The organism is Actinotignum sanguinis, assembly GCF_003957255.1.
Classification (GTDB): Bacteria; Actinomycetota; Actinomycetes; order Actinomycetales; family Actinomycetaceae; genus Actinotignum; species Actinotignum sanguinis.
Window position 1 is genome coordinate 56,597 of record NZ_QDIE01000003.1, and the last position, 57,671, is coordinate 114,267.

The following is a 57,671-nucleotide window of genomic DNA, read 5'->3' on the forward strand; positions in this document are numbered from 1 at the left end:
ATCGGCAGCGCTGTCGATGCTCCCAACTGGGTTGGGTACTCCGTCTACAAGATGACCGGTCCTTGTTGTGAACATTTTAGGAGGTCTACGCCCAGGCGCAAGCGTTTTATGGACTTTAAGTCTGACAACTATTTGTGAGGTGAGCTACATGGCATGTGCGTGTGGGTACTAAGAACCAGGTTTGTACGCGCCTCGTACGCGCTGCAGTGGCGTTGGCGAGCAAGTTTCCGGATGCCCGTAACTAAATTTGTCTGACCTGCGCAAATATGTGGCTTTTAAGGGTGTTGGCTCTTTTCTTGGAGCCACCGGCGCAGTACTTTAACTTCCATGTGCGGAATTGTTGGGTACGCGGGCCCGCGCTCGCGAGCAGAACAGGGAAGAACAAACAGCGGTACACAGCGCGCCCTTCAGGTGGTCCTCGAAGGCTTAGCCCGCCTGGAATACCGCGGCTACGACTCGGCCGGGGTAGCGGTGGCGGGACCGGAAGGCCTGCGTGCGGTCAAGCGTGCCGGGCGCCTCGATAACCTGCGCCACGCCCTTAGCGATACTCCGTTGCCGCCCGCGCAGGTGGCCATCGGGCACACCCGTTGGGCTACCCACGGTTCGCCCTCCGATACCAATGCCCATCCCCATGTCTCTTTTGACGGGCGGGTTGCTATCGTCCACAACGGAATTATCGAAAACTACCGCGAACTCGCCCAGGCGCTCGCGGCGGACGGTATTACTCCCATCTCCGATACCGATTCGGAAATCGCGGCGCATATCCTCGCCCAGCAGCTGGCCGCGGTAGAGGCGACGGCCGCGGTAGATGCGACGGCCGCGGAGTCCATCACCGGCGCCGCAGATTCAGGCTCGGCCCTCTTCCGCGCTATGCTCGCCACCGCGAATATTATTGACGGCTCTTTCACCCTTGTTGCAATCGACCGCGACCGCCCCGATACCGTGGTGGCGGCCCGGCGTAATTCCCCGCTGGTGATCGGCTTGGGAGAGGGGGAGAACTACCTGGGCAGCGATGTGGCCGCTTTTATCTCCGAAACCCAGCGCGCTCTGGAAGTGCCTCAAGATACCGTGGTGGAAATCAGCGCGGATACGGTGCGCCTTCTCGGTTTTGACGGCTCGCCGCGCGCGGGCCGGGAATTCACGGTGGATTGGGACGCCTCGGCAGCGGTCAAGGGCGGATACGCCACTTTCATGGACAAAGAGATCCACGAGCAGCCGCGCGCCGTCGCCGATACGCTACGCGGGCGCGTGGTCAACGATTCTCTTCAATTGGACGAGATGCGCATTAGTGAATCTGTGCTGCGCACCATCGATAAAATTATTGTTATTGCCGCCGGTACCGCTTCTTATGCCGGGCAGGTGGCCCGCTACGCCATTGAGCATTGGTGCCGCATCCCGGTGGAGGTGGAGCTCGCCTCCGAATTCCGCTACCGCGACCCGGTGGTGGGGGAGAAGACCCTCGTCGTCGCTATCTCGCAATCCGGGGAAACGATGGACACGATTATGGCGGTGCGCCACGCGCGCGAGCAGGGCTCGAAAGTCCTTGCCATCGTGAACACGTACGGCTCGACCATCGCGCGCGAATCCGACGCGGTGCTTTACACCCACGCCGGCCCCGAAATCGCGGTGGCTTCCACCAAGGCCTTCGTTGCCCAAATCACCGCCTCCTACCTGCTTGGACTCTACCTGGCTCAGATTCGCGGCAATAAATTCCGCGACGAAATCACCGGCTACCTCGACGAACTCGAACGCATGCCGGCGCGCATGGAAAAAATGCTCGCCCAGGAACCGCAGATCCGCGCCCTGGCCCGCGAGTTCAAGGGCGAAAACTCGGTGCTTTTCCTCGGCCGGCACGTCGGCTTCCCCATCGCGCTCGAAGGCGCCCTCAAACTCAAAGAAATTGCCTACGTGCACGCCGAAGGTTTCGCCGCCGGGGAACTCAAACACGGCCCTATTGCGCTCGTGACCGAAGATCTGCCTATTTTCGTGATCGTCCCGACCCCGCGCCGCCCCGAGCTGCACGCGAAAACGCTCTCGAATCTGCAAGAAGTCCGTTCGCGCGGGGCCCGTACCATTGTGGTTGCGGAGGAGGGCGACGACGCCGTGCGCGATTTCGCCACCTCGGTATTCTGGGCACCCCGCGGCACGCCCACCCTCATGATGCCGCTCGTGACCGTTATCCCCCTGCAGATCTTTGCCTCGGAGATGGCGGCGGTGCGCGGCTATGACGTGGATAAACCGCGCAACCTGGCCAAATCGGTGACGGTCGAATAGCTGGAACGGCGGGTGGCTGGTTGCGCGCCAGCTCCGGCCGGGGCCGGCGCGCTCGCGGCTTCCCACCGGCCCCGGCCACCCGGCGCTCACTTTCCAGTCACATTCACTTGGCCGGGCGTTAACCCGCGCTTCGTAGGGTGGCGGTGTCCTATTTCCCTCGGATGAAGGAACACCATGACCATATTCTCCCTTCGGCGCATGACCGCGTTCGGTGCGGTCGCGGTACTGGGTGCCGGCGTGCTCACCACGCCGGCCCATGCAGCGCCAGCCGATCACGTCACCATTGACATCGCGGCGATCTCCGATTTCCACGGCCATATCGAGAATGCGGCTGCTCTCGATTACCAGATTGATGAGCTGCGCAAGGCCAATCCGAATACTCTCTTCGTGGGCAACGGGGATCTGGTGGGCGGCTCCGCCTACGTTTCTTCGATCGCCAATGACCAGCCCACCCTCGATATTCTCAACGCCATGCAGCTCGACCTTTCCGGGGCGGGCAATCACGAATTCGACCAGGGCGTCAAGGATTTCGAGAACCGCATCGTACCGGCCTCCGAATTCCCGTGGACTTTGGCGAGTGTGGGCGGTATCGATACGGAAAAAATCGCTCCCTACACCGCTAAGACAGTTGGCGGAGTGCGGGTGGCTTTCGTCTCCGGCGTGACTGACGAGCTCAATACCCTGGTGTCTCCCACCGCGATTACCGGCTTGGATATTAAGGATCCCGTCAAGGCTGTGGATGCCCAGGCCGCGCTGCTCAAGGATGGGGACGAAAGCAACGGGGAGGCGGATATCGTCGTCGCCCTGATGCACGCCAATAATGCGGTCGCGGCAACGCTCGGAAGCGATGTGGACGCCGTCGTCGCCGGTCACACGCACCTCGCCGTGGATAGCGTGACCACGCCTTCGGGCGCACCGGTTCTGGAAGTGGGCGAATACGGGCGCATGTACGGCCGTTACACTTTTGTGTACGACGCCGCAGCTAAGAAGCTCGTGAGTGCTCAGGCCGCCAATATTGCGATTGACTACAAGAACCCCGAGGCCCCCAAGTCAGCCGATATTGACAAGATGTACCAGGCTGCCGAAGCGAAAGCCAAGGAATTGGGCGCCCAGCAGATCGGGACCATTGAGGGAATCGCGAACCGTGGCACCAATAACGGGAGCGATACCGGCGCGAACCGCGGGACCGAATCTTCGGCCGGCAATATGATCGCGGAAGCTTTCTACCAGTACTCTCAGGGCATGGAGAAAAAGGCCGATTTCGGCATTATTAACCCGGGCGGGATCCGTGCGGATCTGGACCCCAACGGGGACGGCATCGTCACCCTGGAGGAGTCCTACACGGTGCAGCCGTTCGGGAACTCCTACGCCACCGTGGATCTGACCGAAGCGCAGATCTACACCATGCTCGAACAGCAGTGGAATGATAAGGAAGGCGCCTCGCGGCCCATGCTGCGCCTCGGGCTTTCCTACAATATGCATTACGTTTTCGACGCCGCGGCGGATGCCACCCCGGGCCAGCGCGTCAAGGCCGTCTACATCAACGGTGAGAAGCTGGATCGGGAGGGGAAGAAGGTCTACACCGTGGCCTCCAACCAGTTCATCCTGGCCGGCGGTGACGGCTTCACGGTGCTGGGCGAAGGCAGCAATTACGCCGATACCGGGCTTATCGACAACGATGTATTCAACGCGTTCCTCAAGGCTAACCCCGACTACCAGGTGCGTTACAACCAGACCTCAGTGGGCATCACCGGAGAAGATGTGCTCAAGGCCGGGGAAAGCGCGGAGCTGAGCTTCTCTTCGCTGGCCCATACCTCTACCGAACCCAAGGGTGAGAAAGTCAACGTCTACCTCAACGGGGTGGAAGTTGGTAGCGCGGCGCTGGACACCACCGTCACTCCGGCTCTTGATAACACCGGCCGGGCCACCGTGCAGGTCGCGGTTCCAGCCGATGCCCCCGCGGATTCCGTGCTGCGGGTGGTGGCCGGGCCCACCGATGTGTCCTTCCAGGTGGCTGTTGCTCCCGCCGCGGTAACGCCGGATCCGGGTGCGGGTGAGGAGCCGGGCAAACCGGAACCGACGCAGCCGGGTACGCCGGAGCCCGGAACCCCGAATCCCGCCCCGGAACAGCCGGCAAAGCCGAGTGCTCCGGCAGGTAACCGCTTCATCGCCACCAATAACTGGAACTCGGGGGCCGGCAGCATTGATGCCGCCTACGGGCGTTCCGGGGAAAACTTCATTTACGGTGATTGGGATGGCGACGGCGTGGATAGCCTCGGTGTTGTGCGCGGTAACCAGTTCCTCCTGAGCAATGGTTTTGCCGGGAATGCCACCGAGGTATTTGCTTTCGGGAAGGCCGGTGACCGGGTGCTCGTCGGCGACTGGAACGGGGACGGCAAAGACACCGTAGCCGTGGTGCGTGGAAACACCATTTACGCGGTAGATTCCCTGCGCGGCGGCGTGGCCGACCACGTCTTCACTTTCGGGCGCCACGGGGATACCTACCTGGCCGGCGATTTCAATGGCGACGGCCGCGACGAAGTGGCGGTCCGGCGCGGTAATACTTTCTTCGTGCAGGATTCTCTGGGCGGGGCTGCTTCGACCGTCTTTTCCTTCGGGCGCGCCTCGGATATCGCCCTGGTGGGCGATACTGATGGCGACGGAAAGGACACCATTGCGGTGGTCCGCGGTAACGCCTACTACCTGGCCGGGTCCTTGAGCTCCGGCCCGGCCAGCGCGGTGTACTCCTTCGGTAAGCACACCGATGCGCATCTCCTGGGTGACTGGAATGGCGACGGCGTAGATACTCCGGCCGTCCACCGAGTCCGCTAAGGAGGCGCTCCCACGCTGCTAGCCCGCGGGCTGGCGTGGCTCCTAGGTGAGTCCGCCGGCCTGCGGGCTAGTTGTATATAAGCCGCGGGCACGCTCGTGAACTGGGAGTTTGCAGCTGTGTCCGGGGGCGGGATGCGCGCGAGCTGTGTTGATTTTCGCGTGCCGGCCGCATTGGAGTTATCAGCTAGGCGCGATAACATGGGAAAATGGATTTCGTGAACGATTTTGCTCCTCTTGCTCTAACCTATGACGATGTGTTGCTTGTTCCGCAACCAACTGATGTTATTCCTTCCGAAGTCGATACCTCTTCCCACCTGACCCGCAATATTGTGCTGAAAACCCCCATGGCTTCCGCGGCCATGGATACGGTGACGGAGCGCGATATGGCTGTTGCGATGGCACGCCAGGGCGGTATTGGGATTATTCACCGTAATCTTTCCCCGGAAGATCAGGCCCAGCAGGTTCGCGAGGTCAAACGTTCCGAATCCGGCATGATCACCGACCCGGTGACCGTTGCTCCGAATGCCACGATCGCCCAGCTTGATGCCCTGTGCGGGCAGTATCGGGTGTCTGGCCTTCCCGTTGTGGATGAGCAGAAGCACTTGCTCGGCATTATTACCAACCGTGATTTGCGTTTCGTTCCGGAAGATGAGTACGCCACCACCCGGGTTGAGGATGTGATGACCCGCATGCCGCTGGTCACCGCGCCCACGGGTGTGTCCCGCGCGGATGCTCGGGCGCTTCTCAAGAGCCACCGGATTGAAAAGCTGCCCCTTATTGATGAGGATGGGCGCCTCACCGGCCTCATCACCGTCAAAGATTTCGTCAAAACCCAGCAGTACCCCAATGCTTCCAAGGATTCCCAGGGTCGCCTCCTTGTGGGTGCGGGTGTTGGCTACCTGACTGATTCGTGGGAGCGTGCCGGGATGCTTGCCGACGCGGGTGTGGACGTGCTCGTGATTGATTCGGCGAACGGGGAAGCGAAGCTTGCCCTCGATATGATCCGCCGCCTGCGTGCCGATTCTGGTTTCGACGGCGTGGAGATTATCGGCGGCAATATTGCTACTCGCTCGGGTGCCCAGGCACTGATCGATGCCGGGGTTGACGCGGTCAAGGTTGGGGTGGGCCCCGGATCCATCTGCACCACCCGCGTGGTGGCCGGCGTGGGCGTGCCGCAGGTGACCGCGATTGTTGACGCGGCGCGCGCCTGCAAGCCGGCCGGTATCCCGCTGATCGCGGACGGCGGCCTGCACTGGTCCGGGGATATTGGCAAGGCCATCGTGGCCGGTGCGGATACGGTTATGCTCGGTTCGCTGCTGGCGGGCTGCGTGGAAACCCCCGGCGAGGTTATTTTCGTGAACGGCAAGCAATACAAGCACTTTCGCGGCATGGGCTCCCTGGGTGCGATGAGTTCGCGCGGTAAGAAGTCCTATTCCAAGGACCGCTACTTCCAGGCCGATGTGACCTCCGATGCGAAGCTTATTCCGGAAGGTATTGAAGGCCAGATTCCCTTCCGTGGCCCGCTGGCTTCGGTGCTTTACGAATTGGTGGGTGGCCTGGGCCAGACCATGTTCTACTCGGGTGCCTCCACCATTGCCGAACTCAAGGAAAAGGGCCGTATGGTTCGCATGACCGGTGCCGGCCTCAAGGAATCGCATCCTCACGACGTGGAGATGACCGTAGAAGCCCCGAATTACTCCGGGCTCAAGTCCTAAAGGCGCCTAGCCATACATAGCCTTCCGGTGGGAACCACCGCGAGTGGCATGGCTGAAGGCGGTAGTAAGGCGGTAGTGAGGGCCGGGAACACACTGATATGTTCCCGGCCTTCCCTATGCGCCGCAACGTACGACGCTGCAACCCGGCTTCCTGCGTGGTCGGATTCCTGTGAGGCCAGCTTTCTGCAGGGCTGGGTTTATGCGCGCGGGACGGGCCAGCCTTCCTTAGGGCCATCCGAGCGGCCTACCTTGCGTAAAAATTCTTGGAATTCGCGTTCGGCCGCGATCTGAATATCCACGATTTCCCGCAGCTCCTTCTCCCGAAGCTGGGGGAAGCGCTCCAACATGGCTCCCAATACCCGGAGCGTGGCCACCACATCCGCTTCCGCATTATGGAAAGAATCATCCTGGAATACCCCGTAGTGCATGACGAGGTTTTCCAAGCGGCGCTTACCCTTCCGGTAGCGATCCACCCCGCGATCCAATAGGTAGGGATCAATAACCGGGAAAATCTCACCACCCAGGCGCTGGCTTAGGGTGGGCAGCCCATGGCGGGCCAGTTCACTTTCGAGCAGCGCGAAATCATAAGAGGCATTAAAAGCCACCACGGGCTGGCCGGCGGCGAGCTGCGCACCCAAAATATCCGCGATCTCACCGAGGACTTCCGCGATGGGCCGGCCCTCCGCACGGGCTTGCTCCGTGGTAATGCCATGCACCTGGCTGGCTGCCTCCGGAATCTCCACCCCGGGATCCGCCAGCCAATAGCGCCGTGAGGTTCCCTCACTATCCACCCGCACGAGTGAGCAGGTAACGAGGCGATCCCGGCGGGGATCCACCCCGGTTGTTTCTGTATCAAAGCCGATAAGCGGCAGCGTGGTCCACACGGTTCTTATCCTTTCCGCGGCCCGCGCCGCGCTTCTGTGCTGGTGCTTCGTAGTCTAATCCGCCCCTACGACAGGAAAACGTACCAGTTCCTATCTGCGGGTACGTCCGCGGCGTAGAGGTATCCAATGTTTCAACGCGGCGACACCGATGAGCAGCAAACTGGAGAAGAGCAATACGAGAAGCCCGGTTCCGGGTGGAAGCATGTTCCCGGAATCGTCACCCTTGAGGATACTGATACCGGCAATTCCGGGAAGGTACTTTCCTACCTCGGGAAGAAGGGTCTGGACAAGAGGAGCGATAACTGCCACAACTGTGAGCAGAACGGCCACGCTGGAATATCGGGATCGGAAAATAAGGCAGATACCCACGCAGAATATGCACAGGGGGGCAAGATACACGAGTACCGCGCCTACCGAAGGTAGCGAGGCTAGCAACAGTTCGCGACACTCTTCGGCACTCAGACCTGAGGCATCTATACCGCGCGGTGCCAGAAATCTGTACATCACCACGGCGCCAATGGCCTGACTCAATCCCCACAAACACACCGCCACGCCACTACATATGGCTCGGGCGAGCAGGGTCAGTAGTGTGGCGGGGAGAACCAAGGTAGTGATATCACGGTAACGCGGTTGATCATCGAAATTTAGCAACACGCACGGTAGGACAGCCGCAATGGGCTGCGCAAAAACAATGCTGACCGCGATGGCGGTAGATAAACCTGCACAACCCGCGGGAAGTTCGCCGGCGCGGGGAAGTAGTTGCAGGGCGGTCATCATGTTCCCGGCAACTACACACAGCCCGAGAACGACACCGATTCGTACCTGCGAAGCCACCTGAATGAGCGCGCCGCGCAGGTGCCAGATCACCCTACCTCGGGCATACCAAGAGTTAGTCATGCCGTGGCCTTGCGGCGTTCGGACCAGAAAAACCCGAGTGCAATGAGAATCATCCACGCGAGCAGAACGAAGATATTTGTGCTCCAATGAGCGGCTACATCCGCAGCAAGTTCTGGTGACATAGCCGAATTGGTGAGCATGTCACCCTGCAAAATAAGGCCGTAAGCGGCCAGGTCCGGACTCCAACGTGCGAGGCGCGTGACCCGAGATAAAAGGAACGACAGCGGAACAACTGACTGATTGAGCAGAAGAAAGAGGAGAGGGATCGTCCCGGATTGGAATACCGAGGTGAGGAAGGAAGCTAACCAGCACAGCAGACTCCAGTAGATGAAGAGGCCACATAAAGCTTGTACATTGAAGTTGCTCCACTGGAAGGCACCCACGCCAAAGCCGACAAGCAGGGCAAGGCTGAGGTACATGACGACAAAGAAGAAACCTACCAGTAGATGAGCAGCCGCCCAGGCGAAACGACGTGGCACCGCTACCGCGATGAGAGTTCGGGTGGAAGCGTGGTGGGGCTCCAGGGGAACCAAGTTTTCGGAGACGGATCCCACCCCGGAAATAATGGGGGCAAGGGAGAGCATAAGGAGCGTCTGCAAGAATAGAGAATAATCGGCGTGCCAGAATTTCCCGTAGCTGTACTGTACGAATAAGAACAATGCCGCAGGCAGGAAACATGCCAAAAATGCGATTCGGACAGATCGTGAGGTCCACCAGAGAACCCATTGTGCGCGCACTAACCGCGGAAATAACCTAAGCATCGGTGTCTCCTTCGTGGTTCGCGGCTCCGGTAGCCTTTTCGGTTGTATTCGGGTGGGATGGCCATCGGCCGGATGGCAGGTTGCCGTGAGCCAACGTGGCTGCGCCGTCGTACGCCACGCTGCCCTGTTCCAGGACCACCAGACGATCACAGGTATCGGCAAGGAAATCCAACAGATGACTGGAGAGCACAACCGTTTTTCCCTCACGCCGCCACATTGCAATCAGCTGCGCCAGTAACTCGATTCCTTGCGGGTCAAGACCATTGGAAGGTTCGTCTAGTAGCAGCACAGGAGGGTCGCCGAGAAGCGCGGCCGCTAAACCGAGACGTTGATTCATGCCCAGAGAGAGCTTTCCGGCTTTTCGAGTGGCCACGTGATCCAAACCAACCGTATGCAGTACCTCGTCAATGCGCTGGCTCGCGAAGTGATGGGTAGCTGCGATCCATGCCAGATGCTGGCGCACAGTACGCGAGCGAGTTGCCCCCGAACCACCCAGGAGGGTTCCCACGTAGCGAAGCGGGTAGTCCAGTTGTCGGTAGGGATGCCCAAAGATGAGAGCTTGTCCATGCGTGGGTGGTTCCAGGCCAACTAAGAGGCGTATGAGTGTGGATTTTCCGCAACCGTTATGGCCAGCTAAACCCACTATCTGGCCGGGAGGGAAACTCAGCGTTAGATTATGGAGCACACTTTGACCACGATAAATTTTGGATAAATCCTTGGTTTCTATGGGAAGTGTTGTCATGCTTCTATGCTGGCGACTCATCATGCGGAACACATCGGCCTCGTGTTCGATACTCGCGGCCCTAGCTCAGCCCGGGTTCCGAGGGAAAAATCAGCCCGCGGGCCGATGGAATGGGAGCGCTGCACGGGTAGCATATGCGCTATGTGCGCTACCACCTCTCCATCGCGTCCCGCGTCCATGTGCGTGACCGCCGGTCACACGGCGCAGAAGAAGGAAAACCGCTGGGGAGTGCTGGGCAGGGTGGTGCTACCACTGCTTGTTCTGGGACTTATGGTCTTTGTGGCAGTCCCGGAAAAATACGAAATCTGGTGGCGCCTAGCGACATTTGCGCTCTGCGGGGCGCTGCTGGGGTGGTGGTATTGGCAGTGGCTTGTGCAAAGAAGACACAATAGTGAGTTGCAAGCACAGGCGGAAACTGAAAAAATCCTATCGGGAGATCGCTTAGCCCTCGCCGCGGAGTTGCACGATATAGTTTCTGACGGCTTGGGATTACAGCACTTGCGACTCACCCGGGCTCTCGAAGAAGTGACTGATCCGGTAGCACTGGCAGCGTTGAGCGATATTCGGGACTCTAATAAACAAACTATCGCTCAGATGCGTACCGTTCTTGACCGATTGCAGGGCCGTGATATTAGCTCTCCCGGGATGCCGGATCTAGAACAAATTTTTGCGGCAGCGCAACGGCACGGTATGGAACTCAGGGGCACTGTCGAAGTGCTCGCAACTATCCAAAGGCTAAATCCGCAACTGCGCAAGCTCTTCATCGCAACTTGCCGGGAAGGACTAGCGAATACCGCCCGCCATGCTGGACCCACCACCGTCACCTTCCAGATTGAAGAAAAAGGCAAGGGCGTGAGCCTCGAACTAGTAGATCAGGGGCCGGCACCGGACTGGCAGGCCATCATCGGCTCCGGGATTGGCTTGGATCACCTTCGGCAACGCGCCGCCGAATGCGGCTATGTCGTGGACGCCGGGCCAATGGGTGCCGGGTGGAAACTATGCATGTACCCCGAGTGAGAACGGTAATACCCGTTATGTATGAGGAGGTAGCACATGATGATTCGGATTGCGATTGCAGATGATCAGGGACTACTTCGGGAAAGCCTCGCGGTTCTCCTAGAGCAGCAGGAGGACTTTCGCGTGGTGGGCAGCGCCGGAGATGGCGTGGAAGCCTGTCGTATGGTGCGTGAGACCGATATTGATGTTCTGCTGCTGGATATTCGCATGCCTCTGATGGACGGACTGGACGTACTCAAGGAGCTGAAACGGAATGGCTTCCCTGGGCGCATTGTCATGCTGACCATGTATCAGGATGACCTGTATCTGCGAAAGGCCTTGAGCCTGGGCGCTGACGGGTACCTTCTCAAAGATAGCGAATCCGAGACGATTATCTCGACAATCCGCCAGGTATCGGTGGGAAACAGAGTGCTCGACCGCCAGGTCCTGGACCACGTAGTACAGGGTTACCTCCACGAAAGGGGCCGGTCGCCTGGTGAGGTACCTGAATTACAGAATTTGACCGCACGGGAACTAGAAGTCTTGACCCTCATCGGTAGCGGTTTAACTAACCTAGATATTCGGGGGCAACTCTATATTTCGGAAGGTACCCTCAAAAGCCACATCAACGCGATACTGCGCAAGACGGGCGCTCGCGACCGCTCGGCGGCCATCGTCCTGGCCTTCCGAGCCGGATTGGTGACATTTAGCTAAGACGGATTATTCGCACCGAGCTGAGGAAGCTTTCCGCCCCGCATTTCCAGGGCTGTTTCAGCTTAAGTTACTCTAATAGGGAGCTGACGAATCGGCTCTGAGCTGCCCGGTAGGAAAGGAACGCTATGCAGTTCGCGGTGTTATCCGAGAATGACTATAACGACTATATGGCCACGCAACGGTGTTTCCTCTCCCAAACGGTCAGCTACGGGCGGGTGCGCCAAGGCGAAGGATACCGGGTGGAATACGTGGGCGTACGCGACGAAACCGGCACTGTTTGCGGTGCCGGCCTCATTATGTATCAGCCCTGGAAGAAGATTTTTACCCGGGCTTCCCTCGCCTACGGGCCCACCTTGGATTGGAGCCAGCGCGAGGTTGTTGCCGCTTTCTTCAGCGGGCTCAATCGGCATTTCGCTTCCCAGTCGCGCCTGCTCACCGCTCGGATTAACCCGATTCTGGCGCGGCGCTGGTATGAGGACATTACGCCCGTTGCAGATAACCCGGTGGCCAGCGTGGTTTCCCAAGCCCTCGAACGCGATGGCTGGCGCCACCTCCCTTACGAATTCGGGGAACGCTCCGATATTCAATTGCGTTGGATCTACACCAAAACGATCTCCGGGATGAACTTCGAGGAAGCCAAAGCCACGCTTGCCAAGGGGCTGCGGCGTCGTTTCAATAACGAAAACCGCTACGGGGTGCAGACCCGTTTCCTCGGGCCGGAAGACTTCGATGTTTTCGCCCAGCTTTACGCGAGTACCCGGGACCGCACGGACGGAATGCCCGCCCTTTCGGCCTCCGCGGTGCGTTTCTACCGCGATCTCATGGCGGATATGGGCCCCGAACGCGCGCTGCTCGCGGTGGCGTACGTGTCTCCGCGCCGCTACCTCGACCAAATTGCCGCCGAGCGCGCGGAAGTGCACGAGCGGATTGAGGTTCTGCGCGGGCGCAAAGAAACAAAAGCGCGCGAGCGGGAACTTGAGCAGGCCGCCCAGCGCCTGGACGTGCTTGACGGTCAGGAAGACATGGCGCGCGAAACCCTAGCCGAGCGCGGCGACGCAGAGATCCCCTTCAATGCCGCACTCGGATTCCGGGTCGGATCCGAACTCATTTTGCTGCTGGGCGGGATGGATAAAACGCTGTCCGCCTATGCGCGCGATTACCCGGTTGAACGCGCCATGTTCAAATACGCCTGCGATGAGGGCCTGGATATTTACAACACTTTCGGGATTTCCGGTGACTTTTCGGAGGATGCGGATGATGCCAATATCCTCGCTTTCAAGCGCTGGCTCAACGGGCAGGTTGAGGAATTCGTGGGCACCTACGAAAAGACTTTCGCTCCGCGTTTCCTCGCGCGCGTGCTCGGCGCTGAAACCAGGTAGGCGCGGCCCGAGCCGCGGCGGGCGCGGGCCGGTAAAGTGGAGGGCGTGAGCGAAATCGAGATTGGGCGCGGCAAACGCGCGCGGATAACCTATACCCTGGACGACGTCGCAATTGTGCCCACCCGGCGCACCCGTGACGTTCGCGAAGTCTCTACCGCCTGGCAGTTAGACGCCTACCACCTCGATATCCCGGTGCTCAGCGCCCCCATGGATTCGGTGGCCTCCCCGGATATGATGATCCGCCTGGGGCGCGCCGGGGGATTAGGCGTGGCGGACCTCGAAGGCCTGTGGGCCCGCTATGAGGACCCCACCCCGCTGTACGAAGAAATTGCGCAGCTGGCTCCCGAACACGCCACCGCGCGGCTCCAGCAGATCTACGCGGAACGCCCCATCGATACCGGGCTGGTGCGCTACCGGGTCGCGCAGCTGCGGGCGGCCGGAATCACCGTGGCTGGGGCCTGTTCGCCGGGGCACGCGAAAGAAATTGTGCCGCCGGCCGCTGATGCCGGCCTGGATCTCCTGGTCATCCGCGGGACCACGGTGAGTGCCGAGCATGTATCTACCACCCGTGAACCGCTCAACCTGCGCGGTCTTATTTACGATCTTGATATTCCGGTGCTCGTGGGCGGGGCCGTCACCTACCAGAGCGCATTGCATCTCATGCGCACCGGCGCGGCCGGGGTGCTGGCCGGTTACGGGGGAGGGGCCGCTTCTGCGACGTTACGTACCGTGGGGATCGCTGCCCCCATGGCGACGACGATAGCCGATATCGCGGCCGCCCGCCGCGACTACCTCGACGAATCGGGCGGGCGCTACGTGCATGTGATTGCGGACGGCTCGGTAGGTAGCTCCGGGGACCTCATTAAAGCCTTCGCCTGCGGAGCAGACGGCGTGATGCTCGGAACTATTCTGGCGCGGGCCAGCGAAGCACCCGGGCGCGGCTGGCACTGGGGGCCGGAAGCTCGCCACCCTCGCCTACCCCGCGGGGAACGCGTATGGGTGGGCACCGCGGGAACCCTGGAAGAAATCCTCACCGGCCCCACCTCAAGCGCCCGCGGGCACACCAATATTATGGGGGCGCTGCGCCACGCCATGGCCGCTAATGGTTACTCCGATTGCAAGGAGTTCCAGCGCGCTCAAGTGGTGGTGCGCGCCCACTAACGCCAGGCCTGAGCGCTCGGGGCTAGGCGCGCGCCTGCCCGGTTGAACCGGGTGCAGCCAGTGCCGGACCGCCCGGAGCACCCGGAGCGCCCATATTTACTGGGCGTGATAGCGGTATACGTTGGTATCCCGCGCCTCGAAACCGCAGCGCCGGTAGAGCCGGTTGGCAGCTTCGCGGCTGGGCCGGGAAGTCAGATCCACCGATTTCACCCCGAGCCGGGCCGCGTGGGCCAGGGCGGCTTCCACAAGTTGCTGGCCGGCCCCGTGGCCGCGGGCGGCGTCGTCCACCACCACGTCCTCGATCCAGGCCCGCGTTCCGGTGGGGATCTGGAAAGTCACGAGGGTGAGCATCCCGAGGATCGGGGCGCCTTCCGCTACCCGGTACACCAATTGGTAGACCCCGGGCTGGGCAAGCAACTCCGCGGCGGCAGCGCGCGAGAGCGGCGCGCTGCTTGAGGAGAGCTGGGGGATGAGGCGCTGGCAGGCGGCCAGGAAATCCTCGGTAACGGTTTCTTGTAGGGAAATCATGCGTCCTCCGTGGGGATAGTAGCCAGATCGGCCAGCCAGACCCGGCTGGTGGCATCGGATGGCATCCGCCAATCCCCGCGCGGGGAGAGCGAGCCACCCGAAAGGATCTTCGGGCCGTTCGGGAGAGTGGAACGTTTGAATTGCTGGGAGAAGAAACGGCGGTAGAACAGCTCCATCCACTTCTTGATCTCCGCCAGGGTATAGGCGTGGCGGGCATCGCCCTCCATACCTTCCGGCCAGAAACCGCGGGAGGCATCGCCCCAGGCTTCCCGGGCCAGGAAAGCAATTTTCGAGGGCAGGAAACCGTAGCGCAGCGCGAAGTAGAGGGTGAAATCTTGGAGTTCGTAGGGGCCGATTTTCTCCTGGGTGGATTGCAGTGCCCCGCCCGCATCCGCGGGAACCAGCTCCGGGGAAATCTCTGTATTGAGAATATCCGTGAGGGCCTGCGCTCCCGCGCCGGCCAGGAAGTCCTGGCGCGCCATCCAGCGCAGCACGTGCTGCATAAAAGTTTTCGGCATCCCGGCGTTGACATTGTAGTGACTCATATGGTCACCCACCCCGAAGGTGCACCACCCGAGGGCCAGTTCCGAAAGATCCCCGGTACCCAGCACGATACCGCTGTGGAACCCGGCTAGCCGGAATAGGTAATCGGTGCGCAACCCGGCTTGTACATTCTCGAAGGTGAGGTCATAGACCGGCTCGCCATTCGCGAAAGGATGGCCCATATCGGCCAGCATCTGGCGGGCCGCCGGGCGAATATCGATTTCTTCCAACGGCACCCCTACGGCTTCACACAGGGCATAGGCATTGTTCTTGGTGTGCTGCGAGGTAGCGAAACCGGGCAGGGTATAGGCGAGGATATCCGTGCGGGGGCGTTCCATAAGATCCATGGCCCGGCAGGCCACCAGCAGCGCGTGGGTGGAATCCAGCCCGCCGGACACCCCGATAATCACCTTGGCGGAACGGGTGGCCCGCAGCCGGGTGATAAGTGCGTAAACCTGGATGGAAAAAGCCTCAAAGCAATCGCGGTCCGGATTGCGTTCGCTACCTCCCATAAAGGGGAAACGTACCACTTCGCGGTGCAGGCGCTGCTGCGCCGGGGCCAACGCGCTCATATCCGGGATCCCAGCCGTGAAATTAATGGTGCGGAAAGAATCCGCCCCGGGATCGGTGTAGGCATCGCGTTCGGTTCCTTGAGTGAGCGCATTGTCATTAAAGGAGCCGTTGCGCTGGCGTTCCTGGCGGATACGATCCAGATCAATATCGCCCAGGGTGGCGCTATGACCAGTCGAGAAACGCTGCCCGGCCGCGATTTTTTCCCCGCATTCGTAGATAACGGTTTGGCCATCCCAGGCTAGATCCGTGGAGGATTCCCATTCGCCGTTCGCCGCATACACGTAGGCGGCCGCGCAGCGTGCCGAGGCTCCCCGAATAAGGAGGTCACGGTCATCTTCACGCCCCACCGTGACCGGGGAACCCGAAAGATTGACGAGCACCTGCGCCCCGGCCAGGGCCGCGCGCGCCGAAGGGGGGATAGGCACCCACATGTCCTCACAGATTTCCACGTGGAAACTGAAGCCCGGGATATCACTGGCGGAGAAAATCAGATCCGGGCCGAAGGGAACGGTATCCCTCCCAAGCGTATAGGCCCAAGCTTCCTCGGTGTGCGCTAATTCGGCCTGCTCTTCCTCGGAAAGCCCGGTGCTCCAGGGGGCATCCGTGCGCACACCCGGTAGCTCGATTGCCGCATTCCGCAGTCCCGCCCCGGAAGCGAAATGCCGCTTCTCGTAGAATTCCCGGTAATTGGGGATATAGGACTTGGGAACGACCCCGAGTACATTCCCGTGGTGGAGCACAACCGCGCAGTTATAGAGGCGGTTGCGCCAGTGCAGCGGCGCCCCCACGATGAGGGCCGCATCGAATTCCACGCTTGCCGCACGTACGGTTTCCAGGCCATCCAGGGTGGCGCGCAGCAGCGCATCCTGGAGGAATAGATCCTCCGCGGAATACCCGGTGAGGCTCAGTTCCGGGAATACGGCCAGTGCCGCTCCCCGCGCGCTCACCTCCCGGGCCGCAGCAATAATGGCCTGGGCGTTGCGCTGCGGATCGGCCAGCACCACTTCCGGGGAGCAGGCGGCCACGCGCACAAAACCGTGACTGTAGATCGAGGAAAAATCGCTCATGGGTCTAGTCTGCCATTGCCTGCGACACGCAGGAATCGTCAAATTCAGATTCGGGCAGGTCAAGCTGTGCGCGCAGCGAATCAAAAACCCCGCGGTGGGTGATTTTCCCACCGCTGATATTCACGCCGCTAGCGAAACCGGGATCCGCGCTGGCGGCCGCGCGCCACCCCTGGCCCGCCAGGCGCACCACGTAGGGGAGTGTCGCCGTCGTGAGAGCTTCTGTGGAGGTGCGCGGAACCGCGCCGGGCATATTGGCCACGCAATAGAAAATCTTGCCGTCCACCGTGAAGGTCGGCTCATCGTGGGTGGTGGGATGGGAATCCTCAAAACATCCGCCCTGGTCAATGGCGATGTCAACGAGCACGCTGCCCGGGCGCATCCGCTCCACCATCGCGGAGGTCACCAGTTTCGGGGTGGAGGAGCCCGGCACCAGCACCGTGCCGATAACCAGATCGGCATCCGCCACCTGTTCCTCAATGGTTTGCGCGGTGGAAGCTAGGGTGGTGAGCATTCCGGCGTGGCGCATCTCCAGCTGGGCGAGACGCTCAATATTAATATCCAGGATCGTGACATTCGCACCCATCCCGGCGGCCATAACCGCGGCGGATTCCCCGGCGATTCCCGCCCCGATAACGGTCACCTTGCCCTTACGGGTTCCGGCCACCCCGCCGATAAGAATCCCGGCCCCGCCCTGCGCGTCGAGGAGGTAATGCGAACCCACAATGGGGGCGAGTTTCCCGGCCACCCGGCTCATGGGGGCGAGCAGCGGCAGCGCGGCGCGTTCGCGCACGGTCTCATAGGCGATGGCGGTGGTGCCGGCATCCAGGAGCGCACGCGCTAGTTTCGGCTGGGAAGCCAGGTGCAGATAGGTGAAAAGCACCAGGTCTTCACGGAGGTATCCGTATTCTTCCGGTTCGGGTTCCTTGACTTTGAGAACTGCATCGGCGCCCCATACCTCGGCTGCTGCGGCGCAGATCCGTGCCCCGGCGGTAGCGTAGGCGGCGTCGGAGCATCCGGAGGCCGCCCCGGCTCCGGCCTGGACCAGCACCGTGTGCCCGGCCGCGGTGAGTTCGCGCGCACCGGCCGGGGTGAGCGCGACCCGGTATTCGTTATTCTTCAGTTCTGTGGGAACGCCAATAATCATGTGCTTAGTCTACGGTGCGGCCTGCCGCTGCTCCTAGGTAGGAACGACGACGGCGCTGCGGGACGCGCGTCACCGCGCGCCCCGCAGCGGGTTCCCGCTTCCAGCCCTTCCAGCTAGAGTCGCACCAAATGGAGCCGCCCGGTGGAGCGCCGCGCCAGCGCCCAGCTCATCACGGCGCAGGTGCCGAAGAGCAGCACGAAGGCGATCATCGCCATAAATGCCTTGTTAGCGGTGAGGAATTCGGAGATGCCGGCGGAATCGCCCACTCTCTCAATCCAGTGCGCGAAGTCCGTGCCGGTGCGCGCGGCCCAGGCACTGAAACTCTCCCAGTGGGGAAGCCAGAGCCGGCGAATAAAGCCGCCCAGGCCCGTGATACCAACGAGGTAGCCCACCAGGGAGAGCCCGGCAAAGAAGGCAATGACCACCAGGGCTGCCCGGCCTAGTGTGCTTAGTGACCAGCGCAGGAAGAAGGTGGTGATAAGAACAATGGTGAAGAACAATGCGAGAACACCGGGCCACATGGGAATGAGCGTGAACCAGATGCTGCCGGATTCCATCGCGTTCCCGTTCATCAAGGTGGCGCCGTCGAGGAGCCAGGAACCGTTCCCGCTGCGTATAAAGGTGAACGCGATGAGGAGGAGAACGGCGGTGATCGCCAAGTATTCGGCACTCATCCGCGCGGCCGCACGTGCCAGGGTGGTGAAGAACTTCCGCCGCGTGGTACCCGCTTGCAGATGAGCACGCATGGAAATCGTGGAGAGCATTGCTACCATGGCCATTCCGCAAGCCAAGCAGATCCACGTCAGCATAATCCAGTTGAGGAAATCGTGATCGACACCTTCGATAGACATATGCGGGAGGTTATTTGTGGCCAGGGCCAGTGCGGTAATGAAAATCAGGGTGCACCCCGTGATTAGCCACAGAGTCCGGTAGAAATAGGAGAAAAGGCCGCGGTATCCGATAACGCGCCGAGCGGTCAGATCAATGGCGGAATTGACGCGGTGATACAGCTTAATCATGATCGACTCCAATCTGGGTGCGGGTGGGTTCCCCGGTGGCAGCCACCGTGCGGGCCTGCGGGGTACCGGGCCGGGGCGCGTGGCCTGCCAGCGGGCGTGCCAGGCGTTCGCGTTGGGCGGGGGAGAGCGTCGTCGTTACGAGCACATCGGTGAGGGAGGCGAGGCTATCCGTGGAATGGCGCGCGCGAACCTCGTCCGCATCCCCGGCTTCCAGGAGCTTGCCGCGGTGGAGGAAAACCACGCTATCGACAAGATTTTCCACTTCCTCAAGCAGGTGGGAAGAGAGGATGATTGTGCGCGGATGTTCAGCGAAATCACTGAGCAGTACCCGGTAGAACAGTTCGCGCATCACCGCGTCCATCCCCAGGTGGACCTCATCGAATACGGTAATGGGGCAGCGCGCTGCCAGCCCCAAAATCGCGGAGAAAAGGGAGCGCTGGCCTACCGATAACCCATCGACAGTCCGGGAAGGATTCAGTTCAAAAAGCTCGAAAAGCTCCCGGGCGAAATCCTCATCCCAGGTGGGGCGGGCCATGCGCCACAGATCCATGGTCAGGGTGAGCGGCGAGCCGGAAAGAGCCTCCACCCGCGCGGGAATATAGGCGACCCCGGGCATGACTTCCGGGTTCTCATCCACCGGATGCCCGTCAATAAAGATTTTCCCCGCGGCGCGCCCGTGGCTGCGCCATATCGGGAGGAGCCCGGCGATGAGCATCCCGAGCGTGGACTTGCCTGAGCCGTTGCGGCCAAAGAGGCCGGTGATGGTGTTGTGGCCAATCTCCACGCTGAGGTCATCGAGGGCGCGGCTGCCGCGCCGGTAGCTGAAATTCAGGTTCTCGATACTAATCATTGGTTCTCCTCCCAATAGGTCGAGACGAGTGCGGAAATCTCCGCCGGGCTCAGGCCCAGCACCCGGCCCGCGGCCAGGGCCGGGGCGAGGGTGTCACTCAGGTAGGTAGCGCGCCCGCGTTCGCGTAAGGCTGCCTGGGCGTTCGCGGTGACAAACATGCCGATGCCGCGGCGTTTTTCCAGGATTCCTTCCTCCACGAGGAGGGAAAAAGCTTTGTTCGCGGTGGCGGGGTTGATGCGGTAGGTAGTGGCGTATTCGGTGGTAGACATGACCTTTTCTCCGGGCCCTAATTCGCCGGAAAGAATACGACGACGCAGATCTTCGGCGAGTTGCACATAGATAGGCACCGCTGAACTGAACTCCATCGCATCCTCCCTTCTTGGTTAGTTACATAACTAATGAACCACAGAACTAGGGAAGATGCAAGTTTGCGGGTGTGTGACGCGGGTCTCTTCGGCGGGGCTGAAATTGCTTTAGGCTAATGTCACGTTTGGAAGGAATCCCTGTTGAAAATTGGTTTACTGGGAGCGGGCCGCGCCGGGCTTATGCATGCGCGCATTCTCGCCCACCGTGTTGATGAACTTGTTATTGCCGAACCGAAGCCGGAGCGCAGTGCCGCCGTCGTCGCAGAACTCCAGGGTGAGGCTGCAACTCGTGCCCGTATCAGTGAAGCAAGCGTGGACGCCACCCTCGCTGATCCCACCCTGGACGCCCTCGTCCTCACCAGCCCCACGGATGTGCACGCCGAGCAGCTACTGCGCGGCATGGACCTGGGGATCCCCATGTTCACCGAGAAGCCGGTATCCACGTCGCTGGCCTCGACCCTGCAGGTGCGCGCGGCGGCCCGCGAGCGCGGGGCCCGCATCCAGGTTGGTTTCCAGCGGCGTTTCGACACCGCCTACACCCGGGCCCGCGCGGCGGTGCGCGAGGAAAGCCTGGGTCAGCTGCGGCGCCTGAGCATGGGAACCATGGACCAGGCCCCGGCCGCGCGTGAATTCCTGGCGGCTTCGGGTGGCATCTACATCGATTGCCTCATCCACGATTTCGATATGTTGCGCTGGGTGACCGGGCGGGAAGTCACCGAAGTAATGGCGTTCGGCACCGACCTGGGCTTGGCTGATTTCCGCGATTTCGCAGACGTATGCGAAACAGCAGCGGTGCTGCGCCTGGAAGGCGATGTGCTGGCCACCGCGCAATCCTCGCGTTTCAACGGCCACGGTTACGACGTGCGCATGGAACTGCACGGGACCAAGGAAACCCTCGCGGTTGGTTTCGATAACAAACTGCCCGTGCGTTCCCTTGAGGATGGGGTGTCCTATCCGCAAGAGCCCGCCTGGGTGGATTTCATCGCCCGCTTCGCCGCGTGTTACGAACGTGAAATTGAGGCGTTCTTGGAGGTAGTTGCGGGTAGCGGGGAGATTCCCGCCACGGTCGACGACGCCGTCGCCTCCCTACGCATCGCGGAAGCTGTACGGTTATCGCAACGCGAGCACCGGGTGGTTTCCCTGGCCGAAATTGAGGGCTAAAGCATGGATTTGCGGCTCGACGCGAGCGCTTTCGACTACAGCTTCGTGGTGCTCTACCTGGTGCTGGTCCTCGTCATCGGCGTGGTTACCCGGCGCAAGGTGAATACTTCGGAAGATTTTTTCCTCTCGGGGCGCTCCTTGCCGGCGTGGATCTGTGCGCTGGCGTTCCTCTCCGCGAATATCGGGGCGGTGGAACTCATCGGGATGGCGGCTTCCGGTTCCCAATACGGGCTACCCACGGTGCACTACTACTGGATCGGCGCGGTGCCGGCCATGGTTTTCCTCGGGCTCATCATGATGCCCTTTTACTACGGCTCGCGGGTGCGTTCGGTTCCCGAATATCTGCGTTTGCGTTTCGACCGGCCCACCCACCTCTACCAATCGGTGATTTTCTCAGTGGCTACCATCCTGGTGGCCGGGATTAACCTCTTCGCCCTCGCGCTTCTCATTAATGTGCTCATCGGGGTGCCGCTATGGGCCTCGATTATTATCGCTGCCGGTGTGGTGCTCGTGTATACGGTGATGGGCGGGCTCACCGCCACCATGTACAACGAGGTTTTGCAATTCCTACTCATCGTTGCGGTGCTCACCCCGCTCACCATCGCCGGGCTGGCGCGGGTGGGCGGGCCGGGTGGTCTGATCGCCGCACTCAATGAGACCCAGGTGCTCGGCCCGAACGGCCTGGATGTGTGGGGTGGAACCGGGCTCGGTAACACCACGAACCCGTACGGGAATTGGATCGCGCTGCTGCTCGGGATGGGCTTTGTCAATTCCTTCGGGTACTGGACCACGAATTTCACCGAGGTGCAGCGGGCGCTTTCCGCCAAAGATATGCGTTCTGCGCGCCTGACCCCGATTCTCGCGGCGATCCCGAAAATGTTTTTGCCGCTTATTATTATCGTGCCCGGGCTTATCGCCGCGGTCCTCATCCCGCAGCTGCACACTGGAGAGATCACCCATAATGAAGCTTTCCCGGCCCTTATGGGGGAGGTACTCCCGCACGGGCTGCTGGGCATGGCCCTCGCCGGGCTGATTGCGGCCTTTATGGCCGGGATGGCGGCGAATGTTTCTTCTTTCAATACCGTGGTTACCTACGATATTTGGGAAACTTACGTGCGCCCGGGCCGGCGCGATACCTACTACATTAAAATCGGGCGGCGCCTGACGATTATCGGGGTGCTCATCGCCGTCGGGGCGGCGTTTATTGCCGCGGAATTCTCCAATATTCAGGACTACACCCAGATGCTGCAGTCCATTTTCAACGCTCCGCTGTTCGCCACGTTCATTATGGGAATGTTCTGGGCGCGTATGAGCCCGCAGGCCGGGCTGTGGGGTCTGGTGGCGGGCGCGGCCGGGGCCGGGTTTATCCAGCTTGGTTACGCAAACGGGCTGCTGGATTTCAATTCCTCCCAGGCGGCCTCCTTCACGGCTTCCGGTATTGCTTTTATCGCTGATTTCATCGTTTCGGTGCTCGTCACGAAAATAACGCGCCCCAAGCCGATTGAGGAACTCAACGGGCTGGTGTGGGGGCGTGTCAAGATGGATATTAAGGGCGCGCGCCCGGCCCCCAAACTGCACGAAGCCCGGGTAGCCGAAGCCCGCGAACGCGCCCTCACCGGCGAAAAACTGCACTGGTGGGAAGAGCCGCTTCCGCTGGGGATCGCGGTGCTGGCGGTGTGCGCGGTGCTCAATGTGGTGCTGTAAATGAAGGGACGCGACAATATGAACGATGACGCAGCGCGGCGGAGCGCCGCGCGCGCGGGCGCGGTGGACTCGAGCCACGTGGGCAGGGCAAACGCGAACCACGCGGGCAGAGAAAACGCGAGCCATGCGGGCGCGGCTGCGGAGGCACAACTACCCGAGGCGCGCCTCGGGCGGCTCTCGCTTTTTGACCTGCGCACCTGGATCGCCATCATGTTCGGGGTTTTCGGCATCATGCTGGCCGGCTACGGGCTCTTCTTCGTGACCGAGGAAGATCTGGCCAAAGCCGCGGGCATCAACCTCAACCTCTGGACCGGCCTAGCGATGATTATTGTGGCGATCTTCTTCGCCGCTCGCAGCGCCGCGGCCCCGCGGGTACTTTCCGAAGCCCTCGGATCGCGGCTGCCGGATGACGAGACGGAGCCCACCGCGCCGCGGGAGAGCTAAGATAATGTGCAAGCCTAACGACTACGTCAGGGGACACTTATGACCATTGCGGTTGCCTACAAAATTGCCGGTGATCCGCGCTCAGCGCACGTTTTGGATTCCGGTGTGGTGGATTGGAGCGGCGCGCGCCTCTCCATTAGCGACGACGACGCCGTTGCCATGCGGGCAGCGCGGGAACTCGGCGACGCCCTGGGCACCGAGGTTGTGGGTATCACCCTGGGCCCCGACTCCATCGGCACCCCGGCGCTGCGCAAGAACGCGCTCTCCAAAGGTCCGGATCGCCTCCTCGTGGTGAGTGATGATGCCACCACCAGCTGGAATTCCACCGCGGTGGGGGAGGCCCTGGCTCGGGTGGTCCAGCGCGACGGCACCATCACCGCACTCATCACCGGTCCGGGTTCCACCGACGAAGGCTCGAAGATGGTTTCCGGCGTTATCGCCGGGGCGCTGGGCTGGCCGTCTTTCCAGGATGTTTCAGCTATCACCACGGCGGGAGAGGATCTCCTCCTCACCCAGCACACCGGCGGGCAGCGCCGCGAGGTGCGCGTGACCGGCCCGGTGGTCATCGCGGTGACCTCCGATGCCGCGGCTGTCAAAGTCCCGGCCATGAAGGATATCCTCGACGCCGCCAAGAAACCCGCCCAACTCCTCACCGCCGCCGACCTTGGCGATATGGAAGGGCGTACTCTCGACCCCATCGCGCGTGCGGTTCCGCCCGTCCAGCCTCGGCTTCACCAAATCCTTGACGGTCCCGGCGCCGTGAGCGAACTCGTGGGAATTTTGGATCGGCGCGGCCTGCTCCCCACCGCTGGTTCCACCGGTATTTCTGGCGATGACGCCGCCCCTCAGGCCGCCGGCACCCCCGCGGCAGAGGCATCGGCGGCTACCGGCGCTGCCCCCGAGCACGCGGTATGGGTGATCACGGCCGGCGCTGCTATTTCGCCTTTCCTTCCGGCCCTGCGCCGCTACGATTCAGTTCATGTGCTCGCCCTTGTCCCCGAAGGTGACAAGGCCTCGGAAAGTGCGCAACTGCCCGCCTTCCCAGATGCGACCAGCGTGCAGGTCATCACGCACGCCAGCGATGTGCCTCCGGAGGCCCTGAGCGCGGCGCTTACCGAGCTCGTGGATGCCCAACCCGGGGATATTGTGCTGGTTCCTAATGAGCCGAGCGAACGCGCGCTGGGCGGGGAGATCGCCGGCCGGCGCGGCTGGCCCATCCTCACCGATGTGCGGGAAGTCAGCGCTGCGCACGTGGTCAGCGGGCGTTTCGGTGCGATCTCCCTAGAAACTTACGCGCGCGCGGGAGTGACCTTCGTGGGCGTTATCGGATCCCTGCCCGGCACGGGAGCCTGCTCCGGCGCTGCCGCGGGATCTGGAAATGCGCTCCGCGCGGGCGGAGCTCCGGTAGTGGAGGTAGCGGCCCCGGCCGGCGCGATAGCGCCGGCGCGGATCACGGCAGCCGAAGCGGAAGATGTGTCCGAGCGGCGCTTGGCCACCGCCACTCGGGTGGTCGGTGCCGGTCGCGGTTTCGCCGCCAAGGAGGACCTGCGGCTCTTCCATGAGCTCGCCGAGGTTCTGGATGCCGCGGAAGGAGCAACCCGCCCGCTGGCCGAAGGGGATGCGTGGCTTCCGCGTGATTCCTACGTTGGGCTTTCGGGCACGGTTATCGCCCCGGATTTGTATATCGCCATCGGTATTTCCGGCCAGCCTCACCACACCGCGGGAGTCACGGATTCCGGCGTGATCGTGGTGATCAATAATGATCCCGAAGCGGAAATGTTCGAATTCTGTGATTACGGAATCGTTGGGGATCTCTACACGGTGCTTCCCGAGCTCATTACCCTCATCCGCAAGCGGGTAGCGGCCCCGGCCCCCGAAAGCCGGTAGCTGCCAGGAAAACGGTAGCGGAGAGCGGCCTCGCCCCCTCGGGTATGAGTGGCAGCCTCGGGTAGCAATCATTGCGTGATAAGCGCATAGCCTAATAAGCGGGGGGAGTAACCGATCCGGTTACTCCCCCCCCGCTGCGTCGTCGTACCCGAAAGTAACGGGCGCGTGCCTAGACGAGCGTCATGGCCTGCTGCGCGATGGCCAGCTCCTCATTGGTGGGAACCACGAGCACATGCACCGTGGAATCCTCCGTGGAGATCTCACGCGCGTTCTTCGAGCGCGTGGAGTTCTTTTCGGCATCGTACTTGACACCGAAGGGAGCCAGGCGATCAAGAACTTCCTTGCGGATAATATCGTCATTCTCACCCACACCGGCGGTGAAGGTCAGGGCATCCAGGCCGCCAAGAATCGCGGTGTAGGAGCCGATGTACTTGACGATGCGATGAACGTAAATATCCACCGCTTCCTTCGCGTTCTTATCTCCCTTTTCCACCATGGCATGCACGTCACGCAGATCGGAAGAACCGGTCAGGCCGGCCATACCGGACTGGCGGTTGAAGAGCTTATCGATTTCATCGATGGACATCTTCGCTTCGCGAGCCAGGTGGAAGACCGCGGCCGGATCGATATCACCGGTGCGCCCACCCATAACGAGGCCCTCCAGCGGGGTCAGGCCCATCGAAGTTTCCACCGCGCGGCCCGAATCCACCGCGGAAACCGAGGCGCCGTTACCGATATGAAGCACGATCTGCTTGAGATCATCGCGACCGAGGATCTTTGCTACCTCACCGGACACATACTGGTGCGAGGTGCCGTGCGCGCCGTAGCGGCGGATCTCATACTTATCGGCAATCTCGCGGTTGAGGCCGTAACGAGCGGCCTCTTCCGGCAGGCTCTGGAAGAAGGCAGTATCGAAAACCGCCACGTGCGGGACGTTGGGGAGCAGGCGCTGGGCCACCTTGATGCCCTCCAGGGCTGGCGGGTTGTGCAGCGGGCCGAGCGGCTGGAGATCTTCGATCTTCTGGCGCACCTCATCGGTAATGAGGGCCGGGCCATCGAAGTACTTACCGCCCTGAACCACGCGGTGCCCGACGGCGCGGATGGAGCCGTCATGCAGGGACGGGCCGGCGGCGTCGAAGAACTCGAGCACCTTCTCCATGCCGACTTCGTGGTTGGGAATGGGGCCTTCCCATTCGCGCACGTCCTCGCCGTGTTCGTGCTTGACGTGGCCGGAGGGCAGGCCGATCTGCTCCACGAGGCCAGAGGCGAGTTCCTCACCCGATTCGGGGTCCACGACCTTGTACTTGATCGAGGAGGAGCCGGAATTAATTACGAGAACGGACAAAATGATCTCCTTGTGTCTGTGACCGGGTGGACGCCCACCCCTATAACTTCAGTGTAATGCCGGGTGCAGCTTATTCCTGCGCCTGGATCGCGGTAATCGCCACGGTATTGACGATATCCTCCACGAGCGCGCCGCGGGAAAGATCGTTGACCGGCTTATTGAGGCCCTGGAGCACCGGGCCCACGGCCACCGCGCCCGAAGAACGTTGCACGGCCTTGTAGCCGATATTGCCGGCATTCAGATTCGGGAATACGAATACCGTGGCGCGGCCGGCTACCGGCGAATCAGGCAGCTTCTTCTTCGCGGCCGCGGCATCCACCGAAGCGTCGTACTGGAGCGGGCCGTCAATAAGAACGCCCTCGGGGGCGAGGCTCTTCGCGAGTTCCGTGGCTTCGCGCACTGCATCCACATCAGGGCCCTTCCCGGAGGTACCCGAGGAGTAGGAGAGCATGGCCACGCGCGGCTCAATGCCGAATTGCTGGGCGGTGCGGGCCGAATCAATGGCGATGCCGGCCAGCTCTTCCGGGGTGGGATTGGTGTTGACCGCGCAATCGGCGTACACGTAGACGCGATCATCCATGAGCATGAGGAAAGCACCGGAGACAGTCTTTGTGCCGGGCTTCATCTTGATGGTCTGGAAGGAAGGAACAATGGTATTCGCGGTGGTGTGGTTCGCGCCCGAAACCATGCCATCGGCGTCCCCCATGTAGACCATCATGGTGCCGTAGTAGGAAGGATCCTTCATCTTCTCCACGGCCTGCTCGTAGGTCACGCCCTTCTTGGCGCGCAGTTCGGCGAACTTTTCCGCGTAGCGGCGCACCCGCTCCGGGTCATCCAGAGAAATGATCTCCGCGCCGGACACATCCACCCCGAGCTCAGCTGCGCGGGCAAGAACCTCATCCTTTTCCCCGACCAGCGTAATATCCGCGATATCGCGAGCCAGGATCTGGGCGGTGGCCAGCAAAATGCGGTCATCTTCGGCTTCCGGCATAACAATGCGCTTCTTTGCCTTGCGGGCCCGGGCCGCTAGAGATGCCTGGAAGGACAGCGGGGTAATAACCGAGGATTCCTCTTCCATCGCGGCAACGAGGGTGGCCCGGTCCGCTTCGCTGAAGGAACGCGCCTCGCCGTCGGGGAGATAAATAGTAGGAATGCCCAGGTCACGCATGGTAGTGGGCACGGTGTCATCAGCGTCCACAACAATGAGGGCGCTCAGGGTTCCATAGCGATCCGCAATTTCCTTCGCGGAAAGCTGGGCAACAACCTCCACCTGCGCGGCACTGCGCTGGGCTGCCGAGACGGCAACGATGCCGGTGGTTCCCAGGTTGGCGATGGTGCGGCCGGTATGCGAAAGCATCCCGGGATTAATGGGGTCCCCATCCAGAATGCCGAGGATGAGCACCGCGTCGAAGTTCTGGGCGTAATCGGTGTAGCGATTCACCAGCTGGGTCATGGCTTCTTCTTCGTCAGCCACGTAGGCCTGCCGGCTCGAACCCCAGGCGATATCGCGATCCTCGCCCCGGCCAACCTGGTCGAGCAGCTGAAGGAAGGCGGAGTCATTTTCGATATTTCCGTTGGTGAACGCCCGGAACACCCCGACGTTCTTGTAAGTGGAGGTGAGTACATCAACGTAGGCGCTGGCAACCGCCTGGGTGCCCGCATTGCCTTCTACCGCGGTGAAATATACGCTGTAGGTCACTTTCTTATCCTTCCGGCCCCTGCGGACCCTTGAAAAAATAGGCGTATCCACGCCGGGATATCCCTTCAAATAATCTCACATCTTGCGGGCAGATGTGCATGCCCAGCTCAGTCCCGTGCGCTCGGATGTGCGCCGTCGTTCTTCCGCGGTGACGAAGGTCCTAGACCCGCACCGGGTGCGGCCCGGCTCCCAGTAGGCGCCGGCGCGTTTTAATCATTAGAATGAACAGCGTGAATACCAGCGATAATTCCCCGGTTCTTGTTGTCGATTTTGGTGCGCAGTACGCTCAGCTCATTGCGCGGCGCGTTCGTGAAGCACACGTTTATTCAGAAATTGTTCCGCATACTATGTCCGCCGCGGATATGCTGGCGAAAAACCCCGCGGCCATTATTCTTTCCGGCGGCCCGGCGTCCGTATATGCGGAGGGTGCGCCCGCAATCGATAAGGATATTTTTGAGGCCGGGGTGCCCATCCTCGGGATCTGCTACGGGTTCCAGGCGATGGCCCAGGCACTAGGCGGGCGCGTGGGGCGCACGGGCACTCGCGAATATGGGCGTACCGAAGCCCGCACCGCCGGCGATTCCTGCCTCTTCGCCGGTCTGGAAGATAAGCAAATTGTGTGGATGAGCCACGGGGACGCCGTGAGTGAAGCCCCGGAAGGCTTCATCGTTACCGCCGCCACCGATGAAACTCCGGTGGCCGCGTTTGAAGACCGCAAGCGCCGGCTCTTTGGCGTGCAATGGCATCCGGAGGTGCTCCATTCCCAGCGCGGTCAGGCCGCACTGGAAAACTTCCTCTACGAAGGTGCGGGGATTAGCCCGAACTGGACTCCTTCCTCCATTATTGACGAGCAAGTGGCCCAGATTCGCGAGAGGGTGGGTTCCGCGCAGGTTATCTGCGCGCTCTCCGGCGGGGTGGACTCCTCGGTTGCCGCCGCGCTTGTGCACAAAGCTATTGGCGACCAGCTCACCTGCTTCTTCATTGATCACGGGCTGCTGCGCGCCGGTGAACGCGAGCAGGTGGAACGCGATTATGCGGAAAGTACCGGCATTCGTATCTTCACCGTCGATGAATCGCAGCGGTTCCTGTCCGCGCTGGCGGGTGTGCGCGATCCGGAAACGAAGCGCAAGATCATCGGACGGGAATTTATTCGCTCCTTCGAAAGTGCGCAGCGCCAGCTGGTAGATAAGCTCGGGGGCGGGGAGGATGTGAAATTCCTCGTGCAGGGAACCCTGTACCCCGACGTGGTGGAATCGGGCGGGGGAGAAGGTGCTTCCAATATTAAGAGCCACCACAATGTGGGCGGCCTGCCCGAGGATATGAATTTCGAGCTTATCGAGCCTCTACGCAGCCTCTTTAAAGATGAGGTGCGCGCCATCGGGCGTGAACTGGGCGTGCCGGAGAAAATCGTGGCCCGCCAGCCGTTCCCGGGGCCGGGCCTGGCGATTCGCGTGATCGGTGAAGTCACCGAAGATAATCTGCGCATCCTGCGTGAAGCGGATGCTATCGCTCGCGAAGAACTCACCGCGGCCGGGCTGGACGCTGAGATTTGGCAGTGCCCGGTGGTACTGCTGGCGGAGGTTCATTCGGTGGGCGTGCAGGGTGACCACCGCACCTACGGGCATCCCATCGTGCTGCGCCCGGTATCTTCCGAAGATGCGATGACGGCCGATTGGGCCCGCGTTCCCTACGATGTGCTCGCCCATATTTCCAACCGCATCACCAACTCGGTTGCGGAAGTGAATCGCGTGGTTCTGGACGTAACCTCCAAGCCGCCGGCAACGATTGAATGGGAGTAACACTCACCGAAAAAAGTGATTCCTCACACATGTGAGACGGATGGTGACGTGAAGTCGCGTATCGGCGCGCCCGCCGGGGGCGCCGCGGGATTATGCGCCGCTCATCTCACGTGTCAGGGAATGTTTTTGCGCAGAAGCGCGTTAGGATAAACGTAGGCGCGGACAGCGAGTGATACACGCCCGCCGCCCGTGCCGGACAATATAAATCGAGAGTCGCTTGTGCCTGACCGATTGATACGGACAACAGGTAAAAGAATCAGGACTTGTTACCTCGGTGCCGTAGCGATTCACGCGAAAACGTGAATGCGGTGCGGACGCAAGCGTGTGGCAATTTTTCACGGAATATCTGTTCCGTTGTGAGTTGCTTTATGCTTGGATAATAACGGGTACTGACACGACACAAGGAGAGTTAGACGCACATGGAGCGCACTGCTACCGATACCCCAACAGAGGAAGCCTGGGCGGGTTTCACGTCCGGCACCTGGAATGAAGCCATTGACGTTCGTGACTTCATCCAGAAGAACTACACCCCCTACGAAGGGGATGCTTCGTTCCTGGCCGGCCCGACGGAGAAGACCACCCGGCTGTGGGAGTCTCTTGAGGAAAATTACCTCTCCGAGGAGCGTCGTCGTCGCGTGTACGACGTCGACACCGACACCCCGGCCGACATTGACGCTTTCCCCGCCGGCTACATTTCCGAAGATGACGACGTCGTCGTCGGCCTGCAGACGGATGTTCCGCTCAAGCGCGCGATGATGCCCAATGGCGGCTGGCGCATGGTGGAAACCGCTATCAAGGAAGCGGGCAAGGAAGTCAACCCGGAGATCAAGAAGATCTTCACCCGCTACCGCAAGACCCACAACGACGCGGTCTTCGATATTTACACCCCGCGTATTCGCGCGGCTCGTTCGTCGCACATTATTACCGGTCTTCCGGATGCTTACGGCCGTGGCCGCATTATTGGTGACTACCGCCGCGTGGCCCTCTACGGTGTGGATAAGCTCATCGAAGAGAAGCAGGCCATGAAGGATTCGGTGGCCGATCAGCCCTTCTCCGAGCACTGGGCTCGTTTCCGTGAGGAACACGCAGAGCAGATCAAGGCCCTGAAGAAGCTCAAGACCCTCGGTGAAATTTACGGCTTCGATATCTCCGGCCCGGCGAAGAACTCGCGTGAAGCCGTGCAGTGGCTGTACTTCGGCTACCTCGCTTCCGTGAAGAGCCAGGACGGCGCGGCCATGTCCATCGGCCGCCTGTCCGCTTTCCTCGATATTTACTTCGAGCGTGATCTGGCCGCCGGAACCATTACGGAATCTGACGCGCAGGAAATGATTGACAACCTCGTCATGAAGCTGCGTATCGTCCGCTTCCTGCGCACCATCGATTACGACCAGATCTTCTCCGGTGATCCTTACTGGGCCACCTGGTCGGATGCCGGTTTCGGTGATGACGGGCGCACCCTCGTCACCAAGACCTCTTTCCGCCTGCTCCAGACCCTGCGTAACCTGGGTCCGGCTCCGGAACCGAATATCACCATTTTCTGGGATCCGGCACTTCCGGAAGGCTACAAGGAATTCTGCGCGGCTATTTCCATCGAAACCTCCTCCATCCAGTACGAATCTGACGAACAGATTCGTAACCAGTGGGGCGACGACGCCGCCATCGCGTGCTGCGTTTCCCCGATGCGGGTGGGCAAGCAGATGCAGTTCTTCGGCGCGCGTGTGAACTCCGCTAAGGCTCTGCTTTACGCCATCAATGGCGGTCGCGATGAAATGACCGGCAAGCAGGTGACCGAACCGGGTCTGTTCACCCCGATCGAAGGGGACGGCCCGCTCGACTTCGACGAAGTCTGGCAGAAGTACGAAGAGATGCTTGACTGGGTGGTTGGCACCTACGTTGAAGCGCTCAACATAATCCACTACTGCCATGACCGCTACGCCTATGAAGCGGTGGAGATGGCTCTGCACGATTCGGAGATCATCCGTACCATGGGTTGCGGTATTGCCGGCCTGTCCATCGTGGCGGACTCGCTTTCCGCGATCAAGTACGCGAAGGTTTACCCGGTTCGTGATGAAACCGGCCTCGTTGTTGACTACAAGACGGAAGGCACCTTCCCGATTTACGGTAACGACGATGACCGCGCTGATGACATCGCGGCTACCGTGGTCCACACCATCATGGCGAAGATCAAGGCGATCCCGATGTACCGTGACGCCATCCCGACGCAGTCGGTGCTGACCATTACCTCCAACGTGGTGTACGGCAAGGCCACGGGTTCCTTCCCGTCCGGTCACAAGGCTGGTACCCCGTTCTCCCCGGGTGCGAACCCGGAGAACGGCATGGACACCCACGGCATGGTGGCGTCCATGATGTCCGTTGGTAAGCTGGATTACAAGGATGCCCTCGATGGTATTTCCTTGACGAATACCATTACGCCGGCTGGCCTCGGCCGCAATAAGGACGAGCAGGTCAAGAACCTGGTCGGAATTATGGACGCCGGCTTCATGGCTGAAGAAGACTAAAACTCTAAGATTCAACCCCCAACAAAGAAAAGAAGGTAAAAAATGGCTAAGACCTACGAAGAGCGTCTCAAGTCGATGAAGGCTGCTCGCGAAGATAACGGTGGGGTGCAGGGTCTGTACCACGCCAATATCAACGTGCTGGATCGTTCCACCCTCGAGGACGCGATTGATCACCCCGAGAAGTACCCGAACCTGACCGTTCGCGTTTCCGGCTACGCCGTCAACTTCGTGAAGCTGACCCGCGAACAGCAGCTCGACGTTCTTTCGCGTACCTTCCATCACTCGGCATAACAATTGTCTGCTGAGTTGCGACTAGCACCGGTCGGCCTTCAAGATTTCGAAGCGCCGACCGGTCGGTTGCAGGGGGCCGGTCTCGGAGGCATCGATGTCCTTGACGACATCGAACGTAAAGAACGGCTTCGCAAGATGCGCGAGGGAACCCTCGGTTCCGTCCACTCGTGGGAACTTGTGACCGCGGTGGACGGGCCCGGGACCCGAATGACAGTCTTCATGGCAGGGTGCCCCCTGCGGTGTCTGTACTGCCATAACCCTGACACCTTCATTATGAAGGACGGTCAGCCGGTGGATTCCGACGAATTACTGCGGCGCTGGAAGCGCTACCGTCGTATGTTCAAGGCGACGGGCGGCGGGATCACGATCTCGGGTGGCGAATGCTTAATGCAACCCGCCTTCCTCAAGACCGTGCTCCGCGGTGCCAAAGAAATGGGAATCCATACGTGTATCGATACTTCCGGATATCTTGGGCGTAACGTCGATGACGAAATGATGAACTACATCGACATGGTGTTACTCGACGTTAAATCCGGATCCGAAGAGGTGTATAAGCGCACGACCGGCCGTGAACTGCAACCGACCATTGATTTTGGTGATCGATTGGCTGCTGCGGGCAAAGAAATCTGGGTACGTTTCGTACTTGTGCCCGGGCTGACAGACGATCCGGAGAACGTGGAGAACGTTGCGAAGATCGTTGCACGGTGGAAGAACGCGGTTAGCCGCGTTGAAGTTTTACCGTTCCACCAGATGGGTCGAGACAAGTGGCATTCACTTGGCTACGACTACCAACTGGAAGACGTCGTACCGCCGTCACCGCAAGCTGTGGAAGAAGCGCGGGAGCATTTCCGGCGCTTGGGTCTCAACACCCCGGCTTTCTAAACGCTACGGATGACGCTAAGGGCCGCGTCCCGAAAGGGATGCGGCCCTTGTGTGTGCCTGCTTGGGTGGTGTGCTGGTGGGACGGTGCTGCGTCGTCGTTCACAACAATGAAGGTACGGCGACGCAGCTGCACCCACGCAGCGGCATGGCGGCACTACATGGTGTTGACCACCAGCCCGATATGGGTATAGAAATTCATCGCACCGAAGAGCATGAAAATCACCCCGCTGATAACCAGGCACCAGTAGGCGGCACGTACCACGCCCTCGCGCACCTGCCCGCGGGCATCCAGCCGCACCGCGCCGAAGAAGAGAATCGCGCCCACACCGGCCAAACCAAAGACCGCGGAGAGGGCAATGGACTCCAGCCAAGGGTAGGCCGCAAAGGAACCGGAAATCGGCTCTTGCGGAGGCGCCGCAAAGAACTGATAGACCATCCCGGCGCACATAATGGCCAGGAGGGCCAAGCCCATTGCCAGCGCAAAAATGGAGACGGGCCGGGCAATCCGGGCGAACGTGTGGAAGGGAGTGGCGGAGGTGAGGATACGTTCCCCGCGCTTCCACAGGATGAAACTCGCCGCCAGCAAGAGCACCCCGAACCCGAGGCAGGTTTCTCCAAAGATAATATTGTCAAAGGGGAAGCCCCCGGCGGCCAGCGGCCAGGTGAGCGACATGTGCAAACCGGTCAAGGTCTGAATAAGGCCGGTGATGAAAAACCCGAGGGTATAACCGTCCAAACTGACGGCCCTATCTGCATCGTCTGTGGCTGCTGCCGGGACAGCGCGCCGCAGCTGCACCAGCAGTCTGCCAACCAAGATGAGGCCCACCCCGGCCGCGATGGCCATAATGGTGTTGTAGGTGGGCATCGACGCCCAATCAATCATTCCCGGGGTGCTTTCCCCGGTAAAGAAGTCTCCCACGTTCACCACTCCTTTCTTTATCTAGGACTAATGTCCCCATCGTAGCCAGGTTTTCGCGCAGAGTGGGATGCGGCACAGTAGGCTAGAGCTATGAGTAACTACCGTGTGCATAACCCCAATACCGGCGAGGTGGAAGAACGCTTCGCCTCCCTTCCCGCCGCTGCTATCCCCGGTGTGATCGGTGCTGCCTGGGCTGCTTTCACCACGTGGCGGGATACCCCGATGGCACGCCGTAGCGAAATCCTGCACCGCTTCGGGGAACTCGTCACGGAACGCACCGCTGAACTCGCTGATATTATCGGGCGCGAAATGGGCAAACCGTTGCGCGACGGCGCCGCGGAACTCGCCACGGTCAGCCATCATGCCCACTGGTTCGCGGATAATGCGCCGCGCTACCTAGAACCCACTCCGCTGGATGCCGGCGACGGTATCCCTACCTACGTGCTCCATCAGCCGCTGGGCGTTCTGCTGGGGATCATGCCGTGGAATTTCCCCTATTCGCAGATCGCACGCTTCGCGCTACCTCAACTCATGGTCGGCAATACGATTCTTATGAAACAGGCGGAGATCTGCCCGCGCTCCTCGGCCGCCTTCGAAGCGCTGTTGCGCGAGGCCGGCCTGCCCGCGGGTGTTTACCAGAATATCTACCTGGATATCGCGGATACGGAGAAAGTCCTGGCGGATCCGCGAGTCAAAGGAGTGTCGCTCACCGGTTCGGACCGGGCGGGTTCCGCGGTTGCGAGTTTGGCCGGGAAGTACACCAAGCGTTCCCTCTTGGAATTGGGCGGTAATGACGCCATGGTGGTCCTGGATGCCGCTGATATCGGGGCGGTGGCCCGGGAGGCGGTGCGCACCCGCGTCTTTAACGCTGGGCAGGTATGTACCTCGAATAAACGCATTATCGTGCTAGATAACGTTTTTGATGAATTTCTTGCGGCGGCCCGCGCGGAAATCGAGAGTATCGTGGTGGGCCCCTATGATGACCCGGCCACGGATATGGGGCCGCTATCCTCGATTGCGGCACGTGATGAAGTGGTGCGGCGGGTGGCGAGCGCCGTCGCCGCAGGAGCGCACCTCCACTACGGCGGGACCGCACTTGACCGACCGGGTGCCTATATGACCCCGGCGCTGCTCACTGATATTCCAGCGGACCACGATATCGCCTGTAACGAAGTATTCGGGCCGGTGGCGGCGCTCTACCGGGTGGCTCATGAGGAAGAAGCCCTCGGGCTGGCCAATAGCAGCGCTTACGGTTTGCAATCCTCGGTGTGGAGCCAGGATCTGGAGAAAGCGCAGCGCTTCGCGGCGCGGCTCGCGGCCGGGATGACCATTATCAATAAGCACCGTGAATCGGCGCCCACGTGGCCATTCGGTGGGATTAACCGGTCCGGTTACGGCCGTGAAGAGGGCGCCTGGGGCTTGCGTGCTTTCACCAACGAACACGCGGTGCGGGTCCACCCGGCACGGTAGGTACGACGCCGCAGCCCAGCTGGCACGGTGGCTGGCTGGCTACCCGGGTGGCTTACCGACTCCCGCGGTGACCGGACTGACAGCACCACACAGCTTCGGAACGTTTTTTGTGTCGGGGTGGTGTCGTACCCTAGAAGGGCTATGGAGGAATCGTACAAGTCAACAATCGCGCGGCTGCGGGAGCGCGTGGCGGCCGCACAGCAAGCCGGGGCTACCGTGGGGCGCCGCCCGGTTGCCGTGCCCGTACCTGCCCGGGCTGCCGAAGCTGCGCCGGCGGGAGCGGCCGTGCCGGTAGGCCATGCCGCGCCGCAGTCCGCAGCGCCCGCGGCTTCTGAAATCGGCGGCCCCGGTGGTGGTACCAGCGGGGCCGCGGAGCGTATCCTCACCGGCCTCAATAGCGCCCAGCGGGAAGCGGTGGTGCACACGGGCGGTCCACTGCTCGTGGTCGCCGGGGCTGGCTCGGGTAAAACTCGGGTACTTACCTCGCGTATTGCCTATCTCATTGCTACTGGGCAGGCTCACCCGGCCAATATCCTCGCCATTACCTTTACCAATAAAGCGGCCCGGGAAATGCGCGAACGCTTGGAGGGAATGCTCGGCGGTTTGGCTCGCGGAATGTGGATCTCCACTTTCCATTCCGCCTGCGTGCGGATTTTGCGCGCCGAACACCGCGCGTTGGGGATGCGCTCCACGTTCACTATTTACGATGCTGCAGATTCGCAGCGTCTTATGACGATGGTGTGCCGGGAAGAAAATATTGATATCCGGGCCTACCCACCCAAAATGCTCAGCCGCCAGGTTTCCAATCTCAAAGATGAACTGGTCACCCCGGCGGCGCAGGCCGCGGCTGCCACTGATCGGGACGGGCAGGTTCTGGCCCAGGCGTATGCCGCCTACCAGGATCGTTTGGTGCGCGCCAATGCGCTAGATTTTGATGATCTCATTATGCGCACCGTGGAGGTTCTCACCTCGCATCCGGATATTGCGGAACGCTACCGCACTCGCTTCCGCCATATTTTGGTAGACGAATATCAGGACACTAACCATGCCCAGTACGTTCTGGTGCGCACCCTTGCCGGGCAGGGGCCGCAGCGGTCCTCCCTCACCGTGGTGGGAGATGCAGACCAGTCCATCTATGCTTTCCGCGGTGCCACCATCCGCAATATTGAGGATTTCGAGAAAGATTTCGCGGATGCCACCAGCGTGGTTCTGGAGCAAAACTATCGCTCTACCCAAAATATTCTTTCTGCCGCCAATGCCGTGATCTCCCACAACGAAGGGCGCCGGCCCAAGAAGCTGTGGACGGATTCGGGTAGCGGGGAAAAGATCACCGGTTACGTTGCTGATTCGGAAAGCGATGAGGCGCATTTCGTTGTAACAGAAATTGATCGACTCCGCGATGATGGCGGGGTGCGTTACGGGGATGTGGCGGTGTTTTACCGCACCAATTCGCAGGCGCGGGCCCTGGAAGAAATGTTCGTGCGTTCCGGCATCCCTTATCGGGTGATTGGCGGGACCCGTTTCTATGAACGCAAAGAGATTAAGGATGCCCTCGCGTATCTGCACGCGGTGGCCAATCCGGATGATACTGTTTCGCTGCGCCGCATCATTAATGAACCGAAACGCGGGGTGGGGGATACCGCGCAGGGCCACCTGGCTACCCATGCCCAACGCTGGAATATTTCCTTCGGTGCCGCGGTGGCGGATGTGGCCAGTCCGCACCCGGAGCGCGGTGAGGTTGCGGGGCTCACGGCGCGGGCCCGCCGCGCCGTCGCCGACCTTGCCCGCATCCTCGAAACCGCCCGCGCTGAAGCGGAGGCCGGCGGTAAACCCGCGGATATCCTCGATTACCTCATGGATGAATCCGGATACGTGGCTGTGCTACAAGAATCCAAAGACCCGCAGGATCTTAGCCGGGTGGAAAATTTGGCCGAATTGCACGCGGTCGCGGTGGAATTCTCCGCCCAGAACCCGGATGCCACGCTGGGGGAGTGGCTGGATCAGATCTCGCTGGTCTCGGATACGGACCGGCTTCCCGAAGAGAGCGAATCTGAAGGGGAAACCACCCTCATGACGGTTCACACCGCGAAAGGTCTGGAGTTCCCGGTTGTTTTCGTGACCGGTCTGGAAGATGGTACGTTCCCGCATATGCGCTCTCTGGATGACCGGCGCGAACTGGCTGAGGAACGCCGCCTGGCCTACGTGGCTTTCACTCGCGCGCGCGAACGCCTCTATATTTCGCGGGCGGCAGCGCGCTCGTCGTGGGGTGCACCCCAGGAATTTCCGCCCTCGCGTTTCATTGAAGAAATCCCGCCCGAACTTATTGATTGGCGCCGGGAGCATTCCTCCCAGGATCTCGTGCGGGGGGCCGGCATCGGATCCGGTATCGGTTCCAGATACGGGTGGGGAAGCCGGGAGCGGCGCGCGCCGTCGTTCTTTGACGACGACGCCGGGCCGGTTATCGGTTCGGGCAAGTTCACACCCGGGAAACTCGGGGTACCCGCCACGGCAAACTCGGCCGCTCAAGCAGATTCCGCGGAAGGCAATGCGTCCAACGCGGCTAGCACGCGGGCGGGCGCGGCAGGTGCTTCGGAAAGTTCAGCGGGCGCGGCGGGTAGCTCCGCTGGCCCGGCAGATACCGCTGGTTTCGCGGTGGGCGACATCGTGGACCACCGCTCCTTCGGGCGGGGGACCATCCTCGGTTTTGAGGGCCGAGGAAAGTCCACCACCGCGAAGGTCGCCTTCGGTTCGGTTACGAAACGCTTGATGCTGCGTTTCGCTCCGTTGACGAAAGTGGAGAAGTAACCCCGGGAATCCTGGTAACCGAGGCGGCACCGGTAACCCCACCGGTCACTGCGGTACCGGCCGGCACGCGTAGGATACGGCGGTGGCTGCGTGCCGCTGCCCGCCCGCCGAGCTTGCACCAGGCCAGCGCAGCCAGGAAAACCACGCCATCGGTGAATGCCATCATGGCGGACGTGGCCAGATCCAGGTAGAGAGCCACCACGAAGCCAAGGAGCGCCTCAGCAACCGCGATGATGATGGTGAGAACCAGCAGGTGGCGCAGCGAACGGGCGAAAAGAATCGCGGTGGCCGCCGGAACCACCATAAGAGCAATCACAAGAATCGCTCCCGCGGCATTGAAAGCCGCCACCACGGTCAGGGAGACGAGCATCATAAGGCCCAGCTCCACGGCGCGCACCGGGAAACCGATAGTGGCGGCGAAATCACCATCGAAAGTATCGGTTTTGAGCACCCGGAAAAACACCGCGATAAAAACAGCGTTCAGCGCGCATACCGCGAGCAACTGCCACATGGTGCGCGGGCCGATATCGTAACCGCCGATAATAATATGCTCCGGACTCAGAGCCATGAGATTGAGATCTCCGGTGAGTACGGTGTCCTGGCAAATATGGACGTGGGAGAGGGTGGTTGATAGCAACAAAATACCCAGGGCGAACAGCACCGGGAAAATGACGCCCTGACTCGCGTCCCCGGTCAGCAGGCGGGTGCGATCCAATTGCTGGGCACCGAGCACCACCACCAAACCCATGAGCGCCGCGCACACCACCATGACCGGGGAATGCGTGGAACCGGAAAGAATCGTGCCGATCACAATCCCGGGGAGCACCGCGTGGGACATAGCATCCACCAGCATGGATCGCCCGCGTAACACCAGGAATACCCCGGGAAGTGCGCAGGTCACCGCGGTCACCACCGCAAGCAACATCACTGCCACGATGAAACTCATCGCTCACTCCTTTCCGAAGCAGCGGGCGCTGCCACACCGGCCGGTGTCCCGGGCGCCGTCGTCGCTACATGGTGCGTCGCTGCGGTTGCTGCTGCTACGTCGGCCGGTACTGCGGCAGCAGCGCGTGCCTGCGCCACCAGATCTCCGCGCAGACGCCGCTGGCGCAAGGCCACCACCACGATGGAACGGCGCGGCGCGGCAAGCAGGGACGCCGCAAAAATAACGAAAAGGTGGATGACCACAACGGGGCCGGTGGGAACCTTCCCCAGGCACACGGACAGGTATGCGCCCGCCGCGCCCGCGAGCCCGCCGAAAACGCCAGCGAGCACCATCATCGAGGACATCCGGTGGGTCCACTGGCGCGCGGCAGCAGCCGGCATAATCGCGAAAGCGACCATGAGAATGAGCCCCACGCCCTTAATCCCAATAACGATGGCAATGGTGACCAGCACGAGCATGAGCGGGGTGAGCACCCGCGGGCTGAAACCCTGTAACTGTGCCGTCACCGGATCGAAAGTCACCAGTTTAATTTCTTTAAAGAAGGCCAGGATCACGGCGACGGTCAGCACCCCGAACACCGCGATAGTCACGAGGTCCCCGGCGCGCACATTCGCCGCATTCCCGAACATATAACTGTCGATCCCACCGCGATTGGGCAGGTGAGAATGGGTAAGGAGGCGCAGGCACACCATCCCGCCCCCGTAAAACAACGAGAGGCAGATAGCCATGGCGGCATCCGGCTTCACTTTCGAATGCGCCACGATGATATTGGTGAGCACGACGGCGCACATCGCCGCCGCGCTCGCCCCGAGGACCAGGACCACCATCGAGCGTCCGTCACCGCCCAGCAGCGTCGCCACGGTGAATGCGGCAACAACGCCGAGGATGGAGCTGTGCCCGATCACATCGGACACCAGGGACTGCCGGCGCAGGTAGAGCAAGCAACCAGCCACTCCCGAAAATACCCCGATGAGGGTGGTGCCGATGAGCATGGTGCGGAAAATATAGGTTCCCCACAATTCCAGCGGGGAAATAAAATCAATCATCGCGCCGCGCCCTCACTTGCGATCGATCGCCACGGAAAGGCCGTAAGCCCGCGCGATATTATCCGCGGTGAAAGCCTCGGCTACGCTCCCGCTCGCCACCAGGTTGCCGCCCGAGAGCAGCACCACACTATCGCAGAAATCGGGAACCGTTTGTAAATCGTGATGCACGATCATAACGGTCTTCCCCTCATCCACGAGTTCGCGCAGCAGCGTCATAATCGCCTGCTGGGAGGTGATATCGATACCGGCGAAAGGTTCGTCCATAAGGTAGAGCTCGGCATTCTGGGCCAGGGCGCGCGCCACGAAGGTGCGCTGCTGCTGGCCCCCGGAAAGCTCATTAATATGGCGGTGGGCAAGATCGGAAATCCCCAGGCGCTCCATAGCCGCGGCGGCCGCTTCGCGCTGGCGCGCGCCCGGCCGGCGTAGCCAGCCGAGTTGGGCGTAGGTACCCATAAGCACGACGTCGCCCACCGTGGTTGGGAAATCCCAGTCCACGGTGGCGGTTTGCGGCACGTAAGCAAGGCGCGAACGCACCCGGGGGAGAGGCTCGCCGAAGAAAGCGACCTCTCCGGCGAGGGCGGGCACGAGGCGCAGGGATGCCTTCATAACAGTAGATTTGCCCGCGCCGTTCGGTCCGAGAAGCGCCACCACCTGGCCTGGACTGACGCGGAGCGATACATCGCTCACCGCGATCGTGTCCTGGTAGGCGACGCTCAGGTGGTCAATCTGACAGGCCAGCGTGGTAGCGGTTCCCATCGATATCACCTATTTCTGCGAGAGCGCGCTGACGATCGAGTCAACGTTGTACTTGAAAGCACCCAGGTAGGTGTTCGTGGGTGCTTCGGAGCTGAGGGTATCCGCGAAGAGTTCGTTATCGGAGACCTCCACGTGCCAGCCCTTTTCGCGCACCGCGTCCTGGAGGTGCTTAATAACTTCCGGATTCTTGAGGTTGTCCTGGAAGATCACCGGAACCTTGCGTTCGGCGATGAGGGAGGCAAGTTCGTTGAGTTCCACCGCGGACATTTCCGATTCGGAGGAAACGAAATCGGTGGCGTGAATTTCAATACCGAACGACGAGCCCAGGTAGTTGAAGGCGTCGTGCCCGGTGATGAGCACGCGGTTTTCCTTCGGAATCTTATCGAACTTGGCCTTTGCTTCCTCGGCGGCCGCGGCGATCTTCTTGTTGTATTCTTCCGCGTTCGCCTTGTAGAGATCAGCGTTGGCGGCATCGATCTCACCGAGCTTGGCGGCGGTGGCCGTCACCACGTACTGCCAGTTCTCCGGGGAGTTCCACACGTGCGGGTCGTGGCCTTCGATCTTGCCGTCTTCTTCCCAGGGGAGGAGCTTATCTTCCGGGATGGCTTCCGCGGCCGCGATCTGGCGGTCGCCCAGCTTCTCCAGCTGGCCCATCATCTTGTGTTCCATATCGTGGGAGGTCCACACCACAAGATCGGCCTTTTCAATGGCCTGGGTGTCCTGGGTGGTCAGTTCCTGGGTGTGAGGATCACCGCCGGGCTTGACCAGGGTGGTTACGTTAGCCTCGGGGGCGACATTGCGAATAACGTCCTCGAGGTAACCGGTTGTTGCCACCACCGACAGGCCCGCGGCCTTTGAGGAGTCGGTGGCGGTGGAGTCGGATGCGCCCTTGTTATCGGTAGCGCAGCCGGTCAGAGATGTGAGTGCCAAAGCCCCGGCTGCGGCAATCGCAGCCAACTTAACAGAATGTTTCATGGTGTCCTTCTTCAATCACGAAAGCATGTAAGGTATGGGTTTCTTTACTCGGGACTTGAATATGTTAACTGATGCACGCATAAAGCACTAGGGCGGATCTGCGAAACCCCGCGAAAAATCCGGAGAATCTCTGGGTGAATGGTAAATAAGAATAATTTCGTGCCAGGTGGCTGCGGTTATTGCGGGCCTACGTTCGGTGGTACGACGCCGCCGCTCCCGCGCCGCGCCCCACCTGTCCGCATGATGGACCGGGGCGGGGGCTCGATTCGGGGTGGGATAAGCTCACAGCTATGCAGCAGGATCTCAAGGTACAGGTCCGGGCCGGTGTGGCCTGGCGATGGTGGCGCGCCTAAGAAGCGCGTCCCGCGGCGTACCAGCGCCGTCCCAACCACTTGAGAGGAGAATCCCGTGCAGCGGGACCTACCGCATTTACCTGAGCACCATGTCCCCGATGCACTATCCACGCATCGCCTGGCTACCACCACATTTTCTACCTCCACCCACGCGCAGCTGCGCTGCCGCTGGTGGAAAGCCGCCCGGGGGCGATGGCACAGCCCGCTCAGCCTCGCAGTTCAGAAAAATGCAGTCCAAATAATCTTTCCACACGTACGGAGTTGTCATGATTAAAGAAGCCATTATTAAAGTTGTCTCCAAGCAGGATCTCACCTACGACGAGGCCTATACCGTTATGAATGAGATCATGGGCGGGGAGAGCACCCCCACCCAAACGGCAGCTTTCCTTGCCGCACTGTCCACGAAGAACGCCCGGGCGGAAACCACCGATGAGATTTCTGGCTGCGCCACCGCCATGCGTGAGCACGCCGACTACTTCGAGGTGCCTTTCCCCACCCTGGAAATCGTGGGCACCGGCGGGGATAACGCCCATTCCTTCAATATTTCGACGACGTCGATGTTTGTGCTGGCCGCCGGGGGAGTGAAGGTCTCCAAGCACGGCAACCGCGCTGCTTCTTCGCTCTCGGGCACCGCGGACTGCCTGGAAGCCCTCGGGGTGAATATCAACCAGGATCCGGATACCTGCCGCCGCCTCCTCGATGAGGTGGGTATGTGCTTCATGTTCGCCCAGCTTTATCACAAGTCGATGAAGAACGTCGGGGCGATCCGCAAGGAACTGGGCTTTCGCACCGTCTTCAATATTCTCGGGCCGCTGACCAACCCGATCCACCCCGAGTACCAGGTCCTCGGGGTGTACGACGAATACCTCGTCGAACCCCTCGCCCGCGTCCTCAACGATCTGGGCGTCCACCGCGGCCTCGTGGTTTACGGCCAGGATAAGCTCGATGAAATTTCCCTCTCCGCACCCACCACGGTCTGCGAAGTGCGCAACGGCGAATACCGCACCTTCGAAATGTCCCCGGATGTCTTTGGTTTCAACCGCGCCACCCCGGCCGATATGCTCGGTGGCACCCCGGAAGAAAACGCCCAGATCACCCGCGATATCCTTTCCGGCAAGATCACCGGCCCCAAGCGCAACGTGGTTCAGCTCAACGCGGGTGCCGGCCTGTATATCGCCGGCAAGGCCCGTTCCATTGCCGCGGGCGTGGATATGGCCGGTGACCTCATTGACGACGGCAGCGCCTACCGCAAGATCGACGAATTTGTGGAGGCCTCGCGTGCCTAATATTTTGGAGCAGATTGCCGCCGCCACCCGGGAACGGGTGGCCCGCGATAAAGAACAGACCCCCGCACCCCGCATGCGCGAACTGGCCGCGGCGCTCGCGCCCGCAACCGGGAGCAACCCGGCGAACTTCCCCTTCGAAGCGGGCCTGCGCGGGCCCGGACTCGGCTTCATTTGCGAGGTGAAAAAAGCCTCGCCGTCGAAGGGCATTATTGCCGAAGATTTCCCCTACCTCGATATCGCCCGGTCCTACGAGGCGGCCGGGGCGGAGGCGATGTCCGTGCTCACCGAACCACAGTGGTTCCTCGGCTCGGACCGCTACCTGGAGGAGATCGCGCGCACCGTGACTACGCCCTGCCTGCGCAAAGATTTCGTGGTGGATTCTTACCAGATCTACCAGGCGAAAGTGCTGGGCGCCAGCGCGGTGCTCCTCATCTGCTCCCTCCTGGATACCGCTACCCTGCGCGAGTATCTCGAACTGGCACATTCCCTCGGGCTTTCGGCCCTGGTGGAAACCCACGACGCCGCGGAAATTGACTCCGCACAGGCCGCCGGTGCCCGCATTATCGGTATCAACAACCGCAACCTCAAAGATTTTTCGGTGGATCTGACCACGGCCGGTCAGCTGCGGGCCCGCATTGGCACTGACGCGCTCGTCGTTGCTGAATCAGGTGTGCGCGGAGCCGCGGATGTGGAAGCGCTCGCGGCCGGCGGCGCCGACGCGGTGCTCGTGGGGGAGGCCCTCATGCGCAGCACGGATAAAGTAGGTGTACTGGCCCAGTGGCGCCAGGCCGCGGCGCGCGTCGTCGCCCCCGGACAGGAGAAAGAGTAATCATGAGCGAAGAACACACGTTGGGAAGTTCCGCGCCGGAAACCGGTACCTCCGAGCGCCCGGGCCGTTTCGGTATCCACGGCGGGCAGTTCATCCCCGAAACTCTCATGCCCGCCATCGAAGAACTCGATGCCGCCTACCGGCACTACCGCGATGACCCGGAATTTAATGCCGAACTCACCGATCTCTTCAATAATTACGCGGGACGGCCCTCCCTCCTCTACTACGCGGAGCGGATGACGCGCGACCTCGGAGGAGCGAAGATCTACCTCAAACGCGAGGATCTCAACCATACCGGCGCCCACAAAATCAATAACGTGCTGGGTCAGGCGCTGCTCGCGAAGAAAATGGGGAAAACCCGCCTCATCGCGGAAACCGGGGCTGGCCAGCACGGGGTCGCTACCGCCACGGCCGCCGCGCTCTTCAATATGGAGTGCGTGGTGTTCATGGGCGAGGAAGATACTCGCCGCCAGGCCCTCAACGTCTATCGGATGCGGCTGCTGGGTGCGGATGTGGTGGCCGTCAAGTCCGGGACCGGCACTCTCAAGGATGCCGCCAGTGAGGCTTTCCGCGAATGGACGGGCCGGGTGAGCGATACCCACTACTGCCTCGGCTCGGTTATGGGCCCGCATCCCTTCCCCACGATCGTGCGTGACTTCCAGGCGGTGATTTCCCGCGAGGCGCGCGCCCAGATTCTCCAGGCGGAAGGGCGCCTGCCCGATGCGGTCATCGCCTGCGTGGGCGGGGGCTCCAACGCGGCCGGTTCGTTCTATAACTTCGTAGGCGACGCGGGCGTGCGCCTCATCGGCGCGGAGGCGGCCGGGCGGGGCGTGGATACCCCGGATACCGCCGCCACCATCGCCACCGGCACCGAAGGTATTTTCCACGGCATGAAATCGTATTTCTGCCAGGATGAATTCGGGCAGATCGCGCCGGTGTACTCCATCTCGGCTGGCTTGGATTACCCGGGCATCGGCCCCGAGCACGCCTACTGGCACGATATCGGGCGCGCGGAATACGTTCCTGTCACCGACGCGGAAGCTGTGGACGCTTTCGAATACCTCTCGCGTACCGAGGGGATTATTCCCGCGATTGAATCGGCGCACGCTCTCGCCCACGCCATGAAAATCGCCCCGGAGATGCCGGGCAAGATCATTATCGTCACGCTCTCGGGCCGCGGTGATAAGGACGTCGCGGCCATCGCGCGCTACCGGGGAGAAGATATCCATGACTAAACAGGTACCCATCGCCCGGGCTTTTTCCCGCGGCAAGGCTTTTATCCCGTTCTTTACCTGCGGGGATCCGGATCTAGGTACGACGGCGCAGATCATTCGCGCGGCCGGCCGGGCAGGTGCAGATCTCATTGAATTCGGCGTGCCCTTCTCCGACCCGACCGCCGAAGGCCCCGTCATCCAGGCATCCTCGGAGCGGGCGCTGCGCGGGGGAGCCACAACGGACGCGATTTTTGAGATGATCGCTGAGGTGCGCCCGGATCTGGAGTGCCCCTTCGTCATTATGACCTACGCCAATGTGGTCTTTTCCTACGGCCCGGAGCGCTTCGCGCGCCGCTGTGCGGAGGTGGGGGTTTCCGGAGTGATTCTCCCCGATGTACCTTTCGAAGAGAAGGCCGAATTCGAAGCTCCGCTCGCGGCCCACAACGTGGATCTCATTTCGCTGATCGCGCCCACGTCCTCGGATCGGATCGAAGCTATTGCGCGGGCGGCGCGCGGTTTCCTCTACGTGGTTTCCTCTATGGGGGTGACGGGCATGCGCTCGAATATCACCACCGATGTGGGTGCCATCGTGGAGAAGATCCGTTCGGTTACCGATACCCCGTGCGCCATCGGGTTCGGGATTTCTTCCCCGGAGCAGGCCGCGCGTATGGGCGCCCTCTCTGACGGCGTGATTGTGGGCTCGGCCCTGGTTTCCCGGATTCACGAACTGGCCGCCGCCGGAAAAAGCGCGAATAGCATCGCCGCGGATATTGCCGGGCGGGTGAGCGAACTCAAGGGCGCACTGCGGTAGCGACGTGAAGGCGCGGTGAGCAACACGCCGGGCCCTCTTCCGCGGCCCGGCCCGCTCCGCGCGTCACCATGGAAGGGATGTTAACGTATTCGCGCCGCGTGGCGCTCGCTCTGGCTGTTATTCAGCCCGTGGTTCTCACCTGGATCACGGTGGTGCTCATCTGCCTGCTCGGCTACACCCTCACTGCGGCCTCCCCGCTGCTCGGAGATGTGACCTGGCAGGGCGCTGCGCGCCTGGGCGGCTCCCTGTGGCTGCTCGCGCTCGGCTCACCCCTGGTGACCGCGGGTGGGCATATCGGCCTCATGCCGCTGTTCCTCACCGCGCTCATCGCCTGGCTCACCGTGCGTTTCTTGCGCTCCATCGTGGTGGAAGACTGGTGGGATGTTCTTATCGCAACGCTGAGCGGAGCGGGAAGCACCGGGGTGATCTGCCTCTTCTCCCTCCCGCAATCCTCGTTGCTTCACGCCCTCGTGGGAGGGGCGGTGCTCGGTTTCCTGGCCAGCCAATGTGCCTGGCTGGAGCGGCCCGCCTGGCCCGGCGTAGCTATCCTCGAACGCGGCTGGCGGCTCATCGCACCGCTGGCCACGACCCTGGGTGCAGTGAGCATCCTCCTGGTTCTTAGCGCGCTGGCGCTCGGCTTCGGGCAGGTGCGGGCCCTGCACGCCGCCTACCTTACCGACCTCACCGGCACGATTCTCTTTACCCTCACCCAGCTGCTGTTCGCACCCGCGCTGGCGGTATGGGCGCTGGCCTACGTGACCGGCGCCGGTTTCACGGTGGGTAGCGGCGCCGTCTTTTCTGCCCTGGGCGGCAGTTTCGCACCCATCCCCGGCCTACCTATTTTCGGCCTATTGCCCGATCCGGCGCTGCGCCCCGCCTGGCTCCTCATCATTCCCGTCCTGACTGGTCTGACCTGGGGTGTTATCCGTTCGCTCCGCCCGCGTGACTGGGTGAGCGCCGGGGTGGGCGCCCTGGAGCTGCTGGTCATTGTGGCCCTGGCCGGGCAGGTTGCCACCGGCGGGATCGGTCCGGGCCGCATGCTCGAGGTGGGCACGGACGCCCCGCTGTTCACCGGGTGCGTGGCGCTCACCGTGCTGCTGCCCTTCGCCCTCGGCTACGGGGCGCGCGATTTCTGGACGTGGGTGCGCGGGTGCTGGGAGCGTTACCGGGTACGGCGCGCCCTGCGCCCTTCCGTTGCGAAGCAGAACGACGCCGCCGCACAGCCTGAGGCAGCCACTCCCGCCGCCACCGTGCTACCTGCCGGCACCGTATCGCCGGAGCATGCCACGCCGGAGCATGTCGCGCCGGAGCGGGCCCTATCGGAGCAAGCCAAACCGGAGGATGCCGAGGTACCGGGCGGGCAGAGCGCTCTTACCGCGGATGCCACCGCCACCGCATCCACCGCACCCACCGCCGTGACCGCTGCGGAACCCGCACCTGCCCCGCCGGCTGCCGCTGACTGGGAAGAGCGTGGGAAAAGTGAGGAAAAATAACAGGAGAGCTGGGCATAGAGTGAAATAACGGCGCGCGGGTCCGCCCGAGCGGCCTAAAATTATACCTATGCTTCAACCCAATACGCACGGGGCACTCCTGGCTGCTGGCCTGTGCTCGCTGGCTTTCCTGGCGCTGGGGGTGCGCACCATCCCGCGCACCCGCCGCCTGGCTACCGCGATTCCGGTGCTTGCCATGGTGATCTCAGCGGTATGCGGCGTCGTCGCTATTGGGGTGGGGATGAACCTCAACTTGCAGTACGCGAGCACGTGGAGCGATGTCAAAACCATTTTCACAAAAAGTGGTGGCAAGGCATCCGTGACCGCGGTGACGAGCGAACTACCCAAATACGCCGGACAATCCGGTGAGATTCCCATGCCCGAAGGTAAAGAGTGGAAAGCCGATTTCACCCCCGCCGGGGGAGGGGTGGTGAGCACGGTCTTCCGCGGCCCCGAATCCGGCCTTGAACTGCCCGTATGGGTCTACCTACCCCCGGATTATTCCCCCGAACGCACCTACCGCGTGATCGTTATGATTCAGGGATTCCCCTCCCAGACGGAGAAAATCCCGGGCGTGCTGGATTTGGAACATACGATGCCGGCGAGCGCGCCGGATACTATCGTCGTCGTTCCCTCCCTCAATGTTGATAACCAACAGCCCGATTGCGTGGATCTATCGGGGCGGCCCGCGGTGGGCACGTGGGTGAACCGCGACGTCGTGCAGATGGTGCGCAAGAATTTCTCGGTTTCCGCGGATCGGCGCGATTGGGCCATTGCCGGGGCTTCCTACGGGGGCTGGTGCGCGCCGGTGCTCGGGCTGTACAACCCGCAGACTTTCGCCTCGGTGATCTCCTTTTCCGGATACAACGTGCCGGTTATTGGCCTGACTCAAGCTCCCGGCCTGCGTGAACAATTCACCGTTACCAATCTCATGAAAAAAGCGAGCTGGCCCCAGTCCATGTACTTCACCGGGACCCGGACCGATAACGACCCGGTGGAACTGGCGCGCGGCCTGGAGGAAGTCGATAACCCGCGCCTGAAAACCACCGTGCACCTAGACCCCAACGGCGGGCACTCCTGGGACACCTGGAAAAAACAGCTCCCCGGGGCGCTGGACTGGTGGAATGGTGGCCAGACGGGCGGAACGAAAAGCGTGGTGGCCACCCGCGGGTGGATGACTCAAAAAACCACCGTTGCGGGAGCCTACCTGATTTTCGCGCTTTTGGCAGCCGGGAGTGTGGTGCGCGGGCGAAGCTTGGTGCGCCGCCGCCTCTACGTGCCCCGGCACGCCGCGCAGACCCGCCGCCATGCCCGCCCGCGCGGCAAAGGCCGCTACCGGATCCGGCGCTGGACCTGGGTGAGCTTGACGGTAGCCTGGGGGATCGTTGCCCTTCTCCTCACCGTCAATCTCAAAACACATACGGTTGAAGATATCCGCTTTATCGGCGCCTTCTTTCACCTCTTCACCATGTAGCGGCCGCGCGGGCACGGATAACCGCGCGGGCCACGGATAGCCGCCCGGGCGCGGGATATACTGGCTGATGTGAATGCGCATTTTTCTCACCCGGTGGTCTACTGGGCCTGCGCGGCCTGGATCGGCATCGTTATTGCCCTGGCCTTCCTCGCTGACCCGCGCGTGGCGATCCTCGCGCTCGCGGGCAGCTTCGTGGTTCTCGCGGTGGCGCGCCTGACCCTACCCACCGGCTACGTTCCCTCGGTGCGCTCGCGCATCACGGACGCCGCCACCCTCCTCATCTTCGCCGCAGCCCTCTTTTTCCTCGCGCGTTTCGCCCTCACACCCCCCGTTATTTAAGAACGACGCCGCAGCGCCCCGGCACGCCACCACGCAGGCACGGTGGCGGCGTCGTACCAGCATGCTGCCCGCGTGTTCGCTTGCCGCTTGTTTCTGAGACGCGGTGGGGTAGCTCGGCGCGGCCTCGTCCATACTGGTGTGGTGAGTCCCTTAGCTATGAACATTATCTGGGTTATTGTTTTCACGCTCATCGGCGCGTTTTTCGCCGCCTCGGAAATCGCGTTGGTGTCCCTGCGGCAAACGCAGATTGACGAGATGGCAGAAAACTCCGCCTCCGGGAAAACTATCCAGCGCCTGACCGCGGATTCCAACCAGTTCCTTTCCGCTGTTCAAGTGGGCGTGACCCTGGCCGGGTTCTTCTCCGCCTCCTTCGGTGCGGCCTCCATCGCCCCGGAGATCGCGCCCACGTTCCGTGCCTGGGGGATGTCGGAGAACGGCGCCACCACTCTTGCTTTCGTGCTCACCACGCTCGTGATCTCCTATATTTCCATCGTGTTCGGGGAACTGGTGCCCAAGCGCATCGCCCTGCAATCAGCGGAAACTATCTCCACGGTGGCCGCCCGGCCCCTCGCCTTTATCACCGCGGTGCTGCGCCCGGTCATCTGGTTCCTCGGGGTGAGCGTGAACGGGGTGCTGCGCCTGCTGCGCCGCGACCCGAAAGAACAGCGCGAAGAAATGGGCGTGGCGGAGCTGCGCGCTTTCGTGGCCAGCCAAGAAACCATCGGCACGGAAGAGCGCGATATGGTCGTCTCGATGCTTTCCGTTTCGGACCGCACGGTTCAGGAAGTGATGACGCCGCGCACCGAAGTGGAATTCCTAGATGCGGAACTTTCCCTGAAGGAAGCGCGCCCGCTGGTGACGGCGCTGGAACACTCGCGTTATCCGGTGCGCCGCGGTGGGAACGACGACGACGTGATCGGCTTCCTCCACATTCGCGATATGCTCGCCCCCGCTCCCACCGCCCAGCGGGTGAGTGATCTTGTGCGCCCGGTGACCTTCTTCCCCACGGGTAAGGATGTGCTGGAAGCCCTCTCGGATCTGCGTAAGGCGCACGCCCACCTCGCCATTGTGGTGGACGAATACGGGGGTACGGACGGCATCGTGACGATTGAAGACGTTATGGAAGAATTCGTGGGCGAAATTCGTGACGAATACGACCGCGAGGTGCCCAAGGTGCAGGTGCACGGGGGAGTGCGGGATATGGATGGGCTGTCCACCCGCCCCGAAGTGCTCAAAATGCTCGGGGTGGAACTTCCCGAGGGGCCCTTCGATACCCTGGCCGGCTATATCATCGCTCAGCTTGGGCGCATGCCGCAGGTGGGGGATTCCACCCGGTTGGGCGCGGTGGAGCTCACCGTGCAATCCCTGGACGGGCGCCGCATCGACCGGGTGCGGGTGGACCAGGTGACCGAATCGGAGGATATCGCTATGGCTCGCATGGAGGGTCATAGCGAAGCCGGCCGCCAGTACTAGCGGTTGGGCGAGCGGTTTCGCGAAACTTTCGAGCCGTGGGCAGCCTTCGGGGTGCTAGTCAGCGCTCTACCGCGGTGCTGTTGAATTCTGGATATACCTTTTACAGGGCTGCGCGGTGCATTGCCGCAGTGACACAAAAACGCAAAAAATAGTATTTTCACGGCGTAGTGGGTGTATAGCATCTGCGCGACGCTAATGATATTAGATCAAAATATCTCATTCGTGCGGCATATTTGTAACTAATTATTATGCATAAATTGACGCTGCTTTTCTCGAATGGTTGGCCCATATTGAACCAATCTCAACACCATTGAATGTTGATTACAAAAGACGTTTCCACTCGAGACTTTAGTCACAAGTATCTACCTGTGTGCGCATAAAATAGCGGAAAAGTCTGACTACTGAGCGGCCGGCGCTGAAATAATCCTGAATATAACCTGTGGTGAAAACTGTAGAAATTAGCTAAGGTAAATCAAGAAAGCGACTATGCAGTCGTACTCATTCCTATTCCTTATTGAACGTGAAAACAGTTTCGCGACGGGTGTGGGATGTTTGCCTGTAACGGTAAGAAAATTGGTGAGGGGTTAGTAGTGAAGCTGATCAAACGAGCGGCTGCCGTTATTGCCGCGCTTGCTGTTTTAGCGGGGGGGGGGTAGCCGCTCCTAGCCTTGCGTCACCCGACACTTCCGATGGGGGAGAAACGCGCGCAATGGAGCGTGCTGCATCCGTCCCTGTCGGCCCCAACCTCACCGCCACATGGGATGCCACCACAAAAACACTCACTGTTGCCGGATACGGAGAACTTAACCGCGATCAGTGGATGGATCTGAAAAAACAACACTGTAATACGGGTGGCGAAGCTGAACCGAAAAGAATAGTTTTCACACCCGAGACCAATAAGCAAATTAGTTTTCCGCAGAACTCCACAACCCTTTTTGCGGGCTGTCATTCTGCGGAAATTGACTTTCCTAAATTTGGTATTGATACCTCCGGTGTCACAGTCATGGCGTCGATGTTTGCGGGGCTAGACATCGCGAACCCCGATGTGAGTAACTGGGATACCGGAAATGTTATTTCGATGAATGGCATGTTTTCCAGGACGAAAAAAGCGAACCCTGACGTTAGTCGATGGAACACCAGCAAGGTACAATACTTATCCCGCATGTTCGAGGCAGCCGAGGTGGCCAATCCTGATGTTAGTGGCTGGGATACTCAGCAAGTCGTTTCTACAGAGAGGATGTTCAGAAACGCTGTATCTGCGGATCCTGATACGAGCAAATGGGACCTGCGGAATATCCAGTCCATCGCCGAGATGTTCGAGGGTGCTGTGTCTGTTTCGTTTATAGATATTACAGAATGGCCACTTGACCGCTTCGTTCATAAATACAGGTCTTGGAAGAAAGCATTTTTCACCCGTGGGAAAACAACTGTCCGTTTTTTTGAGGAACCTGAACACAAGCCAATTTGGAATTTGCAGGGGGACATTCTTTTTATATTTGATGATGAATCCCCGTACTACATATATGAAGAAATTAATGGTGAGGAAGTTCCTGCGGAGTTATATCACTGCAAGTTTAAAAATTCTGCGTGGATCTGCGGGAGCCAATTGGTTACGGGGAGTCATGCCGATGCGCTAATTGTGCATTTGGCCGAATATAGACCCGGAGGTGCAAATTATATAGTTAGGCCTGAACCGTTCATTGCGGCTAGTGCTGACCCTATTTTTATTAATGTAGGCGATCCCCTTCCTCAACTCACATATCGTACGAATCCCGGAGCGGGATCGTTCGAAGATTCAAGGTGAACTCACTACAACGTATAAACCGGGTGATCCTCCTGGCGAGTATCCAATCACTCAGGGAACCCTTGGTCTTACAGCGGAGAACGCATCGAAATATGGTTTTAGGTTCACTCCGGCGGCGGTGGTTGTGAAGGGACTACAAGGCAACCCTCCGCCTGCCCAGGTCACCACAACGAGCTGGGTTGATGGGGCTAAGGATTGTAATGCTCGGAAGGTGACGCAGTCGCGTACGGTGACCACGACTCCGTACAAGTGGGATTCGGGTAAGCGTCAGTGGGTGCTTGATACCGCGAAGGCGTCGACAAAGAACGAGTCGCGTCAGCGGGATATGAAGGACGGTGAGCATAAGGCTTGCACCCCGCAGCCGCCTGCCCAGGTCACCACAACGAGCTGGGTTGATGGGGCTAAGGATTGTAATGCTCGGAAGGTGACGCAGTCGCGTACGGTGACCACGACTCCGTACAAGTGGGATTCGGGTAAGCGTCAGTGGGTGCTTGATACCGCGAAGGCGGTCAAGCGGACTGAGACGCGTGAGCGGGACATGGATGAGCGAGAAGTGGGGGAATGCGTGAATGTTTCCCTCACGGTTTCTAAACACACCCTCACGGTGGTCAAAGGCCAACCGGTATTACAGCCGCTAAGTGTGGAAGCCACGTCAACAACAGATCCCGGGCTTATTAGCCTGCAAACCGTGTGCGCCCCGAAACCCGACGGGCAGGCTGAAACAGACCAGAATGCTTTACCGGTGGGCGTGGAGTTGGTGCGCGTCAAGCAAGCACCTAATGGCGTTGAGCTTGCGGGTAATGGTGCACGGACGGTTGGCGAGGTGGATGGTAACGCCACCCAAGCCGAGCTGGGCACGTATCGGTGTTGGGTGTATGCAACGAAACCCGGTATCACCATCGACCCGCTCACCGGTGCGGCTACCGGGCCTAACGCTGTGGAAGGCGTGGGGTGGGCACGCAAGCCTTTGAGTGTGGAGGTTGTGCAGCCCGCGCTGCCGAAGACGGGCGGGGCTGGAATAAACCGCACGGCCGGCTTGGGTGCGCTCCTGATCGTGGGGGTTACCGGTGGCTGGTGGTGGGCTCAGACCCGCCGGAAGAAGGGGGTGGGCCGCCGCGCGTGAACTGATACACCCACCCCGTACCCGGTCTCGGGAAAACAGACGGTGGGGTAGGCCCGAGTGAGGGACAGGTTTTTAGCAAGTTCAACAACACGTGCTTGGCGTTGGCCTGGCGTGTTGGTCAGCACATTGTATGGTGCTGAATTTATTGGGAAGGAAAAACAATATGGCTCGTAAGAAGTCATTGAGAGCGTTGGTGGCGGCGTGTGCGCTGGCACTGACGGGAATGGGTATCGGGGCGGCTCACGCCGCACCCGAACCGGCAAGCGATCCGGCGCCGGTTGCGCCGTGGGCGCACGGGGCTCCCACGACGGGATCGATTACGATCACGAAGCAAGAGGCCACAACCAAGCAGCCGGTTGCCGGCGCGAAGTTCACGGTCACCAAGGTGGACTCCATCAAGGGCACAGCGCTTGGCAAGATGGACAAAATCACTGATTGGGAAACCATTGCCGCAGCTATCGGGGATCTCAACAAGAATCCGGACAGCACTGACGTGGTGCTCAGCCAGACCGAGAAACACGAGCAGGTAACAGAAACGACTGGCCAGGCTTCTTTCAAGAACCTACCGCTTGGCCTGTACAAGATTGTGGAATCCGAAGTACCGGCTGGTTATACCTCGGATATTAAGCCGTTCTTCATGACGGTCCCGGAAATTACGGGTACCTCGAGCGCAGATCAGAAATACACCTATGATGTTGCGGTTACCCCAAAGAATATGGATGCGCGTAACCTGGTGACCAAGACTGGTGCCTTCGATAAGGTCGTGGGTGCGGGCGATGATATCTCCTACACGATTTCCGCGACCCTGAATAAGAAGGGCCCAATCAAGGGTACTGATATCAAGGACTTCGCTATCTTCGATGATGCGCCGACCAACGCCTACACCGTGATCGATAAGACCTCGGTGAAGTCTGTGAAGGTTAACGGCACTGTGATTGATGCTTTGCAGTACACGATCACCACCCCGACCGAGGGTGTAGAAGCGGATCGTACCCGCTTGCAGGTGAACTTCACCGAGGACGGCCTCAACACTATCGCTGCCAAGGCGACTGAGTCGGCCGCACCGGTGGTGACGGTGGACCTCACCTTCACCCTCAAGGCCGATCTGACTCTCATTTCGGTTTCTAACAAGTTTGGTTTCATCCCTGGGCACTCGGATAGCGAACCGACCCCTGGTCCGGTTGTTCCCGAGCCCGGCCCAACCCCGGGCCCGGGTCCTGATCCGACGCCGAATCCGTTCCCGACCATCGAGCTCTACGATTTCCAGATCGCTAAGACCAACGCTTCGGACGGCAAGCCGCTTGCGGACGCGAAGTTCGTGGCCTTCGCGAGCCTGGATGACGCCAAGGCTTGCGTGGCTTTGAAGGATCGCACCAGCTGCCAGGGCGCGTCGAAGGGCTTCGGTACCCGTACCAGTGGCGCTGATGGTTTGACCCCGAAGTTCAAGGCCAAGAAGGACTCTGCTTTCTACGTGGTTGAGGTGGAGGCCCCCTCCAAGTTCATTCGCTCGGATGAGATCACCACGGTGACCGTGACTGATCAGGCCGGTCAGGTCTTCAAGTCGGGTATTAAGAACGTGCCGACTAAGGATTCGGGGAAGTGGTTCGACCTGCCGAAGACCGGTGCTATTGGGGTGGGTATCTTCGCCCTTGCCGGTGCTGGATTGGTGGCGGGTGGTGCGTTCACGCATCTGCGTTCGCGTAAGCGCAATGCCTAAGCACAAACACTAACTACACCAGGTATTGCCAGCCTGAGTAGGTAACGAAGATTGTGGGGCCGGTCAGTCCACGACCGGCCCCACAAATCCCTGAAAGACCGACCAATGCCAGGGAAAAAGAGGTGGTGAAGGGACATGAGCCGTGAAGCAGATAGGACACCGATGCGTGGGCGGCGTGCCCTGGAAACCCCTACACCTAAGTCACCAGCAGCACGGCCGGCAACGCAACCGGCATCGCACCCAGCCTCCGACGTAGAACCCAAGGAGAATTCCCGCTCGGTATCCAAACCGGTATCGGGTCCGGTTGCTGGGCGTCGGGCTGCGCGTGTGGGTGAAGAGAGCGGGTTGGCGAGCCTGCTCTTCTATACCGACCCGGAAGAGAAGAAACGCCGGGTCTCCCCGCTGGCTATGATCCTGATCGGGATTTTGTGCCTGGCCTATCCGGTGACCTCGACGCTGTGGAATAACTGGCAGTCCAAAGTGGTATCCCGTGCCTATGAGGGCCAGGTGAATACCCAATCCCAAGAACTACGTAACTCTTATATTGAGCGTGCTCATGCCTATAACGCTAGCCACCAAGGAATGGCAGTTCTTGACCCCTATCTAGATGACCTAGCCACGGACCTGCCGGCCTACCAAGAATACGCTCGGGTACTTGATCAACCC

44 protein-coding genes and 1 pseudogene (1 of these 45 cut by a window edge) are annotated in these 57,671 nt (G+C 61.0%); 28 read left to right on the forward strand and 17 right to left on the reverse strand.

What is annotated here, in order from left to right:
• Positions 1-327 precede the first annotated feature (327 nt).
• The 3 genes from glmS (at position 328) to guaB (ending at position 6,821) form a co-directional block, all read left to right on the forward strand.
• The gene (glmS, locus tag DDD64_RS01605) at positions 328-2,274 is read left to right on the forward strand and encodes a glutamine--fructose-6-phosphate transaminase (isomerizing) (protein WP_126134714.1); all 1,947 of its coding nucleotides are present in this window, start codon (positions 328-330) and stop codon (positions 2,272-2,274) included.
• 174 nt (positions 2,275-2,448) lie between these two features.
• Complete coding sequence (locus tag DDD64_RS01610) at positions 2,449-5,106, forward strand: 5'-nucleotidase C-terminal domain-containing protein (protein WP_126134715.1); 2,658 nt, start codon at positions 2,449-2,451, stop codon at positions 5,104-5,106.
• A 206-nt stretch (positions 5,107-5,312) separates the two neighbouring features.
• On the forward strand, positions 5,313-6,821 hold the full coding sequence (guaB, locus tag DDD64_RS01615) for an IMP dehydrogenase (RefSeq protein ID WP_026428247.1): 1,509 nt from the start codon (positions 5,313-5,315) through the stop codon (positions 6,819-6,821).
• A 197-nt stretch (positions 6,822-7,018) separates the two neighbouring features.
• Here the strand turns inward: guaB and DDD64_RS01620 are convergent, their stop codons facing one another.
• From DDD64_RS01620 to DDD64_RS01635, 4 genes are all read right to left on the reverse strand, one after another.
• A complete protein-coding gene (locus DDD64_RS01620; RefSeq protein ID WP_126134716.1) occupies positions 7,019-7,705 on the reverse strand; it encodes an exonuclease domain-containing protein in 687 nt (228 codons plus the stop codon).
• A 90-nt stretch (positions 7,706-7,795) separates the two neighbouring features.
• On the reverse strand, positions 7,796-8,572 hold the full coding sequence (locus tag DDD64_RS01625; protein WP_126134717.1) for a hypothetical protein: 777 nt from the start codon (positions 8,570-8,572) through the stop codon (positions 7,796-7,798).
• Between the two features lie 26 nt (positions 8,573-8,598).
• Positions 8,599-9,201: a hypothetical protein gene (locus tag DDD64_RS01630; protein ID WP_126134718.1), complete on the reverse strand. Its 603-nt coding sequence runs from the start codon at positions 9,199-9,201 to the stop codon at positions 8,599-8,601.
• A gap of 154 nt (positions 9,202-9,355) precedes the next feature.
• A complete protein-coding gene (locus tag DDD64_RS01635) occupies positions 9,356-10,129 on the reverse strand; it encodes an ABC transporter ATP-binding protein (protein ID WP_126134719.1) in 774 nt (257 codons plus the stop codon).
• Between the two features lie 117 nt (positions 10,130-10,246).
• On the opposite strand from DDD64_RS01635, the gene DDD64_RS01640 reads away from it, so the two are divergent.
• From DDD64_RS01640 to DDD64_RS01655, 4 genes are all read left to right on the forward strand, one after another.
• A complete protein-coding gene (locus DDD64_RS01640) occupies positions 10,247-11,122 on the forward strand; it encodes a sensor histidine kinase (protein WP_164545872.1) in 876 nt (291 codons plus the stop codon).
• Positions 11,123-11,158: 36 nt separating this feature from the next.
• The gene (locus DDD64_RS01645; protein WP_126134721.1) at positions 11,159-11,815 is read left to right on the forward strand and encodes a response regulator; all 657 of its coding nucleotides are present in this window, start codon (positions 11,159-11,161) and stop codon (positions 11,813-11,815) included.
• A gap of 125 nt (positions 11,816-11,940) precedes the next feature.
• Positions 11,941-13,194, forward strand: coding sequence for a lipid II:glycine glycyltransferase FemX (locus tag DDD64_RS01650; protein ID WP_126134722.1), 1,254 nt, complete (start codon positions 11,941-11,943; stop codon positions 13,192-13,194).
• A 45-nt stretch (positions 13,195-13,239) separates the two neighbouring features.
• Positions 13,240-14,355: a GuaB3 family IMP dehydrogenase-related protein gene (locus DDD64_RS01655; RefSeq protein ID WP_126134723.1), complete on the forward strand. Its 1,116-nt coding sequence runs from the start codon at positions 13,240-13,242 to the stop codon at positions 14,353-14,355.
• A gap of 96 nt (positions 14,356-14,451) precedes the next feature.
• Here DDD64_RS01655 and DDD64_RS01660 read toward each other — a convergent pair whose 3' ends face one another.
• The 6 genes from DDD64_RS01660 to DDD64_RS01685 all read right to left on the reverse strand — a co-directional run bounded on the left by DDD64_RS01660 (position 14,452) and on the right by DDD64_RS01685 (position 20,444).
• Complete coding sequence (locus tag DDD64_RS01660) at positions 14,452-14,883, reverse strand: GNAT family N-acetyltransferase (RefSeq protein WP_126134724.1); 432 nt, start codon at positions 14,881-14,883, stop codon at positions 14,452-14,454.
• A complete protein-coding gene (locus tag DDD64_RS01665) occupies positions 14,880-17,066 on the reverse strand; it encodes an NAD(+) synthase (RefSeq protein WP_126134725.1) in 2,187 nt (728 codons plus the stop codon). Before DDD64_RS01665 ends, DDD64_RS01660 begins: the two co-directional genes overlap by 4 nt.
• A gap of 4 nt (positions 17,067-17,070) precedes the next feature.
• The gene (ald, locus tag DDD64_RS01670; RefSeq protein ID WP_126134726.1) at positions 17,071-18,210 is read right to left on the reverse strand and encodes an alanine dehydrogenase; all 1,140 of its coding nucleotides are present in this window, start codon (positions 18,208-18,210) and stop codon (positions 17,071-17,073) included.
• A gap of 113 nt (positions 18,211-18,323) precedes the next feature.
• On the reverse strand, positions 18,324-19,229 hold the full coding sequence (locus tag DDD64_RS01675) for a hypothetical protein (protein ID WP_126134727.1): 906 nt from the start codon (positions 19,227-19,229) through the stop codon (positions 18,324-18,326).
• On the reverse strand, positions 19,222-20,079 hold the full coding sequence (locus DDD64_RS01680; RefSeq protein ID WP_126134728.1) for an ATP-binding cassette domain-containing protein: 858 nt from the start codon (positions 20,077-20,079) through the stop codon (positions 19,222-19,224). The genes DDD64_RS01675 and DDD64_RS01680 overlap by 8 nt, the downstream gene beginning before the upstream one ends.
• Positions 20,076-20,444, reverse strand: a complete 369-nt coding sequence (locus tag DDD64_RS01685; RefSeq protein WP_126134729.1) for a GntR family transcriptional regulator — start codon at positions 20,442-20,444, stop codon at positions 20,076-20,078. Before DDD64_RS01685 ends, DDD64_RS01680 begins: the two co-directional genes overlap by 4 nt.
• Before the next feature lie 141 nt (positions 20,445-20,585).
• Here DDD64_RS01685 and DDD64_RS01690 point away from each other — a divergent pair, with 141 nt between their 5' ends.
• The 4 genes from DDD64_RS01690 to DDD64_RS01705 are packed head-to-tail and all read left to right on the forward strand — an operon-like array spanning position 20,586 to position 25,640.
• Positions 20,586-21,605, forward strand: a complete 1,020-nt coding sequence (locus DDD64_RS01690; RefSeq protein ID WP_126134730.1) for a Gfo/Idh/MocA family protein — start codon at positions 20,586-20,588, stop codon at positions 21,603-21,605.
• Between the two features lie 3 nt (positions 21,606-21,608).
• Positions 21,609-23,309, forward strand: coding sequence for a sodium:solute symporter family protein (locus DDD64_RS01695; RefSeq protein WP_126134731.1), 1,701 nt, complete (start codon positions 21,609-21,611; stop codon positions 23,307-23,309).
• Positions 23,310-23,753, forward strand: coding sequence for a hypothetical protein (locus DDD64_RS01700; protein WP_126134732.1), 444 nt, complete (start codon positions 23,310-23,312; stop codon positions 23,751-23,753).
• A gap of 39 nt (positions 23,754-23,792) precedes the next feature.
• Positions 23,793-25,640, forward strand: a complete 1,848-nt coding sequence (locus tag DDD64_RS01705) for an FAD-binding protein (RefSeq protein WP_126134733.1) — start codon at positions 23,793-23,795, stop codon at positions 25,638-25,640.
• A 169-nt stretch (positions 25,641-25,809) separates the two neighbouring features.
• On the opposite strand, the gene DDD64_RS01710 is transcribed toward DDD64_RS01705, so the two are convergent.
• On the reverse strand, positions 25,810-26,985 hold the full coding sequence (locus tag DDD64_RS01710) for an acetate/propionate family kinase (RefSeq protein WP_126134734.1): 1,176 nt from the start codon (positions 26,983-26,985) through the stop codon (positions 25,810-25,812).
• Positions 26,986-27,055: 70 nt separating this feature from the next.
• Positions 27,056-28,684, reverse strand: coding sequence for a phosphate acetyltransferase (gene pta, locus DDD64_RS01715; protein WP_164545873.1), 1,629 nt, complete (start codon positions 28,682-28,684; stop codon positions 27,056-27,058).
• A 221-nt stretch (positions 28,685-28,905) separates the two neighbouring features.
• Here pta and guaA point away from each other — a divergent pair, with 221 nt between their 5' ends.
• The 3 genes and pseudogenes from guaA to pflA all read left to right on the forward strand — a co-directional run bounded on the left by guaA (position 28,906) and on the right by pflA (position 34,175).
• Positions 28,906-30,483, forward strand: coding sequence for a glutamine-hydrolyzing GMP synthase (gene guaA / locus DDD64_RS01720; protein WP_206435362.1), 1,578 nt, complete (start codon positions 28,906-28,908; stop codon positions 30,481-30,483).
• A 419-nt stretch (positions 30,484-30,902) separates the two neighbouring features.
• A pseudogene (gene pflB / locus DDD64_RS01725) lies at positions 30,903-33,290 on the forward strand (formate C-acetyltransferase); the annotation flags it as partial.
• A 6-nt stretch (positions 33,291-33,296) separates the two neighbouring features.
• Positions 33,297-34,175, forward strand: coding sequence for a pyruvate formate-lyase-activating protein (gene pflA, locus DDD64_RS01735; protein ID WP_087070580.1), 879 nt, complete (start codon positions 33,297-33,299; stop codon positions 34,173-34,175).
• 154 nt (positions 34,176-34,329) lie between these two features.
• On the opposite strand, the gene DDD64_RS01740 is transcribed toward pflA, so the two are convergent.
• Positions 34,330-35,094 (reverse strand): DUF981 family protein, encoded by a 765-nt coding sequence (locus DDD64_RS01740; RefSeq protein ID WP_126134739.1) that lies wholly within the window; start codon positions 35,092-35,094, stop codon positions 34,330-34,332.
• A 90-nt stretch (positions 35,095-35,184) separates the two neighbouring features.
• On the opposite strand from DDD64_RS01740, the gene DDD64_RS01745 reads away from it, so the two are divergent.
• The gene (locus DDD64_RS01745) at positions 35,185-36,564 is read left to right on the forward strand and encodes an aldehyde dehydrogenase family protein (protein ID WP_126134740.1); all 1,380 of its coding nucleotides are present in this window, start codon (positions 35,185-35,187) and stop codon (positions 36,562-36,564) included.
• Between the two features lie 141 nt (positions 36,565-36,705).
• The gene (locus DDD64_RS01750; RefSeq protein ID WP_126134741.1) at positions 36,706-39,369 is read left to right on the forward strand and encodes a UvrD-helicase domain-containing protein; all 2,664 of its coding nucleotides are present in this window, start codon (positions 36,706-36,708) and stop codon (positions 39,367-39,369) included.
• Here DDD64_RS01750 and DDD64_RS01755 read toward each other — a convergent pair.
• Genes DDD64_RS01755 through DDD64_RS01770 form a run of 4 tightly spaced genes read right to left on the reverse strand, consistent with a single transcriptional unit; the run spans position 39,317 to position 43,092 of the window.
• Complete coding sequence (locus DDD64_RS01755) at positions 39,317-40,315, reverse strand: metal ABC transporter permease (RefSeq protein ID WP_241227333.1); 999 nt, start codon at positions 40,313-40,315, stop codon at positions 39,317-39,319. The two genes, DDD64_RS01750 and DDD64_RS01755, sit on opposite strands and share 53 nt — an antisense overlap.
• The gene (locus tag DDD64_RS01760) at positions 40,312-41,361 is read right to left on the reverse strand and encodes a metal ABC transporter permease (protein WP_126134742.1); all 1,050 of its coding nucleotides are present in this window, start codon (positions 41,359-41,361) and stop codon (positions 40,312-40,314) included. Before DDD64_RS01760 ends, DDD64_RS01755 begins: the two co-directional genes overlap by 4 nt.
• 12 nt (positions 41,362-41,373) lie before the next feature.
• On the reverse strand, positions 41,374-42,117 hold the full coding sequence (locus DDD64_RS01765) for a metal ABC transporter ATP-binding protein (protein WP_126134743.1): 744 nt from the start codon (positions 42,115-42,117) through the stop codon (positions 41,374-41,376).
• 9 nt (positions 42,118-42,126) lie between these two features.
• The gene (locus DDD64_RS01770) at positions 42,127-43,092 is read right to left on the reverse strand and encodes a metal ABC transporter substrate-binding protein (RefSeq protein WP_126134744.1); all 966 of its coding nucleotides are present in this window, start codon (positions 43,090-43,092) and stop codon (positions 42,127-42,129) included.
• 619 nt (positions 43,093-43,711) lie between these two features.
• Between DDD64_RS01770 and trpD the strand changes: the two genes are divergently transcribed.
• The 12 genes from trpD to DDD64_RS01830 all read left to right on the forward strand — a co-directional run.
• Positions 43,712-44,731 carry an anthranilate phosphoribosyltransferase gene (trpD, locus tag DDD64_RS01775; protein ID WP_126134745.1) on the forward strand — a complete coding sequence of 340 codons (1,020 nt, stop codon included), beginning with the start codon at positions 43,712-43,714 and terminating at the stop codon, positions 44,729-44,731.
• Entirely contained in the window at positions 44,724-45,560 is an 837-nt protein-coding gene (gene trpC / locus DDD64_RS01780) for an indole-3-glycerol phosphate synthase TrpC (protein WP_126134746.1), read from the forward strand. Before trpD ends, trpC begins: the two co-directional genes overlap by 8 nt.
• Positions 45,561-45,562: 2 nt before the next feature.
• Positions 45,563-46,795, forward strand: coding sequence for a tryptophan synthase subunit beta (gene trpB, locus DDD64_RS01785; RefSeq protein ID WP_126134747.1), 1,233 nt, complete (start codon positions 45,563-45,565; stop codon positions 46,793-46,795).
• Complete coding sequence (gene trpA, locus DDD64_RS01790; protein WP_126134748.1) at positions 46,788-47,585, forward strand: tryptophan synthase subunit alpha; 798 nt, start codon at positions 46,788-46,790, stop codon at positions 47,583-47,585. The genes trpB and trpA overlap by 8 nt, the downstream gene beginning before the upstream one ends.
• A gap of 77 nt (positions 47,586-47,662) precedes the next feature.
• Positions 47,663-49,078 carry a cell division protein PerM gene (locus DDD64_RS01795; protein WP_126134749.1) on the forward strand — a complete coding sequence of 472 codons (1,416 nt, stop codon included), beginning with the start codon at positions 47,663-47,665 and terminating at the stop codon, positions 49,076-49,078.
• 67 nt (positions 49,079-49,145) lie between these two features.
• The gene (locus DDD64_RS01800) at positions 49,146-50,549 is read left to right on the forward strand and encodes an alpha/beta hydrolase (protein ID WP_126134750.1); all 1,404 of its coding nucleotides are present in this window, start codon (positions 49,146-49,148) and stop codon (positions 50,547-50,549) included.
• Positions 50,550-50,618: 69 nt separating this feature from the next.
• A complete protein-coding gene (locus DDD64_RS01805) occupies positions 50,619-50,888 on the forward strand; it encodes a DUF3017 domain-containing protein (protein WP_164545874.1) in 270 nt (89 codons plus the stop codon).
• Between the two features lie 141 nt (positions 50,889-51,029).
• The gene (locus DDD64_RS01810) at positions 51,030-52,361 is read left to right on the forward strand and encodes a hemolysin family protein (protein WP_241227334.1); all 1,332 of its coding nucleotides are present in this window, start codon (positions 51,030-51,032) and stop codon (positions 52,359-52,361) included.
• Positions 52,362-53,070: 709 nt separating this feature from the next.
• Positions 53,071-54,165, forward strand: coding sequence for a BspA family leucine-rich repeat surface protein (locus tag DDD64_RS01815; protein WP_126134752.1), 1,095 nt, complete (start codon positions 53,071-53,073; stop codon positions 54,163-54,165).
• Positions 54,166-54,376: 211 nt separating this feature from the next.
• Positions 54,377-55,288, forward strand: a complete 912-nt coding sequence (locus DDD64_RS01820) for a hypothetical protein (protein ID WP_126134753.1) — start codon at positions 54,377-54,379, stop codon at positions 55,286-55,288.
• Positions 55,289-55,451: 163 nt separating this feature from the next.
• Positions 55,452-57,005 carry a SpaH/EbpB family LPXTG-anchored major pilin gene (locus DDD64_RS01825; RefSeq protein WP_164545875.1) on the forward strand — a complete coding sequence of 518 codons (1,554 nt, stop codon included), beginning with the start codon at positions 55,452-55,454 and terminating at the stop codon, positions 57,003-57,005.
• A gap of 327 nt (positions 57,006-57,332) precedes the next feature.
• Positions 57,333-57,671, forward strand: the start of a protein-coding gene (locus tag DDD64_RS01830; RefSeq protein WP_241227335.1) for a class C sortase. Its footprint extends 576 nt past the window's final position; the window shows 339 of its 915 coding nt (coding positions 1-339); it begins with the start codon at positions 57,333-57,335; its stop codon lies off the right edge, out of view.

Coding starts and splice junctions, on each gene's coding strand:
- DDD64_RS01650 (WP_126134722.1), top strand. CDS start 11,941: ATGCAGTTCGCGGTGTTATCCGAGAATGACTATAACGACTATATGGCC.
- DDD64_RS01770 (WP_126134744.1), bottom strand. CDS start 43,092: ATGAAACATTCTGTTAAGTTGGCTGCGATTGCCGCAGCCGGGGCTTTG.
- ald (WP_126134726.1), bottom strand. CDS start 18,210: ATGATTATTGGCGTTCCCACAGAACTGAAGAATAACGAATACCGGGTC.
- DDD64_RS01700 (WP_126134732.1), top strand. CDS start 23,310: ATGAAGGGACGCGACAATATGAACGATGACGCAGCGCGGCGGAGCGCC.
- DDD64_RS01755 (WP_241227333.1), bottom strand. CDS start 40,315: ATGAGTTTCATCGTGGCAGTGATGTTGCTTGCGGTGGTGACCGCGGTG.
- DDD64_RS01705 (WP_126134733.1), top strand. CDS start 23,793: ATGACCATTGCGGTTGCCTACAAAATTGCCGGTGATCCGCGCTCAGCG.
- DDD64_RS01685 (WP_126134729.1), bottom strand. CDS start 20,444: ATGGAGTTCAGTTCAGCGGTGCCTATCTATGTGCAACTCGCCGAAGAT.
- DDD64_RS01765 (WP_126134743.1), bottom strand. CDS start 42,117: ATGGGAACCGCTACCACGCTGGCCTGTCAGATTGACCACCTGAGCGTC.
- trpB (WP_126134747.1), top strand. CDS start 45,563: ATGAGCGAAGAACACACGTTGGGAAGTTCCGCGCCGGAAACCGGTACC.
- DDD64_RS01825 (WP_164545875.1), top strand. CDS start 55,452: ATGGCTCGTAAGAAGTCATTGAGAGCGTTGGTGGCGGCGTGTGCGCTG.
- glmS (WP_126134714.1), top strand. CDS start 328: ATGTGCGGAATTGTTGGGTACGCGGGCCCGCGCTCGCGAGCAGAACAG.
- DDD64_RS01665 (WP_126134725.1), bottom strand. CDS start 17,066: ATGAGCGATTTTTCCTCGATCTACAGTCACGGTTTTGTGCGCGTGGCC.
- DDD64_RS01660 (WP_126134724.1), bottom strand. CDS start 14,883: ATGATTTCCCTACAAGAAACCGTTACCGAGGATTTCCTGGCCGCCTGC.
- DDD64_RS01645 (WP_126134721.1), top strand. CDS start 11,159: ATGATGATTCGGATTGCGATTGCAGATGATCAGGGACTACTTCGGGAA.
- DDD64_RS01760 (WP_126134742.1), bottom strand. CDS start 41,361: ATGATTGATTTTATTTCCCCGCTGGAATTGTGGGGAACCTATATTTTC.
- trpA (WP_126134748.1), top strand. CDS start 46,788: ATGACTAAACAGGTACCCATCGCCCGGGCTTTTTCCCGCGGCAAGGCT.
- DDD64_RS01795 (WP_126134749.1), top strand. CDS start 47,663: ATGTTAACGTATTCGCGCCGCGTGGCGCTCGCTCTGGCTGTTATTCAG.
- DDD64_RS01750 (WP_126134741.1), top strand. CDS start 36,706: ATGGAGGAATCGTACAAGTCAACAATCGCGCGGCTGCGGGAGCGCGTG.
- DDD64_RS01640 (WP_164545872.1), top strand. CDS start 10,247: ATGTGCGCTACCACCTCTCCATCGCGTCCCGCGTCCATGTGCGTGACC.
- DDD64_RS01610 (WP_126134715.1), top strand. CDS start 2,449: ATGACCATATTCTCCCTTCGGCGCATGACCGCGTTCGGTGCGGTCGCG.
- DDD64_RS01675 (WP_126134727.1), bottom strand. CDS start 19,229: ATGATTAAGCTGTATCACCGCGTCAATTCCGCCATTGATCTGACCGCT.
- DDD64_RS01745 (WP_126134740.1), top strand. CDS start 35,185: ATGAGTAACTACCGTGTGCATAACCCCAATACCGGCGAGGTGGAAGAA.
- DDD64_RS01635 (WP_126134719.1), bottom strand. CDS start 10,129: ATGATGAGTCGCCAGCATAGAAGCATGACAACACTTCCCATAGAAACC.
- DDD64_RS01680 (WP_126134728.1), bottom strand. CDS start 20,079: ATGATTAGTATCGAGAACCTGAATTTCAGCTACCGGCGCGGCAGCCGC.
- DDD64_RS01695 (WP_126134731.1), top strand. CDS start 21,609: ATGGATTTGCGGCTCGACGCGAGCGCTTTCGACTACAGCTTCGTGGTG.
- DDD64_RS01815 (WP_126134752.1), top strand. CDS start 53,071: ATGGAGCGTGCTGCATCCGTCCCTGTCGGCCCCAACCTCACCGCCACA.
- trpD (WP_126134745.1), top strand. CDS start 43,712: ATGATTAAAGAAGCCATTATTAAAGTTGTCTCCAAGCAGGATCTCACC.
- guaB (WP_026428247.1), top strand. CDS start 5,313: ATGGATTTCGTGAACGATTTTGCTCCTCTTGCTCTAACCTATGACGAT.
- guaA (WP_206435362.1), top strand. CDS start 28,906: ATGAACAGCGTGAATACCAGCGATAATTCCCCGGTTCTTGTTGTCGAT.
- DDD64_RS01800 (WP_126134750.1), top strand. CDS start 49,146: ATGCTTCAACCCAATACGCACGGGGCACTCCTGGCTGCTGGCCTGTGC.